The following is a 56219-nucleotide window of genomic DNA, read 5'->3' as shown; positions in this document are numbered from 1 at the left end:
GGGCGGCGCGGACCAGGTGTTCCTCTTCGAGGACAGCACGCAGATCTACGGGCCGATGAGCCTGCACGCCGAACCGGAGTAGGCCGGTCGGGGTTGCCGGGGCCGGACCCCGGCAACCCGCCCACCGCGGCAACCCGCCCGCCGCGGCAACCCGCCCACCGCCCGCCCGACGTCAGATCTCCCCCAACGTCACCACGACCGTGGTCTCGCTTCCGCCCCGCAAGAACGTCACCTTGGTCTTGTCGCCCGGCTTTTGGGCCGCGAGAGCCTCGGAGAGCGAGATGATCGTGGTGATGTCGCTGTCACCGACCTTGACGATGACGTCACCGGGCCGGATGCCCGCCGTGTCGGCCGCGCCGCCGCTCTTCACCGCGACCACGGCGACGCCCGCGGGCCGGTAGTTGTCGTCGACGACCGTACGGCCCGTGATGTCGAGTGCGGCCCGTCCCGAGTCGGTGACCTTGCCGTCCTTGATGATCTGGTCGGCGATCGTCTTCACCATCGACGCGGGGATGGCGAAGCCGATGCCGGGCGCCGCGCTGCCGCCGAGATTGGGGTCGCTCGCGGCGAGCGTGGGGATGCCGATGACCCGGGCGTCGAGATTGACCAGCGCGCCGCCGCTGTTGCCGGGGTTGATCGCCGCCGAGGTCTGCACCATGTTCCCGATGGTGGCCCCCGTGCCCCCGTCGGTGGTGCCCTCGCTGACGGTGCGCCCGGTCGCCGAGACGATGCCCTGGGTCACGCTGGACGCGAGCCCGAGCGGTGACCCCATCGCCAGCACGATCTGGCCGACCTCGACCTTCGCGGTGTCCCCGATGGCCGCCGCCTTCAGTCCTTCGGGGATCTTGTCCAGCTTGATGACGGCGAGATCCTGCTCCGGGTACGCGTAGACGAGTGTCGCCGTCAGCGTGTCCTCGTTGTTGGCCGTCGTGACCCGGAACTGCTTCTCGTTCCCGACGACGTGCGCGTTGGTGACGATGTGCCCCTTGTCGTCGTACACCACGCCCGACCCCAGATCGTGGCTCGCCTGGATCTGCACCACCGACGGCAGGACTTCCTTGATCACCTTCAGATAGGCGTCCTGGAGGTCATTGGCCACCTGGGGGACAGCGGCCTGCGTCGTCGTCGCACCGTCCTTCCTGGACGACGAGGAGTCCTTGGTGCAGCCGGAGAGAAGGGCGGCCGAACAGGCGAGTACGGTCAGGGACGCAAGGAGCCGGAGGGTGCGAGCGCGGGGCAGGGCAGGCGTACGGGAAGCGTCCATGCCCGAAGTGTCCCTTTCCGGGGGACGGCCCGACCTGCGATGCGCGCCCGAACGGGTCGCTCAGCCACGCACCCCGCACAGGTGCAGCAACGCCGCCACCCGGCGATAGGGATCCGTCCGCCCGGCCCGCTCCTCGGCGGCCAGCAGACTCTCCGCATCCGGCGGAACCGGCGCCCCGTCCGGCGCGGTGTCCGTGAAGACCCGCACCCCGTACCAGGCGTGCAGCGGCGCGCCGATCCCCGCGAGCGTGGACGTCAGCGTGGCGAGCCGATCGGCGCGGACGTCCAGGCCGAGCCGGTTCGTGTACGCGGTCGTGTCGAACGAGGCGAGCGTCGCCGCCCAGTCGCCGGACAGCCCGGGTCGCATGGCCAGCGCGTCGGCGTTGCGCACGAGCAGCGAGAGCAGCCCGCCGGGGGCCAGCATCCGCGCCAGGCCGGCCAGCAGCGCGTCCGGCTCCTCGACGTACATCAGTACGCCGTGGCACAGCACCACGTCGAAGCTGCCCGGCAGGAAGTGGACGCCGGTTTCCCGGCCGTCGCCCTCGATCAGCCGTACGCGTCCCCGGATGCCCTCGGGCTCGGCGGCCAGCGCCTCCCGGGCCACCGCGAGCATCTTCGCGTCCTGCTCCAGGCCGGTCACCTGATGCCCGGCCCGGGCAAGGCGCAGCGCCTGCGTGCCCTGGCCCATCCCGACATCGAGGATCCGCAGCCGCAGGCCCACCGGGAACCGCCCGGCTATCTGCTCGTCGAGCTGCCGGGCCACCAGCTCCTGTCGTACGACATCACGCAGGCCGCCCAGCTTGTTCAGCCAGGCATCCGCCGCGCCCCCGGAGAAAGACGTCGTGCTCAGGGCCGCTCTCCGCGCTTGACCTGCGGCTTGGGAAGCCGGAGTCGACGCATCTGGAGCGTGCGCATCAGCGCGTAGGCGACCGCGCCCTTCTTGGGCTGGTCGGGGAAGCGCGCGTTCAGCTGCTTCTTGAGGCGGATCGCGATACCGATCGAGTCGACCACGATCATCACGATCACCACGAGCCACAGCAGCAGCGCGATGTTCTGCAGCGAACCCACGCGGACCATGCTCAGCACGAGGATGACCACGGCCAGTGGCAGGAAGAACTCGGCGATGCAGAACCGCGAGTCCACGAAGTCGCGCGCGAACTTCCGCACCGGCCCCTTGTCACGCGCGGGCAGATAGCGCTCGTCACCACTGGCCAGCGCCTGACGCTGCCGCTCCATCGCGGCACGGCGATCGTCGCGCTGCCGCTTGGCCGCCTCTTTGCGCGTCGTCGGCGTATTGGCGACGCTGCGGCGCTGGGTCTGGGCCTCACTGCGCTTGGGCGTGGGGCGACCCTTGGGGGCCTGCGGGTCACGGGTCTGCTTGGAGAAGTTCACCGGCGCCTTGTCGGCGGGGGCCTTCTCTTCCTTGGCACGGCTACGGAACACAAAACCCAAGGGTACGGGGTTCGGGGGCATGGACGTCATTCGACTGGGGAACGATCCGGCAACACCGGACGTCTGTAGTGGGACAGAGGGGACGTTGTGCGCGGCTTTGCCGGGTGGCGGGGCCGGGGGACCCCGAGGTCCACCTACTCCCTACGCCGGAGCGGTGCCGTGAGCAGTCGTCCTTGGGGATGAGCGCATCCGTCCCCGAACAGTGCGGTAATGGATGCAGGGCCCGTACTGTGGGTTCTGTTGCAGTACCTGGAGCTGGAGTCCGTCAGAAGGGGGCGCGCGAAGCCCATGAGCGGTGTCATGAAGCGTATGGGGATGATCTTCCGCGCGAAGGCGAACAAGGCCCTTGACCGGGCCGAGGACCCGCGCGAAACCCTCGATTACTCGTACCAGAAGCAGCTGGAGCTGCTGCAGAAGGTGCGCCGCGGTGTCGCGGATGTGGCGACCAGCCGCAAGCGCCTCGAACTGCAGCTGAACCAGCTCCAGAGCCAGTCCTCCAAGCTGGAGGACCAGGGCCGCAAGGCGCTCGCGCTCGGCCGCGAGGACCTGGCCCGTGAGGCGCTGTCGCGCCGGGCCGCCCTCCAGCAGCAGGTCACCGACCTGGAGACGCAGCACCAGACTCTCCAGGGCGAGGAGGAGAAGCTCACCCTCGCGGCCCAGCGTCTGCAGGCCAAGGTCGACGCCTTCCGTACCAAGAAGGAGACGATCAAGGCGACGTACACGGCGGCCCAGGCGCAGACCCGCATCGGCGAGGCGTTCTCCGGCATCTCCGAGGAGATGGGCGACGTCGGCATGGCCATCCAGCGTGCCGAGGACAAGACCGCGCAGCTCCAGGCGCGCGCCGGCGCCATCGACGAGCTGCTCGCCTCCGGCGCCCTCGACGACCAGTCCGGTATGGCCAAGGACGACATCCAGGCCGAGCTGGACCGGCTCTCCGGTGGTACGGATGTAGAGCTGGAGCTGCAGCGCATGAAGGCGGAGCTGGCCGGTGGGTCCTCGCCGCAGCAGGCGATCGAGGGCGGTACGGGGCAGTCGCAGTCCCCGTCGCAGCCGCAGGACACTCCGCGCTTCGACAAGCAGTGAGTGAGTGACCGACTGATCGGGGCCCACGCCTGAGGAGGGCGACATGATCGTACGGATCATGGGGGAGGGGCAGGTGAGGCTGGACGACGGCCACCTCACCGAACTGAACAAACTGGACGACGAGCTGCTCGCCGAGATGGAGAGCGGCGACGAGCCCGGTTTCCGCCGCACGCTGAGCGCGCTCCTGGAATCGGTACGCCGCCTCGGCGCTCCGCTTCCCGACGACGCGCTGGAGCCCTCGGAACTGATCCTCCCGTCCCCGGACGCGACCCTCGAAGAGGTCCGCGAAATGCTGAGCGACGAGGGCCTGATCCCCGGCTGACGGGTCTCCCGCGCCTCTCATCAGGGGCGCGGGGAACCACGCAATCTTTCAGGGGGTCTGGGGGCGGCAGCCCCCAGGGACGGGAACGGGCAGGGGCGGACGGGGCGACATCACGCTCGGTGGTCCCCGGTAGCACCCGTTCCAAGCCCCGCACGGTCCCCGTACCGTAAACGGAGTGAGCACCCTAGAGCGCACGAGGGACTGGCTGCGCGTCCACCCCCTCGCCCTGGACGCCGCCCTGGCCGCAGGCGTCCTCGCCAGCATGGTCGCCGGCTCCTTCGTCGACCCGCACGGCGAGAACGGCGCGACCTGGGGCGCCCGCACCCCGAACGCCCTCAGCATCGCCCTGATGGTGCTCGGCGCCGCGGCCCTGGTCTTCCGCCGCAGCGCCCCGATGACGGTCCTCGCGGCCACGGGCGCCGTCTCCCTGGTGGAGCTGGTCACCGGCGACCCCAGGGCCCCGGTGGCGATGTCCGCCGTCGTCGCCCTCTACACCGTCGCGTCGGCCACCGACCGCCCCACGACCTGGCGCGTCGGACTGGTCACGATGACCGCCCTGACGGCGGTCGCGATGCTCGCGGGACCGATGCCCTGGTACGCCCAGGAGAACCTCGGCATCTTCGCCTGGACCGGCATGGCCGCCGCCGCGGGCGACGCCGTACGCAGCCGGCGCGCCTTCGTGCACGCCATCCGCGAGCGCGCCGAGCGCGCCGAACGCACCCGTGAGGAGGAGGCCCGCCGCCGCGTCGCCGAGGAGCGGCTGCGGATCGCTCGCGATCTGCACGACGTCGTCGCCCATCACATCGCCCTGGTGAACGTCCAGGCGGGCGTCGCCGCGCATGTCATGGACAAGCGGCCGGACCAGGCCAAGGAAGCCCTCGCGCACGTCCGCGAGGCCAGTCGCTCCGCCCTCAACGAACTCCGCGCCACCGTGGGCCTGCTGCGCCAGTCCGGCGACCCCGAGGCCCCCACCGAACCCGCCCCCGGCCTCGCCCGGCTCGACGAACTCGCCGACACCTTCCGCAACGCCGGCCTCCCCGTCGAAGTCGCCCGCTGCGACCACGGCACCACCCTCCCCGCCGCCGTCGACCTCGCCGCGTACCGCGTCATACAGGAAGCCCTCACCAATGTGCAGAAGCACGCGGGAGCGGAGGCGAAGGCCGAGGTCAGCGTCGTACGCGTAGGACCGAATGTGGAGGTCACGGTCCTCGACAACGGGCCCGGGCAGGCCGACGGGCCACAAGAGGGTGGCGGGCACGGGCTGCTCGGCATGCGGGAGCGGGTCACCGCGCTCGGCGGCAGCTGCACGGCCGGTCCCCGATACGGAGGCGGCTTCCGGGTCCATGCGATCCTTCCGGTCAAGAACCGCACGCCTGCCCTGGGGGACTCCGTATGACCATCCGTGTCCTGCTCGCCGACGACCAGGCGCTGCTGCGCAGCGCCTTCCGTGTGCTCGTCGACTCGGAGCCCGACATGGAGGTCGTCGGCGAGGCGTCCGACGGCGCGGAGGCGGTGCGGCTGACGCGGGACGAACGCGCCGACGTCGTGCTCATGGACATCCGGATGCCGGGGACCGACGGGCTCGCCGCCACACGGCTGATCACCGCCGACCCGGGGCTCGCCCATGTGCGGGTGGTCATGCTGACGACCTTCGAGGTCGACGAGTACGTGGTGCAGTCGCTGCGGGCCGGCGCGTCCGGGTTCCTCGGGAAGGGCGCCGAGCCGGAAGAGCTGTTGAACGCGATCCGGATCGCCGCCGGTGGCGAGGCGCTGCTGTCGCCGGCGGCCACCAAGGGGCTGATCGCCAAGTTCCTCGCACAGGGCGACGGTTCGGAGGAGGAGCGGGATCCGGCCCGCGCCGAGCGGCTCGACGCGCTCACCGGGCGCGAGCGCGAAGTGCTCGTCCAGGTCGCGGGCGGGCACTCCAACGACGAGATCGCCGAGCGCCTCGAAGTCAGCCCGCTGACGGTGAAGACGCACGTCAACCGGGCCATGGCGAAACTCGGCGCGCGCGACCGGGCGCAACTGGTCGTCATCGCGTACGAGTCCGGGCTGGTCCGTCCAAGGGTGGACTGAGCTCCACCTGGGCGTACTGCGCCTGGAGTAGGAGCCGTATAAGGAAATGGACTCAGGGGCGACGGATCGGGCCTTTTCCATGGCTCAGGGTGTGACGTGGGGGGCTCAGATGTGCTCGCCCTCTTGCTCCACGTTCCGCTCAAGCCACAGAAGAGAGACCCGCCACCCATGTCCTGGCTGTCCAGATTCAGCCTCGCGCAACGGGCCCTCATAGGGCTGATCTCGATCATCGCGATCGCCTTCGGAGCGATCGCGATCCCCCAGCTCAAGCAGCAGCTGCTGCCCACCATCGAACTGCCCATGGTGTCCGTGCTCGCGCCGTACCAGGGCGCGTCTCCCGACGTGGTGGAAAAGCAGGTCGTCGAGCCCATCGAGGACACCCTCGAAGCCGTCGACGGCATCACCGGTGTCACGTCCAAGGCCAGTGAGGGCAACGCCGTGATCATGGCGTCCTTCGACTACGGCAACGACACCAAGCAGCTCGTCGCCGACGTCCAGCAGGCCGTCAACCGCGCCCGTGTGCAGCTCCCGGACGACGTCGACCCGCAGGTCATCGCCGGTTCGACGGACGACATGCCGACCGTCGTCCTCGCCGTCACCTCGGACAAGGACCAGCAGGCCCTCTCCGACCAGCTCGACCGGACCGTCGTGCCCGACCTGAAGGACATCGACGGTGTCGGCCAGGTGACGGTCGACGGCGTACGCGACCTCCAGGTCACCGTCACGCCCGACGACAAGAAGATGGCGAAGGCCGGCCTCACCTCCGCCGCGCTCGGCCAGGCCCTCCAGGCGGGCGGCGCGACCGTCCCGGCCGGCTCCTTCGACGAGGACGGCAGCAACCGCACCGTCCAGGTCGGCGGCGGCTTCACCTCCCTGAAGCAGATCCAGGACCTGAGGGTCACGGGAGCCCAGGGGAAGAAGCCGGTGCGCCTCGGTGACGTCGCCGGCGTCAGGCAGGAGCAGTCCACGGCGGACTCCATCACGCGGACGGACGGCCGCCCGAGCCTCGCCGTCAACGTCACCATGGACCACGACGGCAGCGCGGTCGCCATCTCCGACGCGGTCAAGGACAAGCTGCCCGCCATGCGCAAGGACCTGGGGGCCGGAGCGACGATCACCGTCGTCAGCGACCAGGGGCCGGCCGTGTCGAAGTCCATCGACGGCCTGACCACGGAGGGCGCGCTGGGTCTGCTCTTCGCGGTCCTGATCATCCTGGTCTTCCTGGCGTCGATCCGCTCCACGCTGGTCACGGCGGTCTCGATCCCGCTGTCGGTGGTCCTGGCCCTGATCGTGCTGTGGACCCGCGACCTGTCGCTCAACATGCTCACGCTCGGCGCGCTCACCATCGCCATCGGCCGCGTCGTCGACGACTCGATCGTCGTCCTGGAGAACATCAAGCGGCACCTCGGCTACGGCGAGGAGCGCGAGGAGGCGATCCTCAAGGCGGTCCGCGAGGTCGCGGGCGCGGTCACGTCCTCGACCTTGACGACGGTCGCGGTGTTCCTCCCGATCGGCCTGACCGGCGGCATGGTCGGCGAGCTGTTCGGCTCCTTCAGCCTGACGGTCACGGCGGCGCTGCTCGCCTCGCTGCTCGTCTCGCTGACGGTCGTGCCCGTTCTGTCGTACTGGTTCCTGCGGGCCCCCAAGGGCACCCCGGCCGATGCGGACGAGGCCCGGCGCAAGGCGGAGGAGAAGGAGGCGCGCAGCCGGCTGCAGCGCTTCTACGTTCCCGTCCTGCGCTTCGCGACCCGGCGCCGGCTGACGAGCGTGCTGATCGCGGTCGCGATCCTCGTCGGCACGTTCGGCATGGCGCCTCTGCTGAAGACGAACTTCTTCGACCAGGGCGACCAGGAAGTCCTCACCGTCAAGCAGGAGTTGAAGCCGGGCACCAGCCTGGCGGCGACCGACGCGCAGGCGAAGAAGGTCGAAAAGCTGCTGGACGGCGTCAAGGGCGTCAAGGACTACCAGGTCACGGTCGGTTCCTCCGGTTTCATGGCCGCCTTCGGCGGCAGCACGGCCACCAACCAGGCCTCGTACCAGGTCATGCTGGACGACTCGGCGTCGTACGACGACGTCCAGAGCCGCATCGAGGACGGCCTCGGCAAGCTCTCCGGGATCGGTACGACCACGGTCTCGGCCGGAGACGGGTTCGGCAACCAGGACCTGAGCGTCGTCGTGAAGGCGGCCGACGCGGGCGTGCTGCGCAAGGCGGCCGATCAGGTCCGTGACGAGGTCGCCGAGCTGGACAACGTCACGGACGTGATCAGCGACCTGGCGCAGAGCGTGCCGCGCATCTCGGTCAAGGCCGACTCCAAGGCCGCGGCGGCCGGTTTCAACGACACGACGCTCGGCGCGGCCGTGGCCGAGGCGGTCCGCGGCACCACCAGCGGCAAGGCGATCCTGGACGACACCGAGCGGGACGTCGTCATCAAGTCGGCGAAGCCGGCGAAGACGCTGGACCAGTTGAAGAACCTCCGGCTCGGTGCCGTGAAGCTCGGTGACATCGCGGACGTGAAGCTGGTCGACGGTCCGGTCTCGATGACCCGGATCGACGGTCAGCGGGCCGCCACGATCACGGCGAAGCCGACCGGCGACAACACCGGTGCGGTCAGCGCCGACCTCACCTCCAAGCTGAAGGCGCTGAAGCTCCCCGCGGGGGCCACGGCGGAGATCGGCGGGGTGTCCCAGGACCAGGACGACGCGTTCGCCTCCCTGGGGCTGGCGATGCTGGCGGCGATCGCGATCGTCTTCATGCTGCTGGTCGCGACCTTCCGCTCGCTGCTGCAGCCGCTGATCCTGCTCGTCTCGATCCCCTTCGCGGCGACGGGCGCGATCGGCCTGCTGGTGGCCACCGGTACCCCGATGGGTGTTCCGGCGATGATCGGCATGCTGATGCTCATCGGCATCGTGGTGACGAACGCGATCGTGCTGATCGACCTGATCAACCAGTACCGACGACAGGGCTACGGCACGGTCGAGGCGGTCATCGAGGGCGGCCGCCACCGGCTGCGCCCGATCCTCATGACGGCCCTGGCGACCATCTTCGCCCTGCTCCCCATGGCGTTGGGCGTCACCGGGGAGGGCGGCTTCATCGCCCAGCCGCTGGCCGTGGTCGTCATCGGCGGCCTGATCACGTCGACCCTGCTGACGCTGCTGCTGGTACCGACGCTGTACACGGTGATCGAACTCCGCAAGGAGCGCCGGGCGAAGAAGAAGGCGGCGAAGCGGGCGGCGAAGGCGGGGGTCCCGTCTTCGCCGACGGAGGCGGAGGAACCGGAACCGGCGGGGGTCTAGGCAGCGGATCGGGCGCGGGGCCGGCTGCTTCTCGCCGGCCCGTCGCCGCCCACCCCCGCCCGATGGGCTCAGGCCCGCGCCACAAGCACCGAGGGCCTGCCCGCACGATCGTGCGGGCAGGCCCTCGGCGTTGCTGGGGCCAGGGGTCACGCAGTGTCCCGGAGTTCTCCGAAGGGCGGGTGGGTGCGGACAAGCCCGGGCGCGCAGCGGCCGGGGGCCACGCACCCACGCACGACCGAAGCCGCCCTGCGGCGTGGGCGCCGAGGCGTACACAGGCGATGGGGCGCCCCTCGGCAAGAGGGGCACCCCATCGGCGTACGCACAGCCCGAGCGTTACGGCAGTGCCAGCATCCGCTCCAGCGCCAGCTTCGCGAACTGCTCCGTCTCGCGGTCCACCTCGATGCGGTTGACCAGGTTGCCCTCGGCGAGCGACTCCAGGGTCCACACCAGGTGCGGCAGGTCGATGCGGTTCATCGTCGAGCAGAAGCACACCGTCTTGTCGAGGAAGACGATCTCCTTGTCCTCGGGCGCGAAACGGTTCGCGAGCCGCCGGACGAGATTCAGCTCCGTGCCGATCGCCCACTTCGAGCCGGCCGGAGCCGCCTCCAGGGCCTTGATGATGTACTCCGTGGACCCCACGTAGTCCGCCGCCGCGACGACCTCGTGCTTGCACTCGGGGTGGACGAGGACGTTCACACCGGGGATCCGCTCGCGGACGTCGTTCACCGAGTCCAGCGAGAAACGGCCGTGGACCGAGCAGTGACCCCGCCACAGGATCATCTTCGCGTCCCGCAACTGCTCCGCCGTCAGCCCGCCGTTCGGCTTGTGCGGGTTGTAGACGACGCAGTCGTCGAGGGACATGCCCATGTCGCGGACAGCCGTGTTGCGACCCAGGTGCTGGTCGGGCAGGAAGAGCACCTTCGAGCCCTGCTCGAAGGCCCACTCAAGAGCCCGCTGGGCGTTCGACGACGTGCAGATCGTGCCCCCGTGCTTGCCCGTGAACGCCTTGATGTCCGCGGACGAGTTCATGTACGAGACGGGCACGACCTGCTCGGCCACCCCGGCCTCGGTGAGCACGTCCCAGCACTCGGCGACCTGCTCGGCGGTGGCCATGTCGGCCATCGAGCAGCCCGCGGCGAGGTCCGGCAGCACGACCTTCTGGTCGTCGCTCGTCAGGATGTCCGCCGACTCCGCCATGAAGTGCACACCGCAGAACACGATGTACTCGGCCTCCGGGCGCGCGGCCGCGTCCCGGGCCAGCTTGAAGGAGTCGCCCGTGACGTCCGCGAACTGGATGACCTCGTCGCGCTGGTAGTGGTGGCCGAGCACGAAGACCTTGTCCCCGAGCTTCTCCTTGGCCGCGCGGGCGCGCTCCACCAGGTCCGGGTCGGACGGAGAGGGCAGGTCGCCGGGGCACTCGACGCCCCGCTCGCTCCTCGGGTCGGCCTCGCGGCCGAGCAGCAGCAGGGCGAGGGGCGTCGGCTGTACGTCGAGCTCCTGGGTCTGGGCGGTGGTCACGACACGCACCCTTTCTGTTCTGCGGCTCGCCGGGCTCGTAGGGAGCGGGCCCGGCGGAACGATGCCTTTTCGTCGAATTGACGCTATCTATCATAACCGCTTCATGTCACGTTGACGATGTCCATAGCGTCGATGTGACGTGAATCCCGGTCGCCGCTACGGCAGGTGACATACGTATGTCGGCCGGGTTGTCCGTGGGCTTGTCCACAGGTCGGTGTTCGCGTCCGGGCGCATGTGCGAGCATGAAGTGAGAAGGCAAAGACAAGCGCTCGGCCCGGAATGAATCCGCGGCCCCGCCGGTTGCAACCGTCGGCAAGCAGTCTCCGTACAACCCGGGAGAGAAGCAGATGTCCGTATCGGACGAGACCACCACCGTGAGCGACGGCATCATCCTGTCCGACGCCGCCGCGGCCAAGGTCAAGGCCCTGCTCGACCAGGAAGGCCGCGACGATCTGGCACTGCGCGTCGCCGTTCAGCCCGGCGGCTGCTCCGGCCTGCGCTACCAGCTCTTCTTCGACGAGCGCTCCCTCGACGGCGATGTCGTCAAGGACTTCGGTGGCGTCAAGGTCGTCACCGACCGTATGAGCGCCCCGTACCTGGGCGGCGCGTCCATCGACTTCGTGGACACCATCGAGAAGCAGGGCTTCACGATCGACAACCCGAACGCGACGGGCTCCTGCGCCTGCGGCGACTCCTTCAGCTAAGCCCCCGGCTCACCGCCGCCGAGCCCGCGGCGCACGGCTGAGCACGGCCGGCTGGGCGCATACGGCTGAACGCATACGAAGGCGGCGTCCCCCTCCGACAGGGACGCCGCCTTCGCGTATCCGGAGCACCGGCCGCTACTGGGGCTGCGTCGCCTTCTGGGCCGCCGACGGTGGCTGCACCGAGGCGCCGGGCACCTTCCCCTCGGGGATCTCCTTGCCGTCCGAGCCCACGACCTTGCGGTCACCGAGCGGCTTGTCCAGATGGACGGTCTTCTCGTAGATCTTGGCGATCAGGATGCAGATCCTGTCCGGCCAGGGCTTCTCGGTCACCGTGACGGTCACCTTGTCCGAGCTCTCGCTCGCCGAGGCCGAGTAGTCCGCGCACACTCCGCCCGTGAAACCGACCGTCAGGTCCTGCCCGTCGACGGTGTAGCCCTGCACCTTGACGTTGCGCGAGGTCGGCGCCGCAGTCGGCTCGTCGCCCGGCGCGGTCGGCGTGGGGCTCGGCTGGGCGGTCGGCTGCCCGGGGGCCGTCGGTGCGGTCAGATACCGCGGGTCGATGGCCGGATGCGTCACCGTGAAGCTGTCGTCCGCCCCCTGCGTCCGCACCTCGAACAGCCAGGACGGCACCAGCGTCTGCCGCCCGTTCGCGTAGTGCGTCGCCAGGCCGAAGGTGGCCTTCTCGACGGTCACTGCCTGAGGGGCCGGCGTCACCGTCGAGTGCTCGCAAGGCATCTCGTCGCGGTCCTTCAGCGGTACGGGGCTGGCACAGCCGCCGATGCCCTTGCGTCCACCGCCCGACGCGGACGCCGACCCGTTCATCAGGTCCAGCGTCTTGCGCGCACTGATGACGGGGTACGTGTCCCCCTTCACCGGCGCCTTCAACTGGCCGCTGCCGCTGAAGACCTTGCCCTCGGAGTTGACCTGGAGACCGGTGGTCCAGCCGTAGGTCGGCAGCCCGCCGACCACCGGGTCCGCGTTCACCACGCGTACCCGGTCGTCGTTCATGAGCTGGCCCGCGTCCAGCTTCGCGTCGTCCTGGCCGACCGCCTTCAATACGGGAGCGGCCGCCTTCTTGGCCTCCTCCTCGCTCACCGCCCCGGGGCGCAGTCCCGCCAGGCCGCCGGACCCGACGGGGACGCAGCGCTTGCCCTTGGGGCAGTTGTCGGTCCCCGGCAGATACGAGCTGAAGGTCCAGGTGCCGGGCGCGTTCACGCTCACCCGCAGATTCGGTTCCGAACCGTCCTTCGTGGAACCGACGGTCCAGCCGTCGCCGACCAGCCTCGGCGCGCCCGCCAGGCCGAGGGCCTTCGCCAGCCGGGCCACCTCGGCCTTCGTCACCTCGCCCTTCGCCCAGTACACGGGCGCCGAGTCCGGGCCGCCCGGCAGCTTGCCGTCCGCCTGGTAGGTCGCGCCGTACGGGTTGGGCTCGCCGGGCGCGATGCCGTTCGTGCCGCCCGTGGCGCTCGTGGTGCCCTCGGAGTAGCCGTCGAGGGCGAGCGGCGGGGGAGTGCCGTGGCTGCCGGGGGCCCCCGAGCCGCTGCGGCCGTTCCCGCCGGACGCCGTGGCCGCGAAGTACGCCCCGCCGCCCCCGACCAGCAGGACCGCGGCCGCGACCGAGGCGATGACCACCGGGGAATGCCGACGGCGCGGTGCGGTCGGCTCGGCGCCCTCGGAGGGACCCTCGCCCGGACCCTCGGCAGGACCCACGGCGGCACCCTCGACGGGCTCGCTCGCGTCGTTGTCGGGTCGCTCGGTGCTCACCGCATCGCTCCTTCGGCTTCACTGCTGTCCCATGACCCGGCCCTGTCACACAGGGGCGCTGAGGGTCGTATACCGCATCCCCTTTACGGGGGACAGCGATGGGACGCAGCGGGGGAGCGCGCGGTTCCCTGCGGGCGCTCGCCGAATTCCCCCGTTCGGCGCCGCCCGTTCGGCCGTACGGGGATCAGTCGCCGTAGTCGGACATCGCGTCCAGCAGCCGTGCGGACGTGGGCGGCACGGTCACCCCGTGGATGCGTGACGGAGACACCGGGTGGGAAGTGACCTTGGCGGGAGCCGACCAGTGCGGGGCCATCCGGGCGCAGTCGCCGCGCAGCGACGCCAGATCGCCTTCGAGGTCGAGCGGAGCGGAGCCGTGGACCTTGAGGTTCGTCATACCGGAACCGTATGCACCGTTGCCCTTACGAAGAAAGATCTACTATCGGGTAGTTTTGCCCGCTTCAGCGGGCCCGTGCGGACCGGGTAGCGTGAACTGTCAATCCCCTCCCCTCGCAGGAGCGTGTCCTAGCCGTGCGTATCGCAGTCACCGGCTCCATCGCCACCGACCACCTCATGACCTTCCCCGGCCGTTTCGCCGACCAGCTGGTCGCGGATCAGCTGCACACGGTCTCCCTCTCCTTCCTGGTCGACAACCTCGACGTGCGCCGGGGCGGGGTCGGCGCGAACATCGCCTTCGGAATGGGTCAGCTCGGCACCCGGCCGATCCTGGTCGGGGCGGCGGGTTCCGACTTCGACGACTACCGCGCGTGGCTGGACCGCCACGGCGTCGACACGGACTCGGTCCGCATCTCCGAGGTGCTGCACACCGCGCGCTTCGTGTGCACCACCGACGCCGACCACAATCAGATCGGCTCGTTCTACACGGGCGCGATGAGCGAGGCCCGTCTCATCGAGCTGAAGGCCGTCGCCGACCGGGTCGGCGGCCTCGACCTGGTCCTGATCGGCGCGGACGACCCCGAGGCGATGCTTCGCCACACCGAGGAGTGCCGCTCCCGCACGATTCCCTTCGCCGCCGACTTCTCGCAGCAGATCGCCCGGATGAACGGCGACGAGATCCGGATACTGCTGGACGGAGCGACGTACCTCTTCTCGAACGAGTACGAGAAGGGGCTCATCGAGTCCAAGACCGGCTGGACGGACGAGGAGATCCTGGGCAAGGTCGGGCACCGTGTGACGACCCTCGGCGCGCAGGGCGTGCGCATCGAACAGGCGGGCGAGGAGCCCATCGAGGTCGGCTGCCCGGAGGAGGAGCGCAAGGCCGACCCCACGGGCGTCGGCGACGCGTTCCGCGCGGGCTTCCTCTCCGGCCTCGCCTGGGGCGTCCCGCTGGAGCGCGCCGCCCAGGTCGGCTGCATGCTCGCCACGCTGGTCATCGAGACGGTCGGCACCCAGGAGTACCAGCTCCGCCGCGCCCACTTCATGGACCGCTTCACCAAGGCGTACGGCCATGACGCCGCCGCCGAGGTCCAGGCTCACCTGGCCTGATCCACTGGCCCACCCGCGAGGAAGGGGGGCCTCGGCACCCCTTCACTCCGGGCCCGCCCAAGGCCTCCCTTTCGGATCACGCCCGGGCCGCGGCAGTTGTGAGGCGTCGCAGCCCCGAGCCGGCGTGATCAATACACCGAGGCCGGCCGCCGCACCACGTAACACCTAGGCCAGCCGCCGCACCACGTAGGCCGTCCCCTTCTCCGCCGACTCCTCACCCACGTACTCCTGCCCCCGCATCTCGCACCACGCGGGGATGTCGAGCCGGGCCGCCTCGTCGTCGGAGAGGACGCGTACGGTCCCGCCCACCGGCACATCCCCGATGACCTTCGCCAGCTCGATCACCGGGATCGGGCACCGCTTGCCCAGCGCGTCCACGACGAGGGTGTCCAGGGCCGCGGACGTCGTCGTCGGTGCCGCCGGGGCCCCCAGCTTCTCGCGGACCGCCAGGACGGCACCGGGCAGGACCGACAGGAAGCGGTCGACGTCCTCCGCCGCCGTGCCCGGCGGCAGCGACACACGGACGTTGCCCTCGCTCAGGACACCCATGGCCTTCAGTACATGGCTGGGCGTCAGCGTGCTGCTGGTGCAGGACGAACCGGAGGAGACCGAGAAGCCGGCGCGGTCCAGTTCGTGCAGCAGTGTCTCTCCATCGACATAGAGACAGGAGAAGGTGACGATCCCCGGCAGCCGGTGGACCGCGTCGCCGACCACCTCCACGTCCGGGACAAGTTCGGGGACTCGCCCGCGGATCCGCTCCGTCAGTTCCCGCAGTCGCCCGGCCTGAGCGGCCGCCTCGGCGCGTACGGCGCGCAGCGAGGCCGCCGCTGCCACCACGCCGGGGATGTTCTCGAACCCGGCCGCTCTTCCCGACTCCCGCTCGTCCGGGGGGCCTTGAGGAGAGAACCGGGTCCCCTTCCGTACGGCGAGCAGTCCGACGCCCGAAGGCCCACCCCATTTATGGGCACTTGCCGTCAACAGGGACCAGTCGCCCTCGACGCGCGCCCAGCCCAGCGACTGCGCGGCGTCGACCAGCAGTGGCACCCCCACCGCCCGGCATGCCTCGGCCACCGCGGCCACCGGCTGCTCCGTACCCACCTCGTGGTTGGCGGACTGCAGGCAGGCCAGAGCGGTGTCGGGGCGCAGGGCGTCCGCGTACGCGGACGGGGACACCCGGCCCGCACGGTCGACCGGGATCCCGGTCACCGACCCCCCCGCCGCCTTGTGAACGTCTGCCGAATGGAGCACCGACGAATGTTCGACCGCTGACACGATCAGGTGGCGTCCGACGCGGCGGCGGCCGGCCAGCGCGCCCTCGATCCCGGTGTGCACCGCCCGCGTACCGGAGGAGGTGAAGACCAGCTCGTCCGGGCGACACCCCACCGCCTCGGCCGCCGCCTCACGCGCCGCGTCGAGCAGCAGCCGCGCTCGCCGTCCCTCCCGGTACAGGCGGGCGGGATCGGCCCACCCCTCGTCGAGCGACGCCTGCAGGGCCTGCCGGGCGACGGGGTGGAGGGGGGCAGCGGAAGCAGCATCGAAGTAGGCCACACCTCAACGCTAAGTCCTCCGGCAAGGAGAGCTCCCCCGAGGGGCGCGGGGAGCGGCGCGATCAGCCACAGGCGACCCGCGGTCGCCGACAGGCCTGGTCGACCGGGCTGCGAGGCGTCCGAACCCCCCGTCAGAAAGCCCCCCGGAGCCGGGCATCCCACCCCTTCGGGGTGACCCGCGGCGCGTTGGGCACCCTCCCCGCGCGACCCCAAATAGCGTCCAGTAGGGTTTGGTCCGCATAAACATCCAAACCCCTGCCCGTGTGCCAGGGCGGCGAGCGACCAGCGAGAAGGCCGTAGCCAACCAGCGCGGGCGAGACTCTCGGGAAGGCGCTACGTGAGTCCCAACGGCTCCGACCGCTCGCCGCGGCGCCCGATGCGGCGGAAGCTGCTGCAGGCAATGACTGCGGGCCTGGTCCTGGCGACAGCCACCGGTTGCTCGTACAACTGGGAAGACTTCCCCCGCCTTGGTATGCCCACCCCGGCCACGGAAGAGGCTCCGCGGATCCTCTCCCTGTGGCAGGGGTCCTGGGCGGCGGCGCTCGCCGTAGGCGTGCTGGTGTGGGGCCTGATCCTGTGGAGCGCCATGTTCCACCGGCGCAGCCGCACCAAGGTCGAAGTTCCTCCGCAGACCCGGTACAACATGCCCATCGAGGCGCTGTACACCGTGGTCCCGCTCATCATCGTCTCGGTGCTGTTCTACTTCACCGCCCGCGACGAGTCGAAGCTCCTCAGCCTCTCCCCGAAGCCCGACGTCACGGTCAACGTGGTCGGCTTCCAGTGGAGCTGGGGCTTCAACTACATCGCGGACGTTCCCGGTTCCACCGGGAACGCGAAGACCGACAAGAACCTGGCCGCCATTCCGGACCGGTTCAAGGCGGACTTCCCGGCGAACGCCGGCGGTGTCTACGACGTCGGCACGCCCGGCACGCGGAACCCGCAGACCAACAACCCCGGCCCGACCCTCTGGCTCCCCAAGGGCAAGACGGTCCGCTTCGTTCTCACTTCGCGTGACGTCATCCACTCCTTCTGGGTGGTGCCGTTCCTCATGAAGCAGGACGTCATCCCGGGCCACACCAACTCCTTCCAGGTGACCCCCAACAAGGAGGGCACCTTCCTGGGCAAGTGCGCCGAACTCTGCGGCGTCGACCACTCCCGGATGCTCTTCAACGTGAAGGTCGTCTCCCCCGAGCGCTACGAGGCCCACCTCAAGGAGCTCGCGGCGAAGGGTCAGACCGGTTACGTCCCGGCCGGCATTGAGCAGACGGGCCACGAGAAGAACCGGGAGACGAACAACCTGTGAGCATCCTCAACGAACCCCAGGGTGCCGCCGAAGACTCGTACGAGAACGAGCTGCCGGTACGGCGCAAGCAGCCCGGCAACGTCGTGATCAAGTGGCTCACCACCACTGACCACAAGACGATCGGCACGCTGTATCTGGTCACGTCGTTCGCGTTCTTCTGCATCGGCGGCGTCATGGCGCTGCTCATGCGCGCCGAGCTCGCCCGGCCTGGTCTGCAGATCATGTCGAACGAGCAGTTCAACCAGGCGTTCACGATGCACGGCACGATCATGCTGCTGATGTTCGCGACGCCGCTGTTCGCCGGTTTCGCGAACTGGATCATGCCGCTGCAGATCGGCGCGCCCGACGTGGCGTTCCCGCGGCTGAACATGTTCGCCTACTGGCTCTACCTGTTCGGCTCGCTCATCGCGGTCGGTGGCTTCCTCACCCCGCAGGGCGCGGCCGACTTCGGCTGGTTCGCCTACAGCCCGCTGTCGGACGCGGTCCGCTCGCCGGGCATCGGCGCCGACATGTGGATCATGGGTCTGGCCTTCTCCGGCTTCGGCACGATCCTCGGCTCGGTCAACTTCATCACCACGATCATCTGCATGCGTGCTCCCGGCATGACGATGTTCCGCATGCCGATCTTCGTGTGGAACGTGCTGCTGACCGGTGTGCTGGTCCTGCTGGCCTTCCCGGTCCTCGCGGCCGCGCTGTTCGCCCTGGAGGCGGACCGCAAGTTCGGTGCCCACGTCTTCGACGCGGCAAATGGCGGAGCCTTGCTCTGGCAACACCTCTTCTGGTTCTTCGGCCATCCAGAGGTGTACATCATCGCTCTACCATTCTTCGGAATCATTTCCGAAGTGATCCCAGTGTTCTCACGCAAGCCGATGTTCGGCTACATGGGCCTCATCGCCGCCACCATCTCCATCGCCGGTCTGTCCGTGACCGTGTGGGCCCACCACATGTACGTCACCGGTGGTGTGTTGCTGCCGTTCTTCTCCTTCATGACGTTCCTCATCGCCGTGCCAACGGGCGTGAAGTTCTTCAACTGGATCGGAACGATGTGGAAGGGGTCCTTGAGTTTCGAGACCCCGATGCTCTGGGCCACCGGCTTCCTGATCACCTTCACGTTCGGTGGTCTGACCGGTGTCATCCTGGCCTCGCCGCCGATGGACTTCCACGTCTCGGACTCGTACTTCGTGGTGGCGCACTTCCACTACGTGGTCTTCGGCACCGTGGTGTTCGCGATGTTCTCCGGCTTCCACTTCTGGTGGCCGAAGATGACGGGCAAGATGCTCGACGAGCGTCTCGGCAAGATCACCTTCTGGACGCTGTTCGTGGGCTTCCACGGCACGTTCCTCGTGCAGCACTGGCTGGGCGCGGAGGGCATGCCGCGTCGGTACGCGGACTATCTCGCGGCCGACGGCTTCACCGCGCTGAACACGATCTCGACGATCAGCTCGTTCCTGCTCGGCCTGTCGATCCTGCCGTTCCTCTACAACGTGTGGAAGACGGCCAAGTACGGCAAGCCGGTCGGCGTCGACGACCCGTGGGGCTACGGCCGTTCGCTGGAGTGGGCCACCTCGTGCCCGCCGCCGCGGCACAACTTCCTCACCCTGCCGCGGATTCGCAGTGAATCCCCGGCGTTCGACCTGCACCACCCGGAGATCGCCGCTCTCGACCAGCTCGAGAACGCCGGTCACGGCACGTCGGCTCTGTCTGGTGGCAAGGAGGCCGGCAAGTGAAGGTCCAAGGCAAGATGTTCATCTGGCTGGCCGTCTTCATCCTCGTCATGGCGATCGTCTATGGCGTGTGGTCGAAGGAGCCGGCCGGCACCACGGCGCTCTTCCTGGCCTTCGGCCTGAGCATGATGATCGGCTACTACCTGGCCTTCACGGCCCGGCGGGTCGACGCGCTGGCGCAGGACAACAAGGACGCGGACGTCGCGGACGAGGCCGGCGAGGTGGGCTTCTTCAGCCCGCACAGCTGGCAGCCGCTCGCGCTCGGCGTCGGCGGGGCGCTCGCCTTCCTGGGCGTCGTCTTCGGGTGGTGGCTGCTCTACTTCTCGGCCCCGATCATCCTGATCGGCCTGTGGGGCTGGGTCTTCGAGTACTACCACGGTGAGAGCCGCACGCAGTAGCTCGCGCCACCCGAGAGCCCGGACACTCCGCCAGGAGTGTCCGGGCTCCGTCGTTAGCCGCACGTCATGTACCCCACACGGGTCACTCGCCGTGCTGTAGTTGACGGTCGTTCTTAGCGTGGGACCATGAACCACTCACCGCGCATCCGCACGGTCGTCAGCTGCACCACGCTGGTGGTCGCCCTCGGCGTGGGCGTCATCGCCTGCAGCGCCGACGACCACCCGCTCTCGGCGAAGCCGTACGACGCGGCGGGACAGATCTCCTTCAACGGCAGCAGCGGCAACAAGAAGGTCGACCCCGACAAGCCCCTGGAAATCATCGCCCTGACCGAAGACGGGCGTATCACCGACGTCACGGTCACGGACGCCTCGGGCCGCTATGTGGTGGGCGAACTCGCCGCCGACGGGAGCCGCTGGCACAGCACCTCTCCGCTGGCCGCAGGGGCCCACTACACGGTGCGCGTGAGCACCGAGGACGGAAGTGGCGCCCCCGGCCGCAAGGTCCTCGACTTCGAGACCACCACACCCAAGACGAAGAAGCAGTTGGACGTGAAGTTCGGGCCCGAGGCGGGCAAGTACGGCGTCGGTCAGCCCGTCACCGCCGAACTCAGCGTCCCCGTGAAGGACAAGGCCGCCCGCACGATCGTCGAACGCGCCCTCAGGGTCGACTCGGTGCCCGCCGCGGAGGGCGCCTGGCACTGGGTGGACGACAAGACGCTGCACTACCGCCCCAAGGACTACTGGCCCACGAACGCCACCATCCAGGCACACAGCAACCTCGCGGGCATCAGGATCGCCGACCACCTCTGGGGCGGCAACGCCAAGTCACTGCAGCTCACCACGGGCGATCGCCTCATCGCCGTCACGGATGCCTCCGCGCACTCCATGACGGTCTACCGCAACGGCCAGGCGATCAAGACGATCCCCGTCACCACCGGCAAGCCCGGCTTCGAGACCCGCAACGGCGTCAAGGTCATCCTGGAGAAGCAGTACTTCGTACGGATGCGCGGGACCACCGTCGGCATCGCCGAGGGCAGCGCCGACTCCTACGACCTGCCCGTGTACTACGCGACCCGTGTCACCTGGAGCGGCGAGTACGTGCACGCGGCGCCCTGGTCCGTGGGCGAACAGGGGTATGCCAACGTCAGCCACGGCTGCACCGGGATGAGCACCGGCAACGCCGAGTGGTTCTTCAACAACGTGCGCCAGGGCGACATCGTGAAGGTCCAGAACTCCAACGGCGCCACGATGGCCCCGTTCGACAACGGTTTCGGCGACTGGAACCTCAACTGGAAGACCTGGCGCCAGGGCAGCGCCCTGGTGGGCGGGACTCCCGACGGCCCGGCCCCGCAGGACAGGGCCAGACTGCGTCCCGAGTCAGTGTGAGGCAGGCACGCGCCACCGCGCCCCGTCAGGGGCGCGGTGCGCTGCGCGACAAGCCACCGACGGCCGGCAGTCGCCCGAGCACCCGACCATCCGAGCTCTCAGGCGCCGAGAAGAGCCTTGCGCCGCAGCAGAGAGGCCAGAGCGGCGGCGAACTCGACAGGGTCCACCGGAAGCGTCACCGCCGCATCCGCACGGCTCCACGTGGCCAGCCAGGCGTCCTGGGGCCGACCGATGAGCACCAGCACGGGCGGGCAGTTGAAGATCTCGTCCTTGATCTGCCGGCACACCCCCATGCCGCCCATGGGCACTGCCTCGCCGTCCAGCACACAGACGTCGATCCCGCCCTTGTCCAGCTCCTTGATGACGGCGCCGGGAGTCGCGCACTCGATGAACTCGACGGAGGGAACGTCCGGAGCGGGCCTGCGCCCGGTCGCCAGCCGCACCTGTTCGCGGGTGTTGGAGTCGTCGCTGTAGACGAGCACCGTGGCGGTCGGCTGCATTGTTCCTCCGCGTCTTTGGTCGGGAACCACTGGTACCGATGGCGCGGATGCTACTCCCTTGAACACCTCGTCAACACCGGTTCGGACAGGCCTTCGATGGGCCATACGGGCTGGACACACCCCGTCAACACTCCGAACGGCACCCCCCGGGGTGAGGGCGGGATAAGCGACCGACATAATGTCGGTCGTGGCGACAGCAACGACAGTAGAAACCGGGCACGCGCACCCGTCGGTCAATCGGCCGAACCTCACCAGCGTCGGAACCATCATCTGGTTGAGTTCCGAGCTGATGTTCTTCGCGGCCCTCTTCGCGATGTACTTCACCCTGCGATCGGTGACCGGGCCGGATCACTGGAAGGAAATGGCGTCCAGCCTGAACCTCCCGTTCTCGGCGACGAACACCACGATCCTGGTGCTCTCCTCCCTGACCTGCCAGCTCGGCGTCTTCGCTGCCGAGCGCGGGGATGTGAAGAAGCTCCGGATGTGGTTCATCGTCACCTTCATCATGGGTGCGATCTTCATCGGCGGTCAGGTCTTCGAGTACACCGAACTGGTCAAGAAGGACGGGCTCTCGCTCTCCTCCGACCCGTACGGCTCGGTGTTCTACCTGACCACCGGCTTCCACGGACTGCATGTGACGGGCGGCCTCATCGCCTTCCTGTTCGTCCTCGGCCGCACCTACGCGGCCCGGAGGTTCACCCATGAGCAGGCGACCGCCGCCATCGTCGTGTCCTACTACTGGCACTTCGTCGATGTGGTCTGGATCGGCCTCTTCGCCACGATCTACCTGATCAAGTAATCGGGCGCACCGCCCGAAACATCCAGAAGCACCGACGCAGAAGATCCTGACACCGGGGTAATCCGTGAAAAAGCTCTCCGCACGACGACGCCATCCGCTGGCGGCGGTCGTCGTCCTACTCCTCGCGCTGGCGGCCACCGGGGGGCTGTACGCCGCGTTCGCACCCGCGAGCAAGGCGCAGGCCGACGAAACCGCCCAGTCCCTCGCCATCGACGAGGGCCAGAAGCTCTACGCCGTCGGCTGCGCCAGCTGCCACGGCACCGGCGGTCAGGGCACCACTGACGGTCCGAGCCTCGTGGGCGTCGGCGCCGCCGCGGTCGACTTCCAGGTCGGCACCGGCCGAATGCCGGCTCAGCAGCCGGGCGTGCAGATCCCGAAGAAGAAGGTCATCTACTCGCAGGCCGAGATCGACCAGCTCGCGGCGTACATCGCCTCGCTCGGCGCCGGTCCCACGATCCCGACGAAGAGCCAGGTCAGCCCCGAGGGCGCGGACATCGCCAAGGGTGGCGAACTCTTCCGCACCAACTGCGCGCAGTGCCACAACTTCACCGGCAAGGGCGGTGCGTTGACGCACGGCAAGTTCGCGCCGAGCCTGGAGGGTGTCGACCCGAAGCACATCTACGAGGCCATGCAGACCGGCCCGCAGAACATGCCGTCCTTCCCCGACACCACGCTGTCGTCGAAGAACAAGCAGGACATCATCGCGTACCTCGACGCGGTCAACGGTGACGACACCGAGAGCCCCGGCGGCCTCGAACTGGGCGGCCTCGGGCCGGTCAGTGAAGGCCTGTTCGGCTGGATCTTCGGTCTCGGCACCCTGGTCGCCGTCGCCGTCTGGGTCGCCGCTCGGACCGCAAAGGCCAAGAAGTCATGAGTAGCCAAGAGATTCCAGAAGAGAACGTGCCCGCTGAGCGGGCCACCGACGAGCACGGTCACGCGGTAGCCGTCGCGGACGAGACGAACCCGTTCGCGGACCCGGGACTGCCGCCCCACGAGCACCGTGTCCAGGACATCGACGAGCGGGCCGCCAAGCGGTCCGAGCGCATGGTCGCCATGCTGTTCACGCTGTCGATGCTGGCCACCGTCGCCTTCATCGCCTCGTATGTGGCGATCCCCAATGACAAGTCGATCTACGTCTTCCCGATCGGGCACATCAGCGCGCTGAACTTCGCGCTGGGTCTGACCCTCGGTGTGGCGCTGTTCTCGATCGGCGCGGGCGCGGTCCACTGGGCCCGCACCCTGATGTCCGACATGGAGATCGCCGACGAGCGTCACCCGATCGAGGCGGAGCCCGAGGTCAAGGCCAAGGTGCTGGCCGACTTCAAGCAGGGCGCCAAGGAGTCCGCGCTCGGCCGCCGCAAGCTGATCCGCAACACGATGTTCGGCGCGCTGGCCCTGTTCCCGCTCTCCGGCGTCATGCTGCTGCGCGACCTCGGTCCGCTGCCCGGCACGAAGCTGCGGCACACGCTCTGGTCCAAGGGCAAGCTGCTCGTCAACATGAACACCAACGAGCCGCTGCGTCCCTCGGACGTCGCCGTCGGGTCGCTCACCTTCGTCAAGCCCGAAGGCCTGGAGGAGCACGACGAGGACTTCCAGCAGGAGATCGCCAAGGCGGCCCTGATGATCGTCCGGCTGCAGCCGGACAACATCAAGGACAAGCAGGAACTCGAGTGGTCCTACGAGGGGATCGTGGCCTACTCGAAGATCTGCACCCACGTCGGTTGCCCGATCTCCCTGTACGAGCAGCAGACGCACCACGTCCTCTGCCCGTGCCACCAGTCCACCTTCGACCTCTCCGACGGTGCCCGAGTCATCTTCGGCCCGGCCGGTCACGCCCTGCCGCAGCTGCGCATCGGTGTGAACGACGAGGGCTACCTCGAGGCGCTCGGCGACTTCGATGAGCCCGTCGGTCCTGCATTCTGGGAGCGCGGATGAGCACTGCGACCACCTCCGACTCGCGCTCGCGCGAGAAGGCACCCGCCGGTGAGCGGGTAGCCGACTGGGCCGACGGCCGCCTCGGGATCTACTCCCTGGCCAAGTCCAACATGCGCAAGATCTTCCCCGACCACTGGTCGTTCATGTTGGGTGAGGTCTGCCTCTACAGCTTCATCATCATCATCCTCACGGGTGTGTACCTGACGCTGTTCTTCCACCCGTCGATGAACGAGGTGACGTACAACGGCAGCTATGTCCCGCTCCAGGGACAGCTGATGTCGGAGGCGTTCAACTCGACCATGCACATCTCTTTCGATGTGCGCGGTGGTCTGCTGATCCGGCAGATCCACCACTGGGCGGCGCTGATCTTCCTCGCCGGCATGTTCGTGCACATGATGCGTGTGTTCTTCACGGGTGCGTTCCGCAAGCCCCGTGAGGTCAACTGGGTGTTCGGCTTCCTGCTGTTCGTCCTGGGCATGTTCACCGGCTTCACCGGTTACTCGCTCCCGGACGACCTGCTCTCCGGCACCGGTGTCCGCTTCATGGAGGGCGCGGTCCTGTCCGTGCCGATCGTGGGCACGTACCTGTCGTTCTTCCTCTTCGGCGGCCAGTTCCCGGGCGGCGACTTCGTGGCCCGCTTCTACTCGGTGCATGTGCTGCTGCTGCCGGGCATCATGCTCGGCCTGGTGGTCGGACACCTGATCCTGGTCTTCTACCACAAGCACACGCAGTTCGCGGGCCCGGGAAAGACGAACAACAACGTCGTCGGCATGCCGCTGCTGCCGGTCTACATGGCCAAGGCCGGAGGCTTCTTCTTCCTGGTCTTCGGTGTCATCGCGGCCATCGCGGCGATCGCCTCGATCAACCCGATCTGGTCCCTGGGCCCCTACCGTCCGGACCAGGTCTCCACGGGCGCCCAGCCGGACTGGTACATGGGCTTCTCCGAGGGCCTGATCCGTGTCATGCCGGGCTGGGAGATCAACCTCTGGGGTCACACGCTCGTCCTGGGCGTGTTCATCCCGCTGGTGATCTTCCCGCTGGTCCTGGTCGCGATCGCGGTCTACCCGTTCATCGAGTCCTGGGTCACCGGCGACAAGCGCGAGCACCACATCCTGGACCGCCCGCGCAACGTCCCGACCCGGACCGCGTTCGGTGCCGCCTGGATCAGCTGGTACTTCGTCCTGCTCGTCGGTGGCGGCAACGACCTCTGGGCCACGCACTTCCACCTGGCGATCAACTCGATCACCTGGTTCGTCCGGATCGCGTTCTTCGTCGTGCCGGTGCTCACGTTCATCGCCACCAAGCGGATCTGCCTCGGTCTCCAGCGCCGTGACCGGGACAAGGTGCTGCACGGCCGCGAGTCGGGCATCATCAAGCGCCTGCCGCACGGTGAGTTCATCGAGGTGCACGAGCCGCTCAGCCAGGACGCGCTGCACACCCTCACCGCGCACGAGCAGTACAAGCCGGCCGAGATCGGCCCGACGGTCGACGAGAACGGTGTCGAGCGCAAGGTGCCGGGCACGCAGCGGCTGCGCGCCAAGCTCAGCAAGGGCTACTACGGGGAGGACAACCAGATCCCCAAGCCCACGGTCGAGGAGTACAAGGAGATCACGAGCGGCCACGGCCACCACTGATCTGCTGACCGATCCTTATTGATCGCCACGGGAAGAGCCCTCGTCCATTGCCTGGACGGGGGCTCTTTGCCGTGCTCCGGGCTGGATAGGGTGTTCCCATCTACAGGAGTCCCTTTCCGGGACGGACCCAGGAGCGGCTTATGAGCGCTGTGAACCCCGCTGGAGGCGACATCGCGGCGGGCCGTTCCTGGCCCGTGGTCCTGAACGGCCTCCTCGACGGACGTGACCAGAGCGCGGACGACACCGCCTGGGCGATGGACCGCATCCTGCGCGGCGAGGCGACCGACGCGCAGATCGCCGGTTTCGTGGTGGCGCTGCGGGCCAAGGGCGAGACCGTCGAGGAGATCACCGGACTCGTCCGGACGATGTACGAGCACGCGAACGTGATCGAGGTGCCGGGGCCGACCGTCGACATCGTCGGTACGGGCGGCGACGGCGCGAAGACCGTCAACATCTCCACCATGTCGGCGATCGTGGTCGCCGGGACCGGCGCCAAGGTCGTCAAGCACGGCAACCGGGCCGCGTCCTCGGCGTCCGGCTCCTCGGACGTCCTGGAGAAGCTCGGCGTCAACCTCGAGCTGCCACTGAAGCGGGTCGTCGAGGTGGCCGAGGAGGCCGGGATCACCTTCTGCTTCGCGGTGAAGTTCCATCCGGCGCTGCGTCATGTGGCGGCGGCGCGTGGGCAGTTGGGGATCCGGACGACGTTCAACGTGCTCGGTCCGCTGACGAACCCCGCGCGGGTGAAGGCACAGGCGGTGGGTGTCGCGGATCCGCGCATGGCGCCCATCGTGGCGGGTGTCTTCGCCGAGCGAGGCAACTCCTCGCTGGTCTTCCGCGGCGACGACGGCCTCGACGAGCTGACGACCACATCGACCTCCAGGGTCTGGGTCGTCCGCGACGGCAAGGTCACCGAGGAGCGTTTCGACCCGCGCGACGTCGGCATCGACCTCGTCCCGGTGGAGGCACTGCGCGGCGCCGACGCGTCGTACAACGCGGACGTCGCCCGTCGCCTGCTGAACGGCGAGACCGGGCCCGTACGGGACGCGGTACTGCTCAATGCGGCCGCGGCCCTGGTGGCCCTGGAGCCGGCGGAGACACCGTTGGCCGAGCAGCTGCGTGCCGGGATGGCCAAGGCGGCGGAGTCGATCGACTCGGGCGCGGCGAAGCGGACGCTGGAGCGGTGGGTGGCCGCCAGCAACGCCTGAGGCCTGCCGCCCCCCTCCCGCGCCAGCACGGTCGAGCGTGGGGGCGGGGGTGCCGAGCCCCGCGCCCGCGGCATGATCCGCCGGACGGGACCCGGCTCCGAGCACCCGCAGGGGAGCCCGGGCCGAGCGCTCCAGGCCGCCGGACGCGGTGGCGGCCGGAGTAAAGTGAAGAGGTGGCAGCTCTCCCGCGGTGACGCCAGTTCCGTGTGGAGTCATCCGGGGGCACGGCCGCGAGGAGCGAGGCATGATTCACTCAGCCGATATCCGCGAGTGGCGCAACCGCGACGTAGTCGATCCCGGAGGTCGCAAGATCGGCGCTCTGGAAGCGGTCTACGTGGACACCGCCACCGACGCACCTGCCATGGCCTCCGTCCGCACCGGACTGCCGACCCGGCACAGGCTCGTCTTCGTCCCCCTCGACGAGGCGACCCTGGGGCCCGGCTATGTGAAAGTCGCCCACTCGAGAGGGCAGGTGAAGAAGGCGCCGTCCATCGGCATGGACGACATCCTGCCGGTCGAGCGGGAACACGAGATCTTCGAACACTACGACCAGACCTACGAGTCCGGTGCCGAGCACGGGCGCCGTCTCGCGCGCGGCTGACCGGCCCGTCGGAGGATGTGGTCACCCATGGCGCTCTTCCTCTTCCTGATCCTCGTGGCGGTCATCCTCGGGCTCATCGGTGCGACGGTGGAGGGGCTGTTCTACCTCCTGATCATCGGCGCGCTGGTGCTGGTGGCCGACCTGGTGCTGTTCGGCATGCGTTGGTCCCGGCGCTCGCACCGGCATCACTTCGTGCGCTGATCCCGACGCCAGGGCGCGTCCCGTCATCCGGACAGGAGTTGCGGGGCCGTGATCAGCTCGCGTAGGTTCCTGTCCAGGTCATGAGTGACAGTCATGAGGCCCCGGCCGACTGTCCGGCAACCCTCCGTCCGTGGCGGGGTGCCCCGGGTGAAGACCAGGTCGTAGGCAGCGAGGTCTACGGCAAGCGCGGACCCCTCGCCCTCTTTTGAGTGGATACAGCCCAGGGGTCCTGGTCGTTCGAGGGAGCCTTCTGTGAGCAAGCGAATGCGATAGGGCGTAGAGCCCCGCCTCCGCATACCCCCTTTTTCACCCTTTCCCGCGCTGAGCCGTACCGCCGTGTACCCGCTCGCGCGGTGATTCCCCGCGCCTCTCACAGGAGCTCGCCATGTCTGTCCCCACCACTGCCGCCGACCCGACCGTTTGTGCCTCGCTGCCCGTTCTGGGACGAGATGTCACCGTCCCGCTCGTCACCGGTGGCGAGGTCACCTACGCCGCCCTCGACTACGCCGCCAGCGCCCCGGCCCTGCAGCGGGTGTGGGACGACGTCGCTGCCTACGCCCCGTACTACGGCAGCGTCCACCGCGGCGCCGGCTACCTCTCGCAGCTGTCCACCGATCTCTTCGAGAACGCCCGCAGGACCGTCGCCGAGTTTCTCGACTGCCGGGACGGCGACCAGGTCGTCTTCACCCGCTCCACCACCGACTCGCTCAACCTGCTTGCCGCCACTCTTCCGGCCGACTGCCAGGTCTTCGTCTTCGAGACCGAGCACCACGCCTCGCTGCTGCCCTGGCGGGGCGCCCGGGTGACGTACCTGAACGCCCCGCGCACGCCCGGTGAGGCCGTCGAGACCCTGGAGCGCGCGCTCGCCGACCGGGATCCGTACGGTCCGGCGCTGGTCTGTGTCACGGGCGCGTCCAACGTCACCGGCGAACTGTGGCCGGTGCGTGAGCTGGCCGCGGCCGCCCACGCGCACGGCGCGCGCATCGTCCTCGACGCCGCGCAGCTGGCCCCGCATCACCCGGTGTCCGTCCGTGACCTGGACGTCGACTGGGTCGCCTTCTCCGGTCACAAGCTGTACGCGCCCTTCGGGTCCGGCGTCCTGGCCGGCCGCTCCGACTGGCTGCGCGAGGCCGAGCCCTACCTGGCCGGCGGTGGTGCCAGCCGCAAGGTCACCCGGCGCGAGGACGGGGGAGTGGACGTGGAGTGGCACGAGAGCGCCGCCCGTCACGAGGCCGGGTCTCCGAACGTCATCGGCGCCTACTCGATCGCCTCGGCCTGCAAGGCGCTGACCGAGGCCGGGTTCGACACGCTGGTCGCCCGTGAGCGGCACCTGATCGACACGGTCCGCGCGGGGCTCGCCGAGGTGCCCGAGGTGCGTGTCCTCTCCCTCTTCGGCGACGACGCCCCGCGCGTCGGCGTGATCTCCTTCGTCGTCGAGGGATGGAACAGCTCGCACTTCGCCGCCGCGCTCTCTGCCGAGTACGGCATCGGCGTGCGCGACGGTCTCTTCTGCGCCCACCCGCTGGTGCGCACGCTCCTCGGCAGCGATCCGCAGGCCCAGGGCGAATGCGGTGCGCCCGAGGCCGCGCCCGGCGAGAAGTCCTTGAACGCCATCCGGGTGAGCTTCGGGGCGGGCACGCCCGACGAGCACGTGGAGCGCTTCGTGCGCGCCGTGAAGGAACTGGTGCGGGACGGTGCGCAGTGGCAGTACCGCACGGAGGACGGCCGCTGCGTCCCGGCGGTCTGAGGGCTTCTGGCGCAGTTCCCCGCGCCCCTTTAAAGGGGCGCGGGGAACTGCGCAATCTTTTAGCGGGGGTCTGGGGGCGCAGCCCCCCGGTACGGGACGGGCAGGGGCGGCGGGGGCGAAAGGACTAGCCGTCCAGGCCGATGGCGAACGCCGCCTCCAGGTCGTGCTGCGAGTACGTACGGAACGCCACGTGCGTGTCCGTCGCCTCGACGCCCGGGATCTTGCTGATGCGGCCGGGGATGACGTCCGCCAGGTCCTCGTGCTGCTTCACCCGGACCATGGCGATCAAGTCGTACGTACCGGTGACGGAGAAGACCTCGCTGACACTGTCCAGCGCGGCGATCGACTCGGCGATCTCGGGGATCCGGTCCACGCTGGTCTTGATGAGGACGATCGCGGTGATCACGGCTGGTTCTCTCCCTCGGGGCCGCTGCTGAGGCTCTCACCCTACTCGCGGTCCAGCCGGGCCGGTTGTTCCGCCGGGGCCCCGGCCCGAGGCGCACCCGCTGTCGGAGGCTGCGCCCCCGGGGAAGGTGCGGTAGTCGTACGGCCGAATCGGATCCACGCGTAGACGAACCCCAGTGAGAAGCCCACCAGATGGGCCAGATAGGCCACGCCGGGGCCCGATGAGTCGCGGTCGGCCGCGAGCCACTGCAGGCTGACCCAGAACGGCAGCACCACCCAGGCGGGAAAGCGCAGCGGCAGGAAGAAGAGGAACGGGAAGAGACTGGTCACCCGGGCCTTGGGGAACAGGTACAGGAACGCGCCCAGGATCGCGGAGATCGCCCCGGAGGCGCCGACCAGGGACTGCTGCGACTCGGCGTTGGCGGCCGCGTAGCCGAGCAGGGCGAGATAGCCGCAGCCCACGTAGAAGAGGGCGAACTGCACGTGGCCCATGCGTTCCTCGGCCATCGCCCCGAAGACGTAGAAGAAGAGCATGTTGCCCAGGAGGTGGAGCCAGCTGCCGTGGATGAACAGGGCGGTGGCCGGGGTGAGCGCCTCGCGGGGCGCGCCGTCGAAGAGTTCGGTGGGCAGCACGCCCCAGCGTCGGAAGTAGGCCCGCTGGGCGACCAGCAGTTCGTCCCCGGTTCCGTACGCCGGATTGAGGCCCGCCGCCGGGCCGATCACGAAGATCAGGCAGCACAGGGCGATCAGGCCGTAGGTCACCGGCGCCGAGTGTCCTCGAATCGCTCTGCCGACCGTCGTACTCCAGTTGCTGATCATGGTGCAGAGCATGGCGTAACGGGAGCCATGCGGACAGAGCGCCTCGCCGCCGTGGACAGCCGAGCGTCGGGTACCCGCCAGGCCGTAGGGTTACGAGCCACATGCACCAGGGAGACTGGCGCTGGACGGACACTAGAAGGAAAGCGACTGCCACATGACGGTTCCCCTGCCGGACGCCAAGACTCGCTGGCGCTGCACGCTCTGCGGCAACCTCACGCGTTTCGACGTGACCCGCTCGTCGAAGGTCGTCGAGTATGTGCACCTCGACCTGGCCGGTGAGCCGAAGGTCGAGGAGCGCGAGGTGGTCAGTGAGACCATCGAGTCGGTCCGCTGCCGCTGGTGCAATGCGGTGGATCAGGTGGAACTCGTGGACAGGCCGGGCGCCGGCTCCTGAGGGAGCGGGCCCCGCACAGGTATTGGGGTGACGGATGGTGGAGACCACAGGCGGGGAGCCGGACGACGGCACCGCTGAGGTGCTCGATCGTCCGCTGCCCGATGGTGTGCGCAGAAGAGTCGTACACATTGTTGCCGACGGGTTCGGCGGGTTGACCGTTGCCGAACTTCCTGCCCAATTGCGGCAGTACGCCCGGTTCGCCCCCAATCGCCGGGCCAAGTTCGCCGGTAACGCCATGGCCGCCGCCCTGGAGACCGACCCGCTGTTCAGACAGCGCATCGCCGAGAAGCTGAGAGAGGCTCAGCCGGAGCTCGCCGGCGCCCTCGACTCGGGCGCGCCGCCCCCGGCCGCGGATCCGCTGGACGTGGCCGCCGCGGCCTATGTGCTGCGCCCCGCGGGCTGGGTGAAGCTGGTGACCGCCGCGGGCGAGGAGGCCCTGCGGGCGGACGCCGAGCGGGCCGGTGAGGAGAGCCGGGCCGAGCTGGAGCGGCTGCGCGAGGAGCTCGCGGAGGCCCGCGGCCAGACGAAGGCCGAGACCGAACGGCTGCGCACGGAGCTGGAATCGGCGAAGAGGGAAGCGGAATCGCTGCACCGCAAACTGCGCGGCGCCCTCAGTGACGTCAAGCGCGGCGAGGCGGCGCTGCGCAAGCTGCAGGCCGAGATGGACGCCGTACGGGCGGAGGGGCAGATCCAGGTGTCCGCCGCCGAGAGCGAGTCCCGGCGGCTCAAGGCGCGGCTGGGCGAGGCCGAGGCCGCCCTGGAGGCGACCCGGCGGGCGGCGCGCGAGGGGCGCAGCGTCGAGGACATGCGGGTGCGGCTGCTGCTCGACACCGTGCTGGAGGCCACTCAGGGGCTGCGGCGTGAACTCGCCCTGCCGCCCGTGTCGGTGCGGCCCGCGGAGACGGTCGATGCGGTCGAACCGGGACGGATGACACCAAAAGACATCGCCGCCCGCGCCCTGTCCGAAAATGATCCGGCGATCCTCGACCAACTGCTCGCGCTGCCGCAGGCGCATCTGGTGGTCGACGGCTACAACGTCACCAAGACCGGCTATCCGCAGATGCCGCTGGAGAAGCAGCGCCTGAGGCTGCTCGGGCAGCTCTCGCAGCTTGCCGCGCAGACGGGTGCCGAGGTGACGTGTGTCTTCGACGGGGCCGAGCTGGCCGCTCCCGTGCTCCTCGCGCCGCCGCGCGGGGTGCGGGTGCTGTTCTCCAAGCCCGGCGTCACCGCCGACGAGTTGATCCGTCAGCTGGTCCGGGCCGAGCCGCCGGGGCGGCCGGTCATCGTGGTCTCCACCGACCGTGAGGTGGCCGACGGGATCGCCAAGGCGGGTGCGCGGCCGGTCGCCTCGGCGGTGCTCCTCAAGCGCTTTTCGCGCGGTTGACGATCTGGGGCGTACGCCTCATAGGCAACGTAAGTCCCATGCGTAACCTCCGGGTGAGATGCCCGAATTGGCGAAACCTTCACGCAACGTAGTGTCAGACGCGCATTACTGCATGTGAGTTGTCGGCAAAGAATGCGCTCGGTGACCGAGATTTTTCCGATGAGGATTTGAACTGATCACAGGAAGGTCACTAGGGTCAGGCCTCGAACCTCCGCTCGGGTGATCGCTCATTGGGAGTGACGGCGGAGGGGCACCGCCCGTCGGCGCATTCGGCAGGCGGCTGGAGGAAGAAGGAGCTCGCCTTCGTGGCGTCCCACCGTCGACCCAAGCAGCCGAGCCGCACCCGTGTGACCGTGCTCACCACCGCCGCCGCCGCTGCCGTGGCCCTCAGCGCGAACGCCGCCAACGCCGCGCCGAGCGAGAAGCCGAGCAAGGACGAGGTCAAGGCCAAGGTCGACAAGCTCTACGAGGAGGCCGAGAAGGCCACCGAGAAGCTCGACGGGGCCAAGGAGAAGCAGGAGAAGCTGCAGAAGCAGATCAGCGCCCTGCAGGACAACGTCGCCCGCGGCCAGGAAGAGCTCAACGAGCTGCGCGACGGCCTCGGTTCGATGGCCAGCGCCCAGTACCGCACCGGAGGCATCGACCCCTCGGTGGCCCTCTTCCTCTCCTCCGACCCGGACAGCTATCTCGACAAGGCGTCCACGATGGACCAGCTGAGCGCTCAGCAGGTCGAGTCGCTCAAGAAGGTCCAGGAGAAGCAGCGTTCGCTCGCCCAGCAGCGCAAGGAAGCCTCCGACAAGCTCAAGGACCTCGCCGACACCCGGGCGGAGCTGGCCAAGAAGAAGAAGGAAGTCCAGACCAAGCTGGGCGCGGCGCAGAAGCTCCTCAACACTCTGACGGCCAAGGAGAAGGCGGCTCTCGCGGCCGCCGAGCAGGACCGCGCCACCCGGGCCAGCGAGCGCGTCGACCTCGGCAACAGCAAGGGCTCCGGGCGCGCCGGGGCCGCGTTCTCCGCCGCGCAGAGCAAGATCGGCTCGCCGTACGTGTACGGCGCCTCCGGCCCCAGCTCCTTCGACTGCTCGGGGCTCACCTCGTGGGCGTACGCCCAGGCCGGCGTCTCCATACCGCGTACGTCCGAGGCGCAGGCCAACGCCGGTACGCGCATCTACTCGCAGAGCGATCTGCAGGTCGGCGACCTGGTCATCTTCTACGGCGACATGCACCACGTCGGCCTCTACGCGGGCAACGGCCAGGTGCTGCACGCCCCGCACACCGGCGCGGTCGTCCGCTACGAGTCCATCGGCAACATGCCCTTCCAGTTCGGCGTCCGGATCTGACGCACGCCCGCTGAGCGGACCCTCACCGCACCGCCCAAACGGGCGAATTGCGGCAGCTCCCCCTGACCCCACGCCCCGTCGGTGACCTGCGTCTCCGGCGGGGCGTCACGTTGTGCGCCCTCAGGCGGCTTTGGCCGGTGTGTAGTCGCACGGCTACTGTCTGGCGCGTTTCCCCCAATTCCGGGGGACCGTCAGCGGAAGGGAGAGCGGCTACCCGTGGGGTCCCATCGCCGCCTTGCACCATCCGGTTTCGACCGGGGCTTCGGCGCCACCGGTTTCGCCGTCTGCGTGATGTCCGCCGCGGCAGCGGCACTCGGCGCCCCACCGGCCGCCGCAGCACCGCAGGACGACACCCGGGCCGAGGTGGACCGCCTGTACGCACAGGCGGAGAAGGCCACCGAGGCGTACAACAAGGCCGACGAGCGCGCCGACTCGCTGCACAAGGAAATCGGCACGGCGCAGGACGAGATCGCCCGGCAACAGGAACGCATCAACACCATGCGGGACGCGCTCGGCTCGCTCGCCGTGGCCCAGTACCGCTCCGGCGGCATCGACCCCTCCCTCGCGCTGCTGTTCGCCGACGACCCGGGCGACTATCTCGACAGGGCCGCCGCCCTGGACCGGATCACCGCGCACCAGGCCGGTGAACTCACGGACCTCCAGCTCGCCATGCGCGACCTCGCCCAAAAGCGCGAGGAGGCCACCGGCAAACTCGCCGAGCTGGAGCGCAGCCGCAAGGCCGTCGCCCAGAACAAACGGACCGTCGAGCGGAAACTGGCCAAGGCCCGGCAGCTGCTCAACTCGCTGCCGGACGCCGTGCGCGCCGCCTATGACCGGACGTCGCGTTCCACGCGCGCCGACATGCCCGACCTCGGAGGCACCGTCCCCTCCTCGGGCCGTGCGGCCGCCGCCGTCGCCGCGGCCCGCTCGGCGCTCGGCCGGCCGTACGTGTGGGGTGCCAACGGGCCGGGCGGCTTCGACTGTTCGGGCCTCATGCAGTGGTCGTACGCGCAGGCCGGAATCGGTCTGCCGCGCACCTCGCAGGCCCAGCGGTACGCCGGACACCAGGTACCGCTCTCCCAGGCGCAGCCCGGCGACCTGGTCATCTACCGCTCGGACGCGAGCCACATCGCGATGTACATGGGCAACGGTCAGGTGATCCACGCGCCCTATCCGGGCGCCCCGGTGCGCTACGACCCGGTGGGGATGATGCCGATCTCGTCCGTGACGCGGGTCTGACCCCTGGGCGAAGCGGCCGTACGATCGGGAACGTGGCTGGTCGAAGGCGTGCGTCGCGAGCGGGACTCTCCCTGGTGCTGCTGCTCGCCGTGCTCGTGGGCTGCGGTGGCCGGGCGCCGTCGGACACCGTGACGGCCGAGGTGCAGCGGGTGCTCGACAAGCGGGCGGCGGCGGTCCTCGACCGGGACGAGTCGGCGTACCGGGCCACCGGGCAACCGGCCACCACCGACGCCGAGTTCGGGAATCTGCGCGATCTCCCGCTGGCCTCCTGGTCGTACCACCTCACCTCCCTGCACCGCTCGGGCGACCGGGCCACGGCGGACGCGGAGCTGCACTACCGCGTCAAGGGCTACGACACCGCGCCCGTCACCGCGGCCCGCGCCCTTCGCCTGACCCGCAGCGCCGGAACCTGGCACGTCGCCTCCGACGAGCCCGCCGAGAAGGCCAGCCAGCAGCTGTGGGAGCAGGGGGCCGTCAAGGTCGTACGGGGTGAGCACAGCCTGGTCCTCGGGGTCGGGCAGACCGGCGAGCGCCTGCGCACGTACGCGGATCTCGCGGACCGCGCCGTGCCCGCCGCGTCGGAGGCGTGGGGCACGGACTGGTCGGGGCATGTCGTCGTGGTCGTACCGAAGTCGCTGGACGGGATGGCGGGGTTGCTCGGGGCTCCGGCGTCCGGCTACCGGGGGATCGCGGCGGTCACCACCGGCGAGGCGGGCGGCTCGTCGCGGGCGCCCGCCGACCGGATCATCGTCAACCCGGACGCGTACGGCGTCCTCGGCGACTTCGGCAAGCAGGTCGTGCTCACCCATGAGACGACGCATGTCGCCACCCGCGCCCACACCACGGCCGCCACGCCCCTGTGGCTCTCCGAGGGCTATGCGGACTGGGTCGGCTACCGCGGCAGCGGGCGGACGGCCGCGCAGGTCGCGCCGGAGCTGGAGCGAGCCGTCATGGAGGGCCATGTCCCGGCCGCGCTGCCGGACGACAAGGACTTCGGCTTCACCGGGGACGCGGCGCGGCTGGCGCAGGCGTACGAGGGCGGCTGGATGGCGTGCCGGCTGATCGCCGACCGCTGGGGCGAGGTCCGGCTGAACGACTTCTACCGGGCGGTGGGCGACCATCAGAAGCGGGCCGGGGCGGTCGAGGGTGCGCTGCGGGACGTGCTGCACACGACGCCGGAGAAGTTCACCGCGCAGTGGCGGGAGTATCTCAGGGCTCAACTCGGCTGAATCTGCGGTGCAGGGCTCAATCCGAATGATTCTTTGGCCTGAGGGGCAATTCGGATGATGCTGTGTTGCAGAGCCCAACTCTGCTGATCCCTCGGTCCCGTGGTCAACTGCGCTGATCGAGCCGGCTGATCGCTTCCGCGAGCCACTTCCGCTCCGCCTCGCCCGTCGCCCGCGCGACCCGCAGCATGCCCTGCCGGAAGAGGTCGTCCGTCTCCTCCGCCCGTACGGGCTTGCCGTCCCGGTAGAAGAAGCTCGCGGGCGTCTCCAGGAACTCCTGGCGACGGCGCAGCACCGCGGCCTGCTCCCGGGGGTCGGGGAGATGGCGCAGGAACGCCAGCAGCGTGTTGAAGCGCACATGGTCGGTGATCTCGGCCTGCTTGGGGTGGCGCAGTCGCTCCAGGAGCTCCTCGCGGCCCTTGTCGGTGAGCGACAGGATGCGGCGCGGGGCCGCGCTGCTGCCCGGCTCGGTGTGCTGGTCCAGCTTGCCCGCGGCGACCAGGCGCGTGATCGCGGGGTAGAGGGCGCCGTCGCTGACCGGCCGGACATGGCCGCTGAGGGCCTTGATGCGTTCCTTCAACTCGTAGCCGTGCAGGGGCTCTTCGAAGAGGAAGCCGAGGATCGACAGCTCCAGCATGCGGCGGCTCCGTGGTGGTTGCGGGTCTCTTGCTCGTATGGTACCTCTTATCGAGCTACCTCGAATCGAGATAGCTCGCATCGAGGTAATCCGTATCGAGGCAGCCTGCATCGAGGCAGTCGTGAACATGTGCCGAGGGAGTCATGCGTGAACGCCCACCGAAAGCAGCTCATATCTCTCGCCCACCCCGTCTACTTCTCCCTGCTCGCCTCCGTCGCCGCCGGGATCATCAACACCGTCTGGGTCTCCCGGCTCGGCGGAGCCGCCGTGGCAGCCGTCGCCGTCGCGACCAACACCGAGAACGTGCTCCTCGGCGTCGCCCTGGTCTTCGCCTCCGGGGCAACCGTCCTGATCTCGCACGCCAGGGGCGCACGGGATCCCGGGGCGGTCCGGGCGGCCGTACGCGGAGGATGGGCGCTGTGCGCCGCGGTCACGCCGGTGGTCGCGGTGGGCGGGTATCTGTTGCGGGAGCCGCTGGCCCGGCTCGTGCTGGGCGGCGAGGGGCGCGCGCTGTCGCTCGCCGTCGCCTACTTCGCGATCTCCCTGCCGGGCATCGCCGTCTTCTTCGCGCAAAACCTCGTCGACGGGATCCTGAAGGGCACCGGCGACACCCGCACGCCGATGCGCCTCGCCCTGCTGGCCAACGGCCTGATCCTCGGGCTCGACCCGCTGCTCATCCACGCGTACGGCGTCGAGGGCGCCGCGGCCTCCACGGTGCTGTGCCGCTGTGTGGCTCTCGCCATGGGTCTGCGCGCGCTGCGCAGGAACGCGCTGCTGCGACAGGCGGCGGCCGTCCCGCCCTCGGAGGCCATCCGAGCGGCGCTGCGCCGGACCCTCAGGACCGGGCTGCCGATGTCCGCGGACTTCACCGTGCGGCAGGGCGGGGCGCTGGTCCTGGTCGCGATCGTGGCCCGGCTCGGGGTGACGGCCGTGGCCGCGTACTCCATCGCGTACAAGGTCATGTACGTCGCGACCATGGCGTTCTACTCGGTGCGGCAGGCCGCCTCGATCCACACCGCGCACACGCGGGGCGCCGGCGGGGACGAACGGGGCGCCATCGGGCGGCAGGCCGTGCTCGTCTCCGGGACGGTCGGCGTGCTGGCCGCCTCAGTGCTCGCTCTCCTCGCCCACTGGATCATGCGCGCCTTCGGCGCCGGACCAGGGGTCGCGCACGAGGGCGTGCTGTTCCTGCGCTGCGTCGGGCCCTACCTGCTGCTGATGGCCTGCTTCATCGCGCTCGGCGGCGTCTTCGAGGGGAGCGGGGGAGCGTCGCTGCTGCTCCGGGTGACCGTGGTCGGTACGGCGGTTCAGCTCCCGCTCGCCCTTGCCCTGTCGGGGCTCGGGCTGCCCGGGATCTGCCTCGCGCTGGCGCTGTCCATGACGGTGCAGTGCGCCGCGCTCCTCATGTGGGCCAGGCGTCACGAGGACGTCAGGCGCTCCTTCGTGTGCGCGGCCTGAGAAGAGAGTGCCGTGGCCGGTTCGGAGATCGTGTCCCGCCACAGCTGCAGGGCGGCGAGCAGCGTGGCGATCACCAGCAGACCGTTGCGCGCGAAGAGCAGAGTGACGCCGAGGGAGTCGCTGGAGACGACGTGCGAGAACCAGATCGGGAACTCCAGGACGGTCACGAAGCACGCGGCCAGCACCACAACGACGGGCAGGGTCATCCGGCTGCCGCGGAAGCACAGGCAGACCGCCGCGAGCCCGACCAGCCAGACCATGTACTGCGGGCTGATGACCCGGCTGGTGGTCGTGAACATCAGCACGCCCACGAACGCGGCGTCGGCGAGTGTGTGCGACAGGAACCGCTTGGCGCACAGCCGCCACAACATCAGCCAGCCGAGGGCGACCGCGGTGAGCACCAGGGCCACCGTGCTCACCACGTCGACGTACGGCCCGAGGAACTCCACGGAGCCGTAATTGAGCAGCACCTGACCGTTCCACCCGTGCTGCCGGGCCACGTGGAAGACGAGGGAGCCGAGCGACTCCACCTCGGTGCCACGGTTGCGCTGGAAGGTCAGGAAGGAGAAGGCGCCGGGCATCGCCAAGGCGAACAGCACCGCGATCCCTCCGGCGGTCACCGCCGCCGCGGCCCACGCGCGGCGCCGGACGGCCCCGACGAGCAGCAGCACCGGCCACACCTTCAGCATCGCGCCGAAGCCCACCAGCGCACCCATCACCCGCGGACGGCGGGCCCCCGCGAGCAGCGCCGCGACCGCTACGGCCGTCACCATCACGTCGTAGCGGGCGTACGCGGTCGGCCCGAGCAGCGGTACGCCGATCACCCACACCCAGGCGCCGCGCAGCGTCTTTCCGGGGCGCAGGCCCGCGTACTGGAGCAGCCCGAACACCACGAAGTCGGCGAGGAAGGCCAGCAGGTAGAAGGCATGCGCGTAGTCGAGGAAGGGCAGTAGGGCGGGGGAGAGGATCGGGAGCGCGGCGGCCGGCGGATACTGCCAGGTGACGTCGTCGAGCGGGAAGGTGCCGTGCCGCAGGACCTCGTACCAGCCCTGGTAGATCACGGAGACGTCGCTCGTGACGTCCGGGCCGGGGAAGACGTGGACCTTGTACACGAAGAGCAGCAGCACCAGCCTGGTCAGGCCCCAGGTTCCGATGAGCGCGAGCAGCCCGAACGGGAACCTCGCCCCCCTTGCCCCCGTCATGCCCACCTGGCCCTTGTCCGTCCCGGATTCATGTGCTTCGCTGCCATGTTTCTGCGGAGTCATGATGGCGCGCCGCCCTGTGTGCGAGCCATCAAGCGCGGCCGTGCGGACCTGTGAGTATAGGTTTCGATAGTGTCGAACACGATGCACAAGACCCTGATCGTGACGAACGACTTCCCACCCCGCCCCGGCGGCATCCAGGCGTTCCTGCACAACATGGCGCTGCGCCTGGACCCCGAACAGCTCGTCGTCCACGCCTCCACGTGGAAGCGTGGCCGTGAGGGCGCCGAGGCGACTGCGGCCTTCGACGCCGAGCAGCCCTTCACCGTCGTACGGGACCGCACGACGATGCTGCTGCCGACCCCGGGCGCCACCCGGCGTGCTGTGAGGCTGCTCCGCGAACACGGCTGTACGTCGGTGTGGTTCGGAGCGGCGGCACCGCTCGGTCTGATGGCGCCCGCGCTGCGCCGGGCGGGCGCGCGGCGGCTCGTGGCGACCACGCACGGACATGAGGCCGGCTGGGCGCAGCTCCCGGCCGCGCGCGGGCTGTTGCGCCGCATCGGCGAGTCCACGGACACGATCACCTACCTCGGGGAGTACACGCGCTCGCGGATCGCCTCCGCGCTGACCTCCGAGGCCGCATCCCGCATGGTCCAGCTGCCGCCCGGCGTCGACGAGCAGACCTTCCACCCCGGCTCCGGCGGCGACGTGATCCGCGCCCGCCTGGGTCTGACGGACCGCCCCGTGGTGGTCTGCGTCTCCCGCCTGGTCCCGCGCAAGGGCCAGGACACCTTGATCCTCGCCATGCCGCGCATCCTGGCCAAGGAGCCGGACGCGGTGCTGCTGATCGTCGGCGGCGGCCCGTACGAGAGAGACCTGCGCAAGCTCGCGTACGACACCGGGGTCGTCCAGTCCGTCCGTTTCACCGGAGCGGTGCCCTGGTCGGAGCTGCCCGCGCACTACGGCGCCGGAGACGTCTTCGCCATGCCCTGCCGGACGCGTCGGGGCGGCCTCGACGTGGAGGGGCTCGGCATCGTGTATCTGGAGGCGTCCGCCACCGGGCTGCCCGTCGTCGCCGGAGATTCGGGCGGCGCGCCGGACGCCGTCCTCGACGGTGAGACCGGCTGGGTCGTACGCGGCGGATCGCCCGACGAGTCGGCCGAGCGCATCATCACCCTTCTCGGCGACTCGGAGTTGCGTCGCCGGATGGGGGAGCGGGGGCGCGAGTGGGTCGAGGAGAAGTGGCGCTGGGACCTGCTGGCGGAGCGGTTGAAGGAGCTGCTGTAACGCCTGGTGGGGTGCGGCTTCCGGGCTTCCGGCGGGTTGTCATCGGCTGAAAACGCAGTTCCCCGCGCCCCTTCAGGGGCGCGGGGAACTGCGCGAGCAACCACGCACGGCCGGGAGGGCGCGGGAACACCCGCGCCCCCACGGCGGGAGCGCGGCCGCTGGGGCATCAGCCCCGATAAATCGCCTCGATCTCGTCGGCGTAGTCCTTGGCCACCACATTGCGCTTGAGCTTCAGCGACGGCGTGAGGTGCCCCGACTCCTCGGTGAACTGGGACGCGAGGATGCGGAACTTGCGCACCGACTCCGCCTTGGACACCGCCGCGTTGCCGTCGTCGATCGCGTCCTGGATCGCGGCGACCAGATCCGCGTCCTCGCGCAGCGACACCGCGGTCGAGCCGGCCGGCTTCCCGTGCTCCTCGGCCCAGCGGCCCAGGAACTCCTCGTCGACGGTGACCAGCGCGCCGACGAACGGGCGCCCGTCGCCGACCACCATGCACTCCGCGACCAGCGCGTGCGCGCGGATGCGGTCCTCGATCACGGCCGGGGCGACGTTCTTGCCGCCCGCGGTGACGATGATCTCCTTCTTGCGGCCGGTGATGCGGAGGTAGCCGTCCTCGTCGAGGGTGCCGATGTCACCGGTGTGGAACCAGCCGTCGGCGAGGGCCTCGGCGGTCGCGGCCTCGTTGTTCCAGTACCCCTGGAACAGGTGCTCGCCGTGCAGCAGCACCTCGCCGTCGTCCGCGATGCGGATCACGGAACCGGGCAGCGGCTGGCCGACCGTGCCGATCTTCGTACGGTCCCAGGGGTTGAAGGCGGTGGCCGCGCAGGACTCCGTCAGGCCGTAGCCCTCCAGGACGGTGAAGCCGATGCCACGGAAGAAGTGGCCGAGCCGCTCGCCGAGCGGGGCGCCGCCGGAGATCGCGTACTCGCCGCGACCGCCCAGTACCGCGCGCAGTTTGCTGTAGACGAGCTTGTCGAAGGTCTTGTACTTGATCTTCAGACCGAGCGACGGGCCGGAGGGGGTGTCCAGGGCGCGGCTGTACGCGATCGCCGTGTCCGCCGCCTTGTCGAAGATCTTGCCCTTGCCGTCCGCCTGCGCCTTGGCGCGCGCCGAGTTGTAGACCTTCTCGAAGACGCGCGGCACACCGAGGATCAGCGTCGGCCGGAACGCGGCCAGCTCGTCGGTGAGGTTCTTGATGTCCGGGACACAGCCCAGCTTGATCGGCGCCATCATGGGCGCGACCTGCACGAGGCGCCCGAAGACGTGCGCGAGCGGCAGGAAGAGCAGGACGGAACACTCGCCCGTGCGGAAGAGCGGGCGCAGCCGCTCCACGATGTTGCCGCACTCCGCGAAGAAGGCGCGGTGGGTGAGGACACAGCCCTTGGGCCGGCCGGTCGTGCCGCTCGTGTAGACGATGGTCGCCGGGTCGTCGGCCTTTGCGAGCGAACTGCGCTCCTCGACGGTGGCGTCGCTGACGTCCTTGCCGAGGCGTCCCAGCTCCTCCAGGCCGCCGGCCTCGATCTGCCAGACGTGCTTGAGGGCGGGCAGCCGGTCGCGCACCGACTCCACGGTGGCCGTGTGCGTGTCCAGCTCGACGATGCAGGCGGTCGCGCCCGAGTCGCCGAGGATCCACTGCACCTGCTCGGGCGAGCTGGTCTCGTACACCGGCACGGTGATCGCGCCCGCGCTCCAGATCGCGAAGTCGAGCAGCGTCCACTCGTAGCGGGTACGGGACATCAGGCCCACCCGGTCGCCCGGCTGGACGCCGGAGGCGATCAGGCCCTTGGCTGCGTCTCGCACCTCGGCGAGGAAGGTGGTGGCGGTGACATCCGTCCAAGTGCCGCCCACCTTGCGGGCGATGACGGCTACGTCGGGATGCTGCGCGGCGTTTCTACGGACGATGTCGGTCAGATTGCCGTCGGCAGGGACCTCGTACAAAGCCGGAAGGCTGAACTCGCGCAAGACTGCTGCTCCTCATAGGGCGCCGGCGCCACGACTTTGTGTGATGCGACGGTGCGGTCCAAGGCTCGGGCAGGTACTCAAGAGATCACTTGTTGAAATCCTGAGTACGACTGGACTGCCCGGACGTTACCCACCGGTACGGCTGTTTCGATAGGGGGTCCCGGCGAGATGTTCCCTGCGTCACACAGGTTGGCGTTCCTTCGCGCACAGTAGTCCACCCTTTTACTGACTGGCCAGTAACCGCAGGTCCGACCGCCTCTGTTCACGTTTGCCCCACAGGCCTACGCTTGATCGCCATGGCACCCACACCGGTCGGTAACCCGAGGACGCGCATTCATGTGGTCAGTGACGTGCACGGCAACGCCCGGGACCTGGCCAGAGCAGGCGACGGCGCGGATGCCCTGATCTGCCTCGGTGACCTGGTCCTCTTCCTCGACTACGCCGACCACTCGCGCGGCATCTTCCCGGACCTGTTCGGCGAGCAGAACGCGGACCGCATCGTCGAGCTGCGCACCGCCCGCCGCTTCGCGGAAGCCCGCGAGTTCGGAGCCCGGCTCTGGTCCGGCATCGGCACGGACCGGGCCGCGACCATCGAGAAGGCGGTGCGCAAGCAGTACGCCGAGATGTTCGCCGCGTTCCCGACGCCGACGTACGCGACCTACGGCAATGTCGACATGCCGACCCTGTGGCACGAGTACGCCGGCCCGGGCACGACCGTGCTCGACGGCGAGCGCGTGGAGATCGGCGGCTGGGTCTTCGGCTTCGTGGGCGGCGGCCTCAGGACCCCCATGCGGACGCCGTACGAGATCGGTGACGAGGAGTACGCGGCCAAGATCGAGGCGGTCGGCGAGGTCGACGTGCTGTGCACGCACATCCCGCCGGAGGTGCCGGAGCTGATGTACGACACCGTGGCGCGCCGCTTCGAGCGCGGGTCCCGCGCCCTTCTGGACGCGATCCGTCGCACGCGCCCCCGGTACTCACTCTTCGGCCATGTCCACCAGCCGTTGGCACACAGGATGCGGATCGGGGCGACGGAGTGTGTGAACGTGGGGCACTTCGCGGGGTCGGGAAGACCGTGGGCGCTGGAGTGGTGACGGTCCCGGCTCGCGCCCGGGCCGGACGCCAGGTCGGTCCCGGCTCGCGCTCGGGCCGGACGCCAAGTCGGTCCCGGTCCGGACGCGGTGACGGCACCCCGTTCGGTGCGCGGTAGCCTTCACGCTGCACACACGTGCGCACCACCCTCCCTCACCGGACCGCATCTGGAGGAGCCACGGCGATGGCGGAACACACCAGCTCGAGCATCACGATCGAGGCGGCACCGGCTGACGTCATGGCGGTGATCGCGGACTTCGCCCGCTACCCGGACTGGACCGGCGAGGTGAAGGAGGCGGAGGTACTCGCCACCGACGGGCAGGGCCGCGCCGAGCAGGTGCGCCTCGTCATGGACGCCGGCGCCATCAAGGACGACCAGACCCTCGGCTACACCTGGACCGGCGACCACGAGGTCTCCTGGACCCTGGTCAAGTCCCAGATGCTCCGCTCCCTGGACGGCTCGTACATCCTGAAGCCCGCGGGCGCCGGCGCCACCGAGGTCACCTACCAGCTGACCGTCGACGTAAAGATCCCCATGCTCGGCATGATCAAGCGCAAGGCCGAGAAGGTCATCATCGACCGGGCACTGGCGGGCCTGAAGAAGCGCGTGGAGTCGGGAGAGGCTTCTTAGAGCCTGTGTCACATCCCCGGAGGGGCGCCCGCCGTCCGGCACGCACGCTCGCCGGGGCTGCCGAAACGCCGTAGCTCCTCCCCCACGCTCGCCTGCGCTCGCGCGGGGGACCCCCATCGAGGACGCTCCGGCGCCTTGCGTGCTCGCACGCACCGGACGACATGCGCTGATCCGGCCGGGGATGTGACACAGGCTCTTGGCCCGTCCGGCGTTGAAGGACGAGGCCGTTGGGCCGATAGGGGGCTGGTGGCGGAACCCCCGGGGACGACGGGGGTCCCCCTGCTCGAGCGAGGCCGAGAGCTTGGCGGAGGGCAGGGGCAGGCGGGGCGAAACACGCCTGTCAGTGGCAGTGCACCCCGGCCCCGCCAAGGCGCCTCGCCCGCACAGGTACCGTTCACCCCCATGCGCACCATCCTGATCACAGGCCAAGGCGGCACCGGCCGTACGACGGTCGCCGCGGCCACCGCGCTGAAGGCAGCCCGCGAGGGCACCCGAACCCTGGTGCTCGGCGCCGACCGCACGGACACCCTCGGTGCCGCCCTCGGCGTGCCCACGGGCGCGACCCCCGTGGAGGCGGCGCCGGGCCTCACCGCCTGGCGCCCCGACGCGGCGGCCCGCTTCCGTGAGGACCTCACCGCCTTCCAACAGCGCGCGCAGACCGCCCTGGACCTGCTCGGCGCCTCCCGCCTGGACGCCGAGGAGGTCACCCCCCTGCCCGGCGCCGAGGAACTCGCTCTGCTCCGCGCCCTGCGCGACGCGGCCATGTCGGAGCGGTACGACCTCCTGATCGTGGATCTCCCCCCGGCGCCCCAGGCCCTCGCCCTCCTCGCCCTCCCCGAGGAACTCCGCCGCTACCTTCGCCGCCTGCTTCCGCCGGAGCGCCAGGCTGCCCGCGCCCTGCGCCCCGTGCTCGGCCGGCTCGCGGGCGTCCCGATGCCCGCGGAGTGGCTGTACGAGACGGCGGCCCGCTGGGACATCGAGTTGGCCGCGGTGGAGGCGGTGGTCGAGGACCGCGCCACGACCGTACGACTGGTCGCCGAGCCGGGCCCGGCCGGCACCGACGCGGTACGCACCGCCACCACCGGCCTCGCCCTGCGCGGCCTGTCCGTCGACGCACTGGTCGCGAGCCGTGTCCTGCCGGGCGCCACGAACGACACCTGGCTGGCGGCCCTCGCCGCCCAGCAGCGCAAGGCACTGGACGAGTGGCAGGAGACGTACGCACTCCACGAGGTCCCGCACCTCGGCCACGACCCGCGGGGTGTCCACGATCTCGCCGCGCTTCCCGTGCCCGGGGTCAACCAGGCGCCGCCCCCGGTCGAGTGGCCCGTCGTCGACCAGCTGGCCGACGACGGCGTACTCGTGTGGCACATCCCGCTGCCCGGCGCGATACGCGAGGAACTGGACCTCATCCGGCGCGGCGACGAACTCGTGGTCACGGCGGGGCAGTTCCGCCGCATCGTTCCGCTCCCCTCGGCCCTGCGCCGCTGCACCGTGGCCGGCGCCGCGCTGCGCGAGGGCGAGCTCCGGGTCCGCTTCGCGCCGGATCCGGATCTGTGGCCGCGTACAAGATGACCGGGCCGCCCCCTCCACAGGGGCGGACACGGTGAACGGTGTACCCCCGTTCGGGTAACGTCGAAGGCACGAACCGTAGGCAGGAGTCCGCCATGAGCGAAGAGCGCCCCACATCCGACGCCGCTCAGGAGGAAGCGGGCGACGAGGTGCGTGCCGAAGAGGCGCGTGCGACCGACGCCGACGCCTGGGCGAAGGCCTGTGCCGAGGACCTCGCGGCGGAGAAGGCCCGCCGCCGCGCCGAGCACGGCACACCGCCGGGCTCGGCCGCCGAGGAACTGCGCAAGCTCGTCGACGCCGTCGCCGACAAGCTGTCCGGGCTGAACTCGCCGCTCTTCGGCGCGGTCGCCTCCGGCACGGCCCAGCAAATGGTCAACCAGGTCGTGCAGCAGGCCAAGGCCGCCGTGGAGCCGGTGATCGAGCGCAACCCTGATGTGTTCGACCACCTCGCGGCCGCCGGCTCCGAGCTGCTCGCCGCCTATCGCTCGGCCGTCGAAGCGCAGGAGCGACGCTGGACGAGCCGGGACAGCGGCCCCCGCGACGAGGGGACCGGTCCAGGGGAACACATCGACTTGGACTGAGGGCCCCTCGGGTACGGTTGGCCGTAGCGGGGCTCGACCGAAACTGAGGGATTCATGGGACTCACCATCGGCGTCGATATCGGCGGCACGAAGATCGCGGCCGGTGTGGTCGACGAGGAAGGCAACATCCTCTCGACGCACAAGGTGCCGACCCCCACCACGCCGCAGGCCATCGTGGACGCCATCGCCGCTGCTGTCGAGGGTGCGCGCGCAGGCCACGACATCGTCGGCGTGGGCATCGGTGCAGCCGGATACGTGAACCGCCAGCGCTCGACGGTCTACTTCGCGCCGAACATCGACTGGCGACAGGAGCCGCTCAAGGCCGAGGTCGAGGCGCGTGTGGGGCTGCCGGTCGTCGTCGAGAACGACGCGAACGCGGCGGCGTGGGGCGAGTACAAGTTCGGCGCGGGCAAGGGCCACCGGAACGTCATCTGCATCACCCTGGGCACGGGCCTCGGCGGCGGCATCATCATCGGCAACAAGCTGCGCCGCGGGCACTTCGGCGTGGCCGCCGAGTTCGGCCACATCCGCATGGTGCCGGACGGGCTGCTGTGCGGCTGCGGCTCGCAGGGCTGCTGGGAGCAGTACGCCTCCGGGCGCGCCCTCGTCCGCTACGCCAAGCAGCGCGCCAACGCGACCCCGGAGAGCGCGGAGATCCTGCTCGCGCTGGGCAACGGCACCCCCGACGGCATCGAGGGCAAGCACATCTCGGTCGCCGCCCGCCAGGGCGACCCGGTGGCGGTGGACTCCTACCGCGAGCTGGCCCGCTGGGCCGGCGCCGGCCTCGCCGACCTGGCCTCGCTCTTCGACCCGTCCGCCTTCATCGTCGGCGGCGGCCTCTCCGACGAGGGCGAGCTGGTCCTCGATCCGATCCGTAAGTCGTACAAGCGCTGGCTGGTGGGCGGCAACTGGCGCCCGGTGGCGGACGTCATCGCGGCCCAGCTGGGCAACAAGGCAGGCCTGGTCGGCGCCGCCGACCTGGCCCGGGAGCCCGACCCGATCATGTGACCTGCCGGTAGGCGGTACGGCACCCGGCACGGCGGCGTCCGCCGTGCCGGGTGCCGTGTCTTGCCGGGCGGGTTTCCGCCGGTGAGCGGCGCCTGCCGTTCGTCGTGGTCGGGGCCGTGCCGGTACATCCGCCCGTATCCGACCGGATCGGCCGAGGCTTCTCAGGGAGCCGTCTGCCGGGAATCCGTCCGGATACGGGCATCGATGTACCGGCACGGCCCCTTCCGTGCCGGGGCGGCTGCGGGTCGCCCCGTGTGCGGTCCTTCCGGCTGTCGTATCTTGATCGCCATGCCGACGAGCCCCTCAGCCAGTCCGCTGCCCAACTCCCGTACCGAAGCCGACGGTTCGGCCGTCATTCGCGTGCTCAGTTACAACATTCGGTCGATGCGCGATGACACCGCCGCGCTCGCGCGGGTGATCAGTGCCTGCGCACCCGACCTGGTCCTCATCCAGGAAGCCCCGCGTTTCTTCCGCTGGCGCAAGAAATTGGCCCGGCTCGCGGCGGCGTCCGGTCAGATGATCCTCTCCGGCGGCGCCCCGGCGTCCGGACCCGCGCTCCTGTGCTCCCTCCGGGCGACCGTCGAGCGCACCGAGGATGTACTGCTCCCCCTCACGCCCGGTCTGCACCGCCGTGGCTTCGCCACCGCCGTCGTACGGTTCGGCGGCGCCCGGCTCGGCGTCCTGAGCTGCCATCTCTCGCTCCAGAAGGACGAGCGGTACGAGCAGGGCGGCATGCTCCTCGACCGCCTCGCAGGCCTCGACACCCCACACGCCGTCGCGGGCGGTGACCTCAACGAACGCCCGGACGGTCCCACCTTCAAACGCCTGGCCGGCGCCCTTCAGGACGCCTGGGCGGCCCGCCCCTGGGATGGCGAGCAGACTTCCACCTCCACCGACCCTCACCAGCGCATCGACGCGATCTTCGCCACGGAGGGCGTGGAGGTCCTGGGCTGCGGGGTACCGCTGGGTCTCCCCGGTGTGACGGAGGCAGACCTGAGGGCGGCCACGGACCACTTGCCCGTACTGGCCGCCCTCAGAGTGCCCGCGTCCTGAGGCGGGATCAGACCACCGCACCCCGTCCGGGATCGTCGTCCTCCTCGTCGTCGGTCTTCATGCGCATCACCAGGGTGGCGAAGCCGCCGAGGAAGCCGCCGATGCCGAGGGTGGTGAGCCACCAGGTCATGTCCCAGCCGAGGAGTACGGCCAGCAGGAGCAGGACGGGGCCGCCGATGACCCCGAGCCAGGCGAACTTGGCGGTGGTGTCGGCGGTGGGCAGCGGGGGTGGCTCGGGCGGTACGAAGTGGCCCTCGTCGTCCTCGTCGAAGTCGTCGTCTGCGGGCTCGGGCGCCTTGTAGTCGCGCGGGCCGCCGACACCGGGTGCGAAGGCGACCGAGCTGCCGAGGGGCTGGGCCGCGGAGGGCTTGTCCCCGGACCCGGACCCGGTTTCGGACTCTGTGTCGCTCGTGTCGCCGTCGTTCGTCTCCGGGTCCAGGAGCGCCAGGTCCTCGATCGACTTGAACGGTTTCGCGCCGGGCGGGTCCGGCGGCTCCTCGCCGTACCCGGCGACGATCGCCTGCCACGCGGCGTCCTCGTCGAAGGGCACGCTCTGCTCCTCGCCGAGGGGCTCACCGAGAGGCCCGTCGAGGGGCACGCCCTTCTCCTCGGAATCGCCGCGTTCCGCGTCGTGCTCAGCCACCGGTGGCCGTCCCTTCCTGCTGACCCACCTGACCCGCGTCGGACTCCTCGCCGACACTGGGCGCGAGCCGGGCGATGAACGCGTAGCTCTCCTCGAAGATCCGGTCCGCGTCGTGGTCCAACGTCGCGACGTGGTAGCTCTGTTCCAGCAGGATCTCCGTCACGTCCGTGGACGACACCCGGCCGAGGATGCGCGCCGAGTCGGCGGGGGACACGACGTGGTCCTGGGGGCTGTGCAGCAGCACTATCGGCTGGGTGACCTGCGGCAGCTCGGTGTCGACGATCTGGCAGAAATTCCGCATCGAGTGCGCGGCGTGCAGCGGCACCCGGTCGTACCCGAGTTCCTGCGAGCCCTCCTTGGCGATGTCGCTCAGGATGCCCTTCACGGACGGAACGAAGTGCCGGAGCACGGGGAGGGCGTGCGCCGACAGCCCGTGCACCCTGTTCAGCGGGTTGACGACCACGATGCCGCTGATCTCGTCACCGTGCTTGGCCGCGAGGCGCAGCGTCAGCGCGGCGCCCAGGGAGAGGCCGAAGACGAACACCTGAGCACACCGGTCCCGCAGCGCGCGCAGCTCCCGGTCCACCTCCGCGTACCAGTCCTGCCAGCCGGTGAGCTGCATGTCCTCCCAGCGCGTCCCGTGCCCCGGCAACAGCGGCAGCGTGACGGTCAGGCCGCGCTCGGCCAGATACTCCGCCCAGGGCCGCAGCGACTGCGGGCAGCCGGTGAAGCCGTGGCAGAGAAGGACGCCGACCTCTCCGCCCTCGCGGCGGAACGGCTCGGCTCCAGGAAGGACCGGCACCTTCGGTCTCCTGTCATAGAGGCGGGCGAAACGGAACCCCCGAGGCTTCGAGGCGTACTTCACCGTACGCGACCGCACTGACACCGACCAGGGTCGTCGGGTCCTTTGACAGTGCTCCGGGTTAAGGTCTGACCGACGACACAGGAGGCACTCGGTTGATCTACGGCGCAATGAAGTTTTCCATCGGAGGGCCACTGAAGCTTGCCTTCAGACCCTGGGTGGAAGGCCTCGAGAACATTCCCGCCGAGGGCCCCGCCATCCTGGCGAGCAATCACCTGTCGTTCTCGGATTCGTTCTTTCTGCCCGCGGTCCTCGACCGCAAGGTGACCTTCATCGCGAAGGCCGAGTACTTCACGACGCCCGGCATCAAGGGCCGGATGACCGCCGCCTTCTTCAAGGGCGTCGGCCAGCTCCCCGTGGACCGCTCCGGCGCTCGCGGCGCGGGCGAGGCGGCCGTCAAGAGCGGTGTCGACGTCATCGAGCGCGGTGAGCTGTTCGGTATCTACCCGGAGGGCACGCGCTCGCCCGACGGCCGCCTCTACCGAGGAAAGCCCGGCGGTCTCGCGCGCGTGGCGCTCGCCACCGGCGCGCCCGTCATCCCGGTCGCGATGATCGACACCGAGAAGATCCAGCCGCCGGGCAAGGTGATGCCCAAGCTGATGCGCCCGGGCATCCGCATCGGCAAGCCGCTGGACTTCAGCCGGTACAGCGGCATGGAGCACGACCGTTTCGTGCTCCGCGCGGTGACCGACGAGGTCATGTACGAAATCATGAAGCTCTCCGGCCAGGAGTACGTCGACATGTACGCGACGGCCGCCAAGCGGCAGATCGCGGAGGCGGCGAAGGCCGAGAAGGACGCCGAGAAGGCGGCGAAGGCCGCCCTCGCGCAAGCCGAGAAGCAAGCGGCCAAGGAACAGGCCGAGAAGCAGGCCGCCAGGGAAACGGAGCGGGCGGACAGGGAACGGTCCGGCTCCTAGACGCGTCCGTCAGGACGTGCGGGAGTGGGGGTGGGGTGGGGGAGATGGCCAAGCGCGAGCGTGTGATGAGGATGTCGGTCGAGCAGCCGCTGTGGCGTGCGCTCACCGCCTACCGCGTCCTGACCATGCTGTATGCGATCGGTCTCTTCGCCACCGCGTACGACAAGTTCGCCCGCCCCTGGGTGGCCATCGCGTTCTACGCGCTGTTGTTCGTGTGGACGCTCGCGACCCTCCCCAGGGTCGCGAACGCGGCGAGTTGCACCAAGCGGTTCCTCACCGCCGACCTCACCATCGCGCTCGCCGGCATCCTGCTCACCCGGGTCGCCGACGCCTCCTCGCGGATCGAAGCCGGCGGTCCGACCCTGCCGTCGATATGGACCGCGGGATCCGTCCTGGCCTTCGCGATCAAGGGCGGATGGCGCTGGGCTGCCTTCGCCTCCACGCTGGTCGCGGCCGTCAACATCGTCGAGCGCGGTGCCCCGACCCGCGACACCGTCCACAACGTGATCCTGGTCTGGGTCGCCTCCATCGCCATCGGATACGTCGTCGAGGTCGCCCGCGCCTCCGAGCGCACCCTCGCTCGCGCCCTGGAGATCGAGGCCGCCACCCGCGAACGGGAGCGGCTGGCCCGCGACATCCACGACGGCGTCCTCCAGGTCCTCGCCATGGTGCAGCGGCGCGCGTCCGCGCTCGGCGGCGAGGCGGCGGAGCTGGGCCGGATGGCCGGCGAGCAGGAGGTGGCGCTGCGCACGCTGGTCTCGGGCGGCCTGGTGCCCGTCTCCCGGGTGTCGGAGGACGCCGCGCTCGGTGCCGTCGTACGAGCCGTCGACGAACCGGACGACGAAGAAGGCCCCCTCGACCTGCGCTCACTGCTCGCCCCGTACGCCACCGCACGCGTGACTCTCTCCGAGCCCGGCGCGCCCGTGCCGCTCGCCCCCGCCGCCGCCAAGGAGCTGGCCGCCGCTGTCGGTGCCGCCCTGGACAATGTCCGCAAGCACGCCGGGGCCGACGCCAGGGCCTGGATCCTCGTGGAGGACGAACCGGACGCCGTGATCGTGACCGTCCGCGACGACGGCCCCGGCATCCCGGAGGGTCGGCTCGCCCAGGCCGAGGGCGAGGGGCGGCTCGGGGTCGCCCAGTCGATCCGGGGTCGGCTGCGCGACCTGGGCGGCACGGCCGAGCTGGTCTCGGTCCCGGGCCAGGGCACGGAAGTCGAGCTGAAGGTACCGAAGGTTTCACGGGGGAAGGCGGAACGACGATGACGCAGACGGCGGGATGGCGATGACGAGGACGACGCCGGCGGCGATGACGAAGACGGCGGAGCAGCGATGACGGGAACGGCGGAGACCAAGGACGTGCGGCGGCAGGGTCCGATCAAGGTGATGGTGGTCGACGACCACCCCATGTGGCGCGACGCCGTCGCCCGCGACCTGGCCGAGGCGGGCTTCGACGTGGTCGCCACCGCGGGCGACGGTGAGCAGGCCGTGCGCCGCGCCCAGGCCGCCGCGCCCGACGTCCTCGTGCTCGACCTGAACCTGCCGGCCAAGCCCGGCGTCCAGGTCTGCAAGGAACTGGTCGGCGCCAACCCGGCGCTGCGCGTCCTCGTCCTGTCGGCCAGCGGCGAGCACGCCGACGTCCTGGAGGCGGTGAAGTCCGGCGCCACCGGCTATCTGCTCAAGTCGGCGTCCACGGACGAGCTGATCGACGCGGTGCGCCGTACGGCGGTCGGCGACCCGGTGTTCACCCCGGGCCTCGCGGGTCTGGTGCTCGGCGAGTACCGCCGGCTGGCCTCCGAACCGGCCCCCGCCGCGGGGGTGGACGAGCCCAAGGCCCCGCAACTCACCGATCGCGAGACCGAGGTGCTCCGGCTGGTCGCCAAGGGTCTGAGCTACAAGCAGATAGCCGAGCGCCTCGTCATCTCCCACCGCACGGTCCAGAACCATGTGCAGAACACCCTGGGCAAGCTGCAGCTCCACAACCGCGTGGAGCTGGTGCGGTACGCCATAGAACGCGGCCTTGACGAGGCGTAAACCTGACGCACCCACACCTTCGAGTGAAGGCGAGTGATCAACACCCGCACAATTCACCGGAATTGACCTTCCGCACCATGCCGAAGTGACCTGCATCACTATTAGCGTGAGTCCAACAGGCAACCTTGGCGAAGGGACTTTCCATGCGGGTCGGAGTACTGACCGGAGGCGGCGACTGCCCCGGGCTCAACGCCGTCATCCGGGGCATTGTCCGCAAGGGCGTGCAGGAGTACGGCTATGACTTCGTCGGCTTCCGGGACGGCTGGCGCGGACCACTGGAAGGCGACATCGTTCGGCTCGACATCCCTGCCGTGCGCGGCATCCTGCCCCGCGGCGGCACGATTCTCGGCTCCTCGCGCACCAATCCGCTCAAGCAGGAGAACGGCATCCGCCGGATCAAGGAGACCCTCGCCAAGCAGGAGGTGGAGGCGCTCATCGCGATCGGCGGCGAGGACACGCTCGGTGTCGCCGCCCGCCTCACCGACGAGTACGGCATCCCCGTCGTCGGCGTACCGAAGACCATCGACAACGACCTGTCCGCCACCGACTACACCTTCGGTTTCGACACCGCCGTCGGCATCGCGACCGAGGCGATCGACCGCCTGCACACCACCGCCGAGTCGCACATGCGCGTCCTCGTCTGCGAGGTGATGGGCCGGCACGCGGGCTGGATCGCCATCCACTCGGGTCTGGCCGGCGGCGCCAACGTCATCCTCATCCCCGAGCAGCGCTTCGACGTCGACCGGGTGTGCGCCTGGGTGACCTCGCGGTTCAAGGCCTCGTACGCGCCGATCGTGGTCGTCGCCGAGGGGGCGATGCCCAAGGACGGCGACATGGTCCTCAAGGACGAGTCCCTCGACTCCTTCGGGCATGTCCGCCTCTCCGGGGTCGGCGAGTGGCTGGCCAAGGAGATCGAGAAGCGCACCGGCAAGGAGGCCCGCACCACGGTCCTCGGGCACATCCAGCGCGGCGGCACCCCCAGTGCCTTCGACCGCTGGCTCGCCACCCGCTTCGGGCTGCACGCCATCGACGCCGTCCACGATGGCGACTTCGGCAAGATGGTCGCCCTGCGCGGCACGGACATCGTCCGCGTCCCGATCGCGGAGGCCACGGCCAAGCTGAAGACGGTCGACCCCAAGCTCTACGAGGAGGTCGGGGTCTTCTTCGGCTGACCGCACCGGCCCGGCGCACCGGGGTTGTGGGCCGTATATTCGGCCCATGACCCCGCAGATCGGGAGGAAGCATGGAGATCCTCGCCTTCGGCGTCCAGGCCGACGAGAAGCCCCTGCTCGAGAAGTCCTTCGCGGGCCACCACGAGGTCCACTGTCTCGACGTCTTCCTGAACGAGGACACCGCTCTGATCGCGGCCGGCCACGAGGCCATCTCCACCAGCGTCAACTGCGGCCTCGGCCACCGCGTCCTGCAGACCCTGGCCGTCGGCGGCACGCAGTTGGTCGCCCAGCGCTCCACCGGCTTCAACAACATCGACCTCGAGGTCGCCGAGCGCCTCGGCATGACGGTCGCCCGGGTCTCGTACTACTCGCCGTACTCCGTCGCGGAGTTCGCCTGGACCCTCGGCATGGCCGTCAACCGGCGTATCGTGCGCGCGGCCACCCGCACCCGCGACTTCGACTTCCGCCTCGACGGCCTGATGGGCCGCGACATGCACGGTCGCACCGCGGGTGTCCTAGGCACCGGCAAGATCGGCGAGGCGTTCACCCGGATCGCCCACGGCTTCGGCATGCGCCTGCTGGGCTGGGACGTCGCCGAGAACCCGGCCTGCGTCGAACTCGGCATGAAGTACGTCCCCAAGGACCAGCTCCTCGCCGAGTCCGACCTGATCAGCCTGCACGTCCCGTTGATGCCGCAGACCCAGCGCCTGATCGACGCCGCCGCGCTGCGCGCGATGAAGGACGACGCGATCCTGGTGAACTCCAGCCGCGGCGGCCTGATCGACACCAAGGCCCTCGTCGCCGAGCTGCGCGAGGGCCGCTTCACGGGCGTCGGTCTCGACGTGTACGAGGCGGAGGCGGGCCTCTTCTTCCTCGACAAGTCCCTGGAGGCCATCGAGGACGACACCCTGGCCCGCCTCGTCACCTTCCCGAACGTCCTGGTCACGTCCCACCAGGCCTACTACACCGAGGACGCCGTCGGCCAGATCGTCGACGCCACGGTGAAGAACGTGCTCGACTACACGGCGGGCCGCCGCTCGGACAACGTGCTGGTGCCCCGCAGCTGACCGATCAACTCGCTGACGACAGCCGCGCCGTTCAGCGTCAGCACCGACTCCGGGTGGAACTGGACCCCCGCGAACCCAGGACCGCGCATCGCGTGCACCTCGCCGCTGTCGCTGCGGCTGACCTCGACACCGTGCGCGGACAACTCCCCTAGAGTCTCCTCGTCGCAGCGCGCCACGAAGCTGTTGTAGAAGCCGACGGTCTCCATCCGCCCGAAGAGGTCGATCCCGGTCTGCGCGCCCTGGTACGGGACTTCCTTGCGGACGATCTCCAGGCCCAGCTCGGC

The 56219-nt window shown here is 69.8% G+C and carries 54 protein-coding genes and 1 riboswitch (2 of these 55 cut by a window edge); of the genes, 38 read left to right on the top strand and 16 right to left on the bottom strand.

All coding sequences use genetic code 11. From position 1 onward, the window contains the following. On the top strand, positions 1-82 hold the 3' portion of the coding sequence (locus ACIBK0_RS11935; RefSeq protein WP_099500908.1) for a hypothetical protein. Its footprint begins 131 nt before the window's first position; the window shows 82 of its 213 coding nt (coding positions 132-213); its start codon lies beyond the left edge, outside the window; it ends in the stop codon at positions 80-82. 90 nt (positions 83-172) lie between these two features. Here the strand turns inward: ACIBK0_RS11935 and ACIBK0_RS11930 are convergent, their stop codons facing one another. The 3 genes from ACIBK0_RS11930 to ACIBK0_RS11920 form a co-directional block, all read right to left on the bottom strand. Beyond that, the gene (locus tag ACIBK0_RS11930; protein ID WP_399078333.1) at positions 173-1264 is read right to left on the bottom strand and encodes a S1C family serine protease; all 1092 of its coding nucleotides are present in this window, start codon (positions 1262-1264) and stop codon (positions 173-175) included. Positions 1265-1324: 60 nt separating this feature from the next. After that, positions 1325-2026 carry a class I SAM-dependent methyltransferase gene (locus ACIBK0_RS11925; protein WP_399078331.1) on the bottom strand — a complete coding sequence of 234 codons (702 nt, stop codon included), beginning with the start codon at positions 2024-2026 and terminating at the stop codon, positions 1325-1327. An 83-nt stretch (positions 2027-2109) separates the two neighbouring features. Next, positions 2110-2736, bottom strand: coding sequence for a DUF3043 domain-containing protein (locus ACIBK0_RS11920; protein WP_399078329.1), 627 nt, complete (start codon positions 2734-2736; stop codon positions 2110-2112). A gap of 267 nt (positions 2737-3003) precedes the next feature. On the opposite strand from ACIBK0_RS11920, the gene ACIBK0_RS11915 reads away from it, so the two are divergent. The 5 genes from ACIBK0_RS11915 (at position 3004) to ACIBK0_RS11895 (ending at position 9490) form a co-directional block, all read left to right on the top strand. Next, a complete protein-coding gene (locus tag ACIBK0_RS11915) occupies positions 3004-3798 on the top strand; it encodes a PspA/IM30 family protein (protein WP_399078689.1) in 795 nt (264 codons plus the stop codon). 43 nt (positions 3799-3841) lie between these two features. Further along, positions 3842-4120, top strand: coding sequence for a hypothetical protein (locus ACIBK0_RS11910; RefSeq protein WP_399078327.1), 279 nt, complete (start codon positions 3842-3844; stop codon positions 4118-4120). Between the two features lie 175 nt (positions 4121-4295). Continuing rightward, positions 4296-5516 (top strand): sensor histidine kinase, encoded by a 1221-nt coding sequence (locus ACIBK0_RS11905; protein ID WP_399078325.1) that lies wholly within the window; start codon positions 4296-4298, stop codon positions 5514-5516. Continuing rightward, a complete protein-coding gene (locus tag ACIBK0_RS11900; protein WP_399078323.1) occupies positions 5513-6196 on the top strand; it encodes a response regulator in 684 nt (227 codons plus the stop codon). The genes ACIBK0_RS11905 and ACIBK0_RS11900 overlap by 4 nt, the downstream gene beginning before the upstream one ends. Positions 6197-6364: 168 nt before the next feature. Next, positions 6365-9490 carry an efflux RND transporter permease subunit gene (locus ACIBK0_RS11895; RefSeq protein ID WP_399078321.1) on the top strand — a complete coding sequence of 1042 codons (3126 nt, stop codon included), beginning with the start codon at positions 6365-6367 and terminating at the stop codon, positions 9488-9490. A gap of 333 nt (positions 9491-9823) precedes the next feature. On the opposite strand, the gene nadA is transcribed toward ACIBK0_RS11895, so the two are convergent. Next, positions 9824-11008: a quinolinate synthase NadA gene (gene nadA / locus ACIBK0_RS11890; protein WP_399078319.1), complete on the bottom strand. Its 1185-nt coding sequence runs from the start codon at positions 11006-11008 to the stop codon at positions 9824-9826. Positions 11009-11355: 347 nt separating this feature from the next. On the opposite strand from nadA, the gene ACIBK0_RS11885 reads away from it, so the two are divergent. Next, a complete protein-coding gene (locus tag ACIBK0_RS11885) occupies positions 11356-11712 on the top strand; it encodes an iron-sulfur cluster assembly accessory protein (protein ID WP_028805207.1) in 357 nt (118 codons plus the stop codon). A gap of 135 nt (positions 11713-11847) precedes the next feature. Here the strand turns inward: ACIBK0_RS11885 and ACIBK0_RS11880 are convergent, their stop codons facing one another. Together ACIBK0_RS11880 and ACIBK0_RS11875 are read right to left on the bottom strand one after the other, a co-directional pair. Next, positions 11848-13476, bottom strand: a complete 1629-nt coding sequence (locus tag ACIBK0_RS11880; protein WP_399078317.1) for a hypothetical protein — start codon at positions 13474-13476, stop codon at positions 11848-11850. 184 nt (positions 13477-13660) lie between these two features. Continuing rightward, entirely contained in the window at positions 13661-13870 is a 210-nt protein-coding gene (locus ACIBK0_RS11875) for a hypothetical protein (RefSeq protein ID WP_399078315.1), read from the bottom strand. 134 nt (positions 13871-14004) lie between these two features. Here ACIBK0_RS11875 and ACIBK0_RS11870 point away from each other — a divergent pair, with 134 nt between their 5' ends. Beyond that, positions 14005-14979 carry a carbohydrate kinase family protein gene (locus ACIBK0_RS11870; RefSeq protein WP_399078313.1) on the top strand — a complete coding sequence of 325 codons (975 nt, stop codon included), beginning with the start codon at positions 14005-14007 and terminating at the stop codon, positions 14977-14979. Positions 14980-15144: 165 nt separating this feature from the next. On the opposite strand, the gene ACIBK0_RS11865 is transcribed toward ACIBK0_RS11870, so the two are convergent. After that, positions 15145-16527, bottom strand: coding sequence for a cysteine desulfurase/sulfurtransferase TusA family protein (locus tag ACIBK0_RS11865; RefSeq protein WP_399078311.1), 1383 nt, complete (start codon positions 16525-16527; stop codon positions 15145-15147). A 336-nt stretch (positions 16528-16863) separates the two neighbouring features. Between ACIBK0_RS11865 and coxB the strand changes: the two genes are divergently transcribed. The 4 genes from coxB (at position 16864) to ACIBK0_RS11845 (ending at position 21337) form a co-directional block, all read left to right on the top strand. After that, positions 16864-17829, top strand: a complete 966-nt coding sequence (coxB, locus tag ACIBK0_RS11860; protein ID WP_399078309.1) for a cytochrome c oxidase subunit II — start codon at positions 16864-16866, stop codon at positions 17827-17829. Beyond that, entirely contained in the window at positions 17826-19556 is a 1731-nt protein-coding gene (gene ctaD, locus ACIBK0_RS11855; protein ID WP_399078307.1) for a cytochrome c oxidase subunit I, read from the top strand. Before coxB ends, ctaD begins: the two co-directional genes overlap by 4 nt. Beyond that, positions 19553-19951 (top strand): cytochrome c oxidase subunit 4, encoded by a 399-nt coding sequence (locus ACIBK0_RS11850; protein ID WP_399078305.1) that lies wholly within the window; start codon positions 19553-19555, stop codon positions 19949-19951. Before ctaD ends, ACIBK0_RS11850 begins: the two co-directional genes overlap by 4 nt. 126 nt (positions 19952-20077) lie before the next feature. Continuing rightward, complete coding sequence (locus tag ACIBK0_RS11845) at positions 20078-21337, top strand: Ig-like domain-containing protein (RefSeq protein WP_399078304.1); 1260 nt, start codon at positions 20078-20080, stop codon at positions 21335-21337. A 98-nt stretch (positions 21338-21435) separates the two neighbouring features. On the opposite strand, the gene ACIBK0_RS11840 is transcribed toward ACIBK0_RS11845, so the two are convergent. Beyond that, positions 21436-21837 carry a hypothetical protein gene (locus ACIBK0_RS11840; RefSeq protein WP_399078302.1) on the bottom strand — a complete coding sequence of 134 codons (402 nt, stop codon included), beginning with the start codon at positions 21835-21837 and terminating at the stop codon, positions 21436-21438. Between the two features lie 178 nt (positions 21838-22015). On the opposite strand from ACIBK0_RS11840, the gene ACIBK0_RS11835 reads away from it, so the two are divergent. The 8 genes from ACIBK0_RS11835 to ACIBK0_RS11800 all read left to right on the top strand — a co-directional run bounded on the left by ACIBK0_RS11835 (position 22016) and on the right by ACIBK0_RS11800 (position 29959). Beyond that, positions 22016-22636, top strand: a complete 621-nt coding sequence (locus tag ACIBK0_RS11835; protein WP_399078300.1) for a heme-copper oxidase subunit III — start codon at positions 22016-22018, stop codon at positions 22634-22636. A 64-nt stretch (positions 22637-22700) separates the two neighbouring features. Continuing rightward, on the top strand, positions 22701-23510 hold the full coding sequence (locus ACIBK0_RS11830) for a c-type cytochrome (RefSeq protein WP_399078298.1): 810 nt from the start codon (positions 22701-22703) through the stop codon (positions 23508-23510). Next, positions 23507-24571 carry a Rieske 2Fe-2S domain-containing protein gene (locus ACIBK0_RS11825; protein ID WP_399078296.1) on the top strand — a complete coding sequence of 355 codons (1065 nt, stop codon included), beginning with the start codon at positions 23507-23509 and terminating at the stop codon, positions 24569-24571. Before ACIBK0_RS11830 ends, ACIBK0_RS11825 begins: the two co-directional genes overlap by 4 nt. Continuing rightward, positions 24568-26205, top strand: coding sequence for a cytochrome bc complex cytochrome b subunit (locus ACIBK0_RS11820; protein ID WP_399078294.1), 1638 nt, complete (start codon positions 24568-24570; stop codon positions 26203-26205). The genes ACIBK0_RS11825 and ACIBK0_RS11820 overlap by 4 nt, the downstream gene beginning before the upstream one ends. A gap of 140 nt (positions 26206-26345) precedes the next feature. Next, on the top strand, positions 26346-27410 hold the full coding sequence (gene trpD, locus ACIBK0_RS11815; protein WP_399078292.1) for an anthranilate phosphoribosyltransferase: 1065 nt from the start codon (positions 26346-26348) through the stop codon (positions 27408-27410). Between the two features lie 244 nt (positions 27411-27654). Continuing rightward, positions 27655-28011: a PRC-barrel domain-containing protein gene (locus tag ACIBK0_RS11810; protein WP_399078290.1), complete on the top strand. Its 357-nt coding sequence runs from the start codon at positions 27655-27657 to the stop codon at positions 28009-28011. 27 nt (positions 28012-28038) lie between these two features. Continuing rightward, entirely contained in the window at positions 28039-28212 is a 174-nt protein-coding gene (locus tag ACIBK0_RS11805; protein WP_399078288.1) for a hypothetical protein, read from the top strand. A 76-nt stretch (positions 28213-28288) separates the two neighbouring features. Continuing rightward, positions 28289-28405, top strand: a riboswitch (SAM riboswitch). A 192-nt stretch (positions 28406-28597) separates the two neighbouring features. Continuing rightward, a complete protein-coding gene (locus tag ACIBK0_RS11800) occupies positions 28598-29959 on the top strand; it encodes an aminotransferase class V-fold PLP-dependent enzyme (protein ID WP_399078286.1) in 1362 nt (453 codons plus the stop codon). A gap of 124 nt (positions 29960-30083) precedes the next feature. Here ACIBK0_RS11800 and ACIBK0_RS11795 read toward each other — a convergent pair whose 3' ends face one another. Together ACIBK0_RS11795 and ACIBK0_RS11790 are read right to left on the bottom strand one after the other, a co-directional pair. Continuing rightward, a complete protein-coding gene (locus ACIBK0_RS11795; protein ID WP_399078284.1) occupies positions 30084-30365 on the bottom strand; it encodes an Lrp/AsnC family transcriptional regulator in 282 nt (93 codons plus the stop codon). A 41-nt stretch (positions 30366-30406) separates the two neighbouring features. After that, on the bottom strand, positions 30407-31183 hold the full coding sequence (locus ACIBK0_RS11790; RefSeq protein WP_399078282.1) for a rhomboid family intramembrane serine protease: 777 nt from the start codon (positions 31181-31183) through the stop codon (positions 30407-30409). A 154-nt stretch (positions 31184-31337) separates the two neighbouring features. On the opposite strand from ACIBK0_RS11790, the gene ACIBK0_RS11785 reads away from it, so the two are divergent. The 5 genes from ACIBK0_RS11785 (at position 31338) to ACIBK0_RS11765 (ending at position 36766) form a co-directional block, all read left to right on the top strand. Then, on the top strand, positions 31338-31577 hold the full coding sequence (locus tag ACIBK0_RS11785; protein ID WP_037624014.1) for a hypothetical protein: 240 nt from the start codon (positions 31338-31340) through the stop codon (positions 31575-31577). Positions 31578-31611: 34 nt separating this feature from the next. After that, on the top strand, positions 31612-32961 hold the full coding sequence (locus ACIBK0_RS11780; protein WP_399078278.1) for an NYN domain-containing protein: 1350 nt from the start codon (positions 31612-31614) through the stop codon (positions 32959-32961). Positions 32962-33266: 305 nt separating this feature from the next. Further along, entirely contained in the window at positions 33267-34298 is a 1032-nt protein-coding gene (locus ACIBK0_RS11775; protein ID WP_399078276.1) for an NlpC/P60 family protein, read from the top strand. A gap of 216 nt (positions 34299-34514) precedes the next feature. After that, complete coding sequence (locus ACIBK0_RS11770; protein ID WP_399078274.1) at positions 34515-35537, top strand: NlpC/P60 family protein; 1023 nt, start codon at positions 34515-34517, stop codon at positions 35535-35537. 32 nt (positions 35538-35569) lie between these two features. Next, positions 35570-36766: a hypothetical protein gene (locus tag ACIBK0_RS11765; RefSeq protein ID WP_399078272.1), complete on the top strand. Its 1197-nt coding sequence runs from the start codon at positions 35570-35572 to the stop codon at positions 36764-36766. A 103-nt stretch (positions 36767-36869) separates the two neighbouring features. Here ACIBK0_RS11765 and ACIBK0_RS11760 read toward each other — a convergent pair whose 3' ends face one another. Further along, positions 36870-37400, bottom strand: a complete 531-nt coding sequence (locus tag ACIBK0_RS11760; protein WP_399078270.1) for a PadR family transcriptional regulator — start codon at positions 37398-37400, stop codon at positions 36870-36872. Between the two features lie 147 nt (positions 37401-37547). On the opposite strand from ACIBK0_RS11760, the gene ACIBK0_RS11755 reads away from it, so the two are divergent. Beyond that, positions 37548-38858 carry an MATE family efflux transporter gene (locus ACIBK0_RS11755; RefSeq protein WP_399078268.1) on the top strand — a complete coding sequence of 437 codons (1311 nt, stop codon included), beginning with the start codon at positions 37548-37550 and terminating at the stop codon, positions 38856-38858. Here the strand turns inward: ACIBK0_RS11755 and ACIBK0_RS11750 are convergent. Beyond that, positions 38819-40060, bottom strand: coding sequence for a glycosyltransferase 87 family protein (locus ACIBK0_RS11750; RefSeq protein ID WP_399078266.1), 1242 nt, complete (start codon positions 40058-40060; stop codon positions 38819-38821). The genes ACIBK0_RS11755 and ACIBK0_RS11750 overlap by 40 nt on opposite strands. Positions 40061-40204: 144 nt before the next feature. On the opposite strand from ACIBK0_RS11750, the gene ACIBK0_RS11745 reads away from it, so the two are divergent. Beyond that, positions 40205-41347, top strand: coding sequence for a glycosyltransferase family 4 protein (locus ACIBK0_RS11745; protein ID WP_399078264.1), 1143 nt, complete (start codon positions 40205-40207; stop codon positions 41345-41347). A 166-nt stretch (positions 41348-41513) separates the two neighbouring features. Here ACIBK0_RS11745 and ACIBK0_RS11740 read toward each other — a convergent pair whose 3' ends face one another. Beyond that, positions 41514-43310 carry an AMP-dependent synthetase/ligase gene (locus ACIBK0_RS11740; protein ID WP_399078262.1) on the bottom strand — a complete coding sequence of 599 codons (1797 nt, stop codon included), beginning with the start codon at positions 43308-43310 and terminating at the stop codon, positions 41514-41516. A gap of 296 nt (positions 43311-43606) precedes the next feature. Between ACIBK0_RS11740 and ACIBK0_RS11735 the strand changes: the two genes are divergently transcribed. The 6 genes from ACIBK0_RS11735 (at position 43607) to ACIBK0_RS11710 (ending at position 49244) form a co-directional block, all read left to right on the top strand. Further along, positions 43607-44404, top strand: a complete 798-nt coding sequence (locus ACIBK0_RS11735) for a metallophosphoesterase (protein WP_399078260.1) — start codon at positions 43607-43609, stop codon at positions 44402-44404. A gap of 182 nt (positions 44405-44586) precedes the next feature. Continuing rightward, positions 44587-45033, top strand: a complete 447-nt coding sequence (locus tag ACIBK0_RS11730) for an SRPBCC family protein (RefSeq protein WP_399078258.1) — start codon at positions 44587-44589, stop codon at positions 45031-45033. Positions 45034-45435: 402 nt separating this feature from the next. Then, positions 45436-46605 (top strand): ArsA family ATPase, encoded by a 1170-nt coding sequence (locus ACIBK0_RS11725; protein WP_399078256.1) that lies wholly within the window; start codon positions 45436-45438, stop codon positions 46603-46605. 92 nt (positions 46606-46697) lie between these two features. Then, complete coding sequence (locus ACIBK0_RS11720) at positions 46698-47183, top strand: DUF5304 domain-containing protein (RefSeq protein ID WP_399078253.1); 486 nt, start codon at positions 46698-46700, stop codon at positions 47181-47183. A gap of 54 nt (positions 47184-47237) precedes the next feature. Continuing rightward, positions 47238-48191, top strand: a complete 954-nt coding sequence (locus tag ACIBK0_RS11715; protein WP_399078251.1) for an ROK family glucokinase — start codon at positions 47238-47240, stop codon at positions 48189-48191. A 288-nt stretch (positions 48192-48479) separates the two neighbouring features. Continuing rightward, entirely contained in the window at positions 48480-49244 is a 765-nt protein-coding gene (locus tag ACIBK0_RS11710; RefSeq protein WP_399078249.1) for an endonuclease/exonuclease/phosphatase family protein, read from the top strand. A gap of 7 nt (positions 49245-49251) precedes the next feature. Here ACIBK0_RS11710 and ACIBK0_RS11705 read toward each other — a convergent pair whose 3' ends face one another. Together ACIBK0_RS11705 and ACIBK0_RS11700 are read right to left on the bottom strand one after the other, a co-directional pair. Beyond that, the gene (locus ACIBK0_RS11705) at positions 49252-49887 is read right to left on the bottom strand and encodes a hypothetical protein (RefSeq protein WP_399078247.1); all 636 of its coding nucleotides are present in this window, start codon (positions 49885-49887) and stop codon (positions 49252-49254) included. Beyond that, on the bottom strand, positions 49880-50689 hold the full coding sequence (locus tag ACIBK0_RS11700) for an alpha/beta hydrolase (RefSeq protein ID WP_399078245.1): 810 nt from the start codon (positions 50687-50689) through the stop codon (positions 49880-49882). Before ACIBK0_RS11700 ends, ACIBK0_RS11705 begins: the two co-directional genes overlap by 8 nt. Before the next feature lie 170 nt (positions 50690-50859). Between ACIBK0_RS11700 and ACIBK0_RS11695 the strand changes: the two genes are divergently transcribed. The 5 genes from ACIBK0_RS11695 (at position 50860) to ACIBK0_RS11675 (ending at position 55935) form a co-directional block, all read left to right on the top strand. Next, positions 50860-51666 carry a lysophospholipid acyltransferase family protein gene (locus ACIBK0_RS11695; RefSeq protein WP_399078243.1) on the top strand — a complete coding sequence of 269 codons (807 nt, stop codon included), beginning with the start codon at positions 50860-50862 and terminating at the stop codon, positions 51664-51666. Positions 51667-51710: 44 nt separating this feature from the next. After that, positions 51711-52928: a MacS family sensor histidine kinase gene (gene macS, locus ACIBK0_RS11690; RefSeq protein WP_399078241.1), complete on the top strand. Its 1218-nt coding sequence runs from the start codon at positions 51711-51713 to the stop codon at positions 52926-52928. Between the two features lie 66 nt (positions 52929-52994). Further along, complete coding sequence (locus ACIBK0_RS11685; RefSeq protein ID WP_399078238.1) at positions 52995-53696, top strand: response regulator; 702 nt, start codon at positions 52995-52997, stop codon at positions 53694-53696. A gap of 143 nt (positions 53697-53839) precedes the next feature. Continuing rightward, entirely contained in the window at positions 53840-54868 is a 1029-nt protein-coding gene (locus ACIBK0_RS11680; RefSeq protein WP_399078236.1) for a 6-phosphofructokinase, read from the top strand. A gap of 71 nt (positions 54869-54939) precedes the next feature. After that, positions 54940-55935, top strand: coding sequence for a 2-hydroxyacid dehydrogenase (locus ACIBK0_RS11675; protein ID WP_399078234.1), 996 nt, complete (start codon positions 54940-54942; stop codon positions 55933-55935). On the opposite strand, the gene ACIBK0_RS11670 is transcribed toward ACIBK0_RS11675, so the two are convergent. Continuing rightward, positions 55887-56219: the 3' end of an anthranilate synthase family protein gene (locus ACIBK0_RS11670; RefSeq protein ID WP_399078232.1), read on the bottom strand. The gene runs 1548 nt beyond the window's last position; only the last 333 of its 1881 coding nucleotides appear in the window; its start codon lies beyond the right edge, outside the window; its stop codon occupies positions 55887-55889. The two genes, ACIBK0_RS11675 and ACIBK0_RS11670, sit on opposite strands and share 49 nt — an antisense overlap.

It is taken from the genome of Streptomyces sp. NPDC050564 (assembly GCF_044457265.1).
Classification (GTDB): Bacteria; Actinomycetota; Actinomycetes; order Streptomycetales; family Streptomycetaceae; genus Streptomyces.
Note: the sequence above shows the minus strand (reverse complement) of the source record. Positions and strands in the feature narration are given on the sequence as shown.

Excerpts from the sequence above, each read along its gene's own strand:
- ACIBK0_RS11930 (WP_399078333.1), bottom strand. The coding sequence starts at position 1,264 with ATGGACGCTTCCCGTACGCCTGCCCTGCCCCGCGCTCGCACCCTCCGG.
- ACIBK0_RS11920 (WP_399078329.1), bottom strand. The coding sequence starts at position 2,736 with ATGCCCCCGAACCCCGTACCCTTGGGTTTTGTGTTCCGTAGCCGTGCC.
- ACIBK0_RS11915 (WP_399078689.1), top strand. The coding sequence starts at position 3,004 with ATGAGCGGTGTCATGAAGCGTATGGGGATGATCTTCCGCGCGAAGGCG.
- ACIBK0_RS11910 (WP_399078327.1), top strand. The coding sequence starts at position 3,842 with ATGATCGTACGGATCATGGGGGAGGGGCAGGTGAGGCTGGACGACGGC.
- ACIBK0_RS11900 (WP_399078323.1), top strand. The coding sequence starts at position 5,513 with ATGACCATCCGTGTCCTGCTCGCCGACGACCAGGCGCTGCTGCGCAGC.
- ACIBK0_RS11895 (WP_399078321.1), top strand. The coding sequence starts at position 6,365 with ATGTCCTGGCTGTCCAGATTCAGCCTCGCGCAACGGGCCCTCATAGGG.
- ACIBK0_RS11885 (WP_028805207.1), top strand. The coding sequence starts at position 11,356 with ATGTCCGTATCGGACGAGACCACCACCGTGAGCGACGGCATCATCCTG.
- ACIBK0_RS11875 (WP_399078315.1), bottom strand. The coding sequence starts at position 13,870 with ATGACGAACCTCAAGGTCCACGGCTCCGCTCCGCTCGACCTCGAAGGC.
- ACIBK0_RS11845 (WP_399078304.1), top strand. The coding sequence starts at position 20,078 with ATGAACCACTCACCGCGCATCCGCACGGTCGTCAGCTGCACCACGCTG.
- ACIBK0_RS11840 (WP_399078302.1), bottom strand. The coding sequence starts at position 21,837 with ATGCAGCCGACCGCCACGGTGCTCGTCTACAGCGACGACTCCAACACC.
- ACIBK0_RS11835 (WP_399078300.1), top strand. The coding sequence starts at position 22,016 with ATGTCGGTCGTGGCGACAGCAACGACAGTAGAAACCGGGCACGCGCAC.
- ACIBK0_RS11825 (WP_399078296.1), top strand. The coding sequence starts at position 23,507 with ATGAGTAGCCAAGAGATTCCAGAAGAGAACGTGCCCGCTGAGCGGGCC.
- ACIBK0_RS11820 (WP_399078294.1), top strand. The coding sequence starts at position 24,568 with ATGAGCACTGCGACCACCTCCGACTCGCGCTCGCGCGAGAAGGCACCC.
- trpD (WP_399078292.1), top strand. The coding sequence starts at position 26,346 with ATGAGCGCTGTGAACCCCGCTGGAGGCGACATCGCGGCGGGCCGTTCC.
- ACIBK0_RS11810 (WP_399078290.1), top strand. The coding sequence starts at position 27,655 with ATGATTCACTCAGCCGATATCCGCGAGTGGCGCAACCGCGACGTAGTC.
- ACIBK0_RS11805 (WP_399078288.1), top strand. The coding sequence starts at position 28,039 with ATGGCGCTCTTCCTCTTCCTGATCCTCGTGGCGGTCATCCTCGGGCTC.
- ACIBK0_RS11800 (WP_399078286.1), top strand. The coding sequence starts at position 28,598 with ATGTCTGTCCCCACCACTGCCGCCGACCCGACCGTTTGTGCCTCGCTG.
- ACIBK0_RS11790 (WP_399078282.1), bottom strand. The coding sequence starts at position 31,183 with ATGATCAGCAACTGGAGTACGACGGTCGGCAGAGCGATTCGAGGACAC.
- ACIBK0_RS11785 (WP_037624014.1), top strand. The coding sequence starts at position 31,338 with ATGACGGTTCCCCTGCCGGACGCCAAGACTCGCTGGCGCTGCACGCTC.
- ACIBK0_RS11780 (WP_399078278.1), top strand. The coding sequence starts at position 31,612 with ATGGTGGAGACCACAGGCGGGGAGCCGGACGACGGCACCGCTGAGGTG.
- ACIBK0_RS11760 (WP_399078270.1), bottom strand. The coding sequence starts at position 37,400 with ATGCTGGAGCTGTCGATCCTCGGCTTCCTCTTCGAAGAGCCCCTGCAC.
- ACIBK0_RS11750 (WP_399078266.1), bottom strand. The coding sequence starts at position 40,060 with ATGACGGGGGCAAGGGGGGCGAGGTTCCCGTTCGGGCTGCTCGCGCTC.
- ACIBK0_RS11745 (WP_399078264.1), top strand. The coding sequence starts at position 40,205 with ATGCACAAGACCCTGATCGTGACGAACGACTTCCCACCCCGCCCCGGC.
- ACIBK0_RS11735 (WP_399078260.1), top strand. The coding sequence starts at position 43,607 with ATGGCACCCACACCGGTCGGTAACCCGAGGACGCGCATTCATGTGGTC.
- ACIBK0_RS11730 (WP_399078258.1), top strand. The coding sequence starts at position 44,587 with ATGGCGGAACACACCAGCTCGAGCATCACGATCGAGGCGGCACCGGCT.
- ACIBK0_RS11725 (WP_399078256.1), top strand. The coding sequence starts at position 45,436 with ATGCGCACCATCCTGATCACAGGCCAAGGCGGCACCGGCCGTACGACG.
- ACIBK0_RS11720 (WP_399078253.1), top strand. The coding sequence starts at position 46,698 with ATGAGCGAAGAGCGCCCCACATCCGACGCCGCTCAGGAGGAAGCGGGC.
- ACIBK0_RS11715 (WP_399078251.1), top strand. The coding sequence starts at position 47,238 with ATGGGACTCACCATCGGCGTCGATATCGGCGGCACGAAGATCGCGGCC.
- ACIBK0_RS11710 (WP_399078249.1), top strand. The coding sequence starts at position 48,480 with ATGCCGACGAGCCCCTCAGCCAGTCCGCTGCCCAACTCCCGTACCGAA.
- ACIBK0_RS11695 (WP_399078243.1), top strand. The coding sequence starts at position 50,860 with ATGAAGTTTTCCATCGGAGGGCCACTGAAGCTTGCCTTCAGACCCTGG.
- macS (WP_399078241.1), top strand. The coding sequence starts at position 51,711 with ATGGCCAAGCGCGAGCGTGTGATGAGGATGTCGGTCGAGCAGCCGCTG.
- ACIBK0_RS11685 (WP_399078238.1), top strand. The coding sequence starts at position 52,995 with ATGACGGGAACGGCGGAGACCAAGGACGTGCGGCGGCAGGGTCCGATC.
- ACIBK0_RS11680 (WP_399078236.1), top strand. The coding sequence starts at position 53,840 with ATGCGGGTCGGAGTACTGACCGGAGGCGGCGACTGCCCCGGGCTCAAC.
- ACIBK0_RS11675 (WP_399078234.1), top strand. The coding sequence starts at position 54,940 with ATGGAGATCCTCGCCTTCGGCGTCCAGGCCGACGAGAAGCCCCTGCTC.